53 protein-coding genes (2 of these 53 cut by a window edge) are annotated in these 57380 nt (G+C 61.4%); 34 read left to right on the top strand and 19 right to left on the bottom strand.

What is annotated here, in order from left to right:
- On the bottom strand, positions 1-619 hold the 5' portion of the coding sequence (locus HDE75_RS18910; RefSeq protein WP_183681087.1) for a carbohydrate kinase family protein. It extends 527 nt beyond the left edge of the window; only the first 619 of its 1146 coding nucleotides appear in the window; its start codon is at positions 617-619; its stop codon lies beyond the left edge, outside the window.
- Between the two features lie 322 nt (positions 620-941).
- Here HDE75_RS18910 and xapA point away from each other — a divergent pair, with 322 nt between their 5' ends.
- The 7 genes from xapA (at position 942) to HDE75_RS18875 (ending at position 9658) form a co-directional block, all read left to right on the top strand.
- A complete protein-coding gene (gene xapA, locus HDE75_RS18905) occupies positions 942-1781 on the top strand; it encodes a xanthosine phosphorylase (protein WP_183681085.1) in 840 nt (279 codons plus the stop codon).
- 247 nt (positions 1782-2028) lie between these two features.
- The gene (locus HDE75_RS18900) at positions 2029-3222 is read left to right on the top strand and encodes a phosphopentomutase (protein WP_183681083.1); all 1194 of its coding nucleotides are present in this window, start codon (positions 2029-2031) and stop codon (positions 3220-3222) included.
- On the top strand, positions 3219-4178 hold the full coding sequence (gene deoC / locus HDE75_RS18895) for a deoxyribose-phosphate aldolase (RefSeq protein ID WP_183681081.1): 960 nt from the start codon (positions 3219-3221) through the stop codon (positions 4176-4178). Before HDE75_RS18900 ends, deoC begins: the two co-directional genes overlap by 4 nt.
- Positions 4179-4190: 12 nt before the next feature.
- Positions 4191-6572 (top strand): aldehyde dehydrogenase family protein, encoded by a 2382-nt coding sequence (locus HDE75_RS18890; RefSeq protein ID WP_409254932.1) that lies wholly within the window; start codon positions 4191-4193, stop codon positions 6570-6572.
- Positions 6573-6652: 80 nt separating this feature from the next.
- Positions 6653-7975 (top strand): thymidine phosphorylase, encoded by a 1323-nt coding sequence (gene deoA, locus HDE75_RS18885; RefSeq protein WP_183681079.1) that lies wholly within the window; start codon positions 6653-6655, stop codon positions 7973-7975.
- 53 nt (positions 7976-8028) lie between these two features.
- Positions 8029-8439 (top strand): cytidine deaminase, encoded by a 411-nt coding sequence (locus HDE75_RS18880; protein WP_183681077.1) that lies wholly within the window; start codon positions 8029-8031, stop codon positions 8437-8439.
- A gap of 7 nt (positions 8440-8446) precedes the next feature.
- The gene (locus tag HDE75_RS18875) at positions 8447-9658 is read left to right on the top strand and encodes a nucleoside deaminase (protein WP_260174291.1); all 1212 of its coding nucleotides are present in this window, start codon (positions 8447-8449) and stop codon (positions 9656-9658) included.
- A gap of 12 nt (positions 9659-9670) precedes the next feature.
- On the opposite strand, the gene HDE75_RS18870 is transcribed toward HDE75_RS18875, so the two are convergent.
- The 4 genes from HDE75_RS18870 to HDE75_RS18855 form a co-directional block, all read right to left on the bottom strand.
- The gene (locus tag HDE75_RS18870; protein ID WP_183681073.1) at positions 9671-10849 is read right to left on the bottom strand and encodes a dipeptidase; all 1179 of its coding nucleotides are present in this window, start codon (positions 10847-10849) and stop codon (positions 9671-9673) included.
- On the bottom strand, positions 10843-11265 hold the full coding sequence (locus tag HDE75_RS18865; RefSeq protein WP_183681071.1) for a VOC family protein: 423 nt from the start codon (positions 11263-11265) through the stop codon (positions 10843-10845). Before HDE75_RS18865 ends, HDE75_RS18870 begins: the two co-directional genes overlap by 7 nt.
- 153 nt (positions 11266-11418) lie before the next feature.
- Positions 11419-11694 carry a hypothetical protein gene (locus HDE75_RS18860; RefSeq protein WP_260174290.1) on the bottom strand — a complete coding sequence of 92 codons (276 nt, stop codon included), beginning with the start codon at positions 11692-11694 and terminating at the stop codon, positions 11419-11421.
- Between the two features lie 145 nt (positions 11695-11839).
- On the bottom strand, positions 11840-12322 hold the full coding sequence (locus HDE75_RS18855; RefSeq protein ID WP_183681070.1) for a hypothetical protein: 483 nt from the start codon (positions 12320-12322) through the stop codon (positions 11840-11842).
- Between the two features lie 316 nt (positions 12323-12638).
- On the opposite strand from HDE75_RS18855, the gene HDE75_RS18850 reads away from it, so the two are divergent.
- Positions 12639-13568 carry a choice-of-anchor A family protein gene (locus tag HDE75_RS18850; RefSeq protein WP_221291929.1) on the top strand — a complete coding sequence of 310 codons (930 nt, stop codon included), beginning with the start codon at positions 12639-12641 and terminating at the stop codon, positions 13566-13568.
- A 28-nt stretch (positions 13569-13596) separates the two neighbouring features.
- On the opposite strand, the gene HDE75_RS18845 is transcribed toward HDE75_RS18850, so the two are convergent.
- Complete coding sequence (locus tag HDE75_RS18845; RefSeq protein WP_183681066.1) at positions 13597-14304, bottom strand: TetR/AcrR family transcriptional regulator; 708 nt, start codon at positions 14302-14304, stop codon at positions 13597-13599.
- A 9-nt stretch (positions 14305-14313) separates the two neighbouring features.
- Positions 14314-15753, bottom strand: coding sequence for an aminotransferase-like domain-containing protein (locus tag HDE75_RS18840; RefSeq protein ID WP_183681147.1), 1440 nt, complete (start codon positions 15751-15753; stop codon positions 14314-14316).
- A 218-nt stretch (positions 15754-15971) separates the two neighbouring features.
- Here HDE75_RS18840 and aptA point away from each other — a divergent pair, with 218 nt between their 5' ends.
- The 7 genes from aptA (at position 15972) to HDE75_RS18805 (ending at position 25773) form a co-directional block, all read left to right on the top strand.
- Positions 15972-17288 (top strand): omega-aminotransferase AptA, encoded by a 1317-nt coding sequence (gene aptA, locus HDE75_RS18835; protein ID WP_183681064.1) that lies wholly within the window; start codon positions 15972-15974, stop codon positions 17286-17288.
- Between the two features lie 9 nt (positions 17289-17297).
- Complete coding sequence (locus tag HDE75_RS18830; RefSeq protein WP_183681061.1) at positions 17298-18800, top strand: CoA-acylating methylmalonate-semialdehyde dehydrogenase; 1503 nt, start codon at positions 17298-17300, stop codon at positions 18798-18800.
- 36 nt (positions 18801-18836) lie between these two features.
- Positions 18837-20207: an NAD(P)-dependent oxidoreductase gene (locus HDE75_RS18825; RefSeq protein ID WP_221291943.1), complete on the top strand. Its 1371-nt coding sequence runs from the start codon at positions 18837-18839 to the stop codon at positions 20205-20207.
- Positions 20207-21487, top strand: coding sequence for an NAD-dependent dihydropyrimidine dehydrogenase subunit PreA (preA, locus tag HDE75_RS18820; RefSeq protein WP_221291928.1), 1281 nt, complete (start codon positions 20207-20209; stop codon positions 21485-21487). Before HDE75_RS18825 ends, preA begins: the two co-directional genes overlap by 1 nt.
- 137 nt (positions 21488-21624) lie before the next feature.
- A complete protein-coding gene (locus HDE75_RS18815; RefSeq protein WP_183681058.1) occupies positions 21625-23109 on the top strand; it encodes an NCS1 family nucleobase:cation symporter-1 in 1485 nt (494 codons plus the stop codon).
- Positions 23110-23133: 24 nt separating this feature from the next.
- Positions 23134-24525 (top strand): dihydropyrimidinase, encoded by a 1392-nt coding sequence (gene hydA, locus HDE75_RS18810; RefSeq protein WP_183681056.1) that lies wholly within the window; start codon positions 23134-23136, stop codon positions 24523-24525.
- Between the two features lie 12 nt (positions 24526-24537).
- On the top strand, positions 24538-25773 hold the full coding sequence (locus tag HDE75_RS18805; RefSeq protein WP_183681054.1) for a Zn-dependent hydrolase: 1236 nt from the start codon (positions 24538-24540) through the stop codon (positions 25771-25773).
- On the opposite strand, the gene HDE75_RS18800 is transcribed toward HDE75_RS18805, so the two are convergent.
- The 3 genes from HDE75_RS18800 to HDE75_RS18790 all read right to left on the bottom strand — a co-directional run bounded on the left by HDE75_RS18800 (position 25774) and on the right by HDE75_RS18790 (position 29843).
- A complete protein-coding gene (locus tag HDE75_RS18800) occupies positions 25774-27057 on the bottom strand; it encodes a DUF445 domain-containing protein (RefSeq protein WP_183681052.1) in 1284 nt (427 codons plus the stop codon).
- 1 nt (position 27058) lies between these two features.
- Positions 27059-28816, bottom strand: a complete 1758-nt coding sequence (locus HDE75_RS18795) for an allantoate amidohydrolase (RefSeq protein ID WP_183681050.1) — start codon at positions 28814-28816, stop codon at positions 27059-27061.
- An 88-nt stretch (positions 28817-28904) separates the two neighbouring features.
- The gene (locus tag HDE75_RS18790; RefSeq protein WP_183681048.1) at positions 28905-29843 is read right to left on the bottom strand and encodes a LysR family transcriptional regulator; all 939 of its coding nucleotides are present in this window, start codon (positions 29841-29843) and stop codon (positions 28905-28907) included.
- A gap of 186 nt (positions 29844-30029) precedes the next feature.
- Between HDE75_RS18790 and HDE75_RS18785 the strand changes: the two genes are divergently transcribed.
- The 12 genes from HDE75_RS18785 (at position 30030) to HDE75_RS18730 (ending at position 43254) form a co-directional block, all read left to right on the top strand.
- Positions 30030-31262, top strand: coding sequence for a urate hydroxylase PuuD (locus tag HDE75_RS18785; protein WP_183681046.1), 1233 nt, complete (start codon positions 30030-30032; stop codon positions 31260-31262).
- 10 nt (positions 31263-31272) lie between these two features.
- The gene (locus tag HDE75_RS18780) at positions 31273-32508 is read left to right on the top strand and encodes an ArgE/DapE family deacylase (RefSeq protein WP_183681044.1); all 1236 of its coding nucleotides are present in this window, start codon (positions 31273-31275) and stop codon (positions 32506-32508) included.
- A 67-nt stretch (positions 32509-32575) separates the two neighbouring features.
- Positions 32576-33493 carry a LysR family transcriptional regulator gene (locus HDE75_RS18775; protein ID WP_183681042.1) on the top strand — a complete coding sequence of 306 codons (918 nt, stop codon included), beginning with the start codon at positions 32576-32578 and terminating at the stop codon, positions 33491-33493.
- A gap of 115 nt (positions 33494-33608) precedes the next feature.
- Positions 33609-34283, top strand: a complete 675-nt coding sequence (locus tag HDE75_RS18770; protein ID WP_183681040.1) for a DUF4286 family protein — start codon at positions 33609-33611, stop codon at positions 34281-34283.
- Between the two features lie 102 nt (positions 34284-34385).
- Positions 34386-35714 (top strand): MFS transporter, encoded by a 1329-nt coding sequence (locus tag HDE75_RS18765; RefSeq protein ID WP_183681038.1) that lies wholly within the window; start codon positions 34386-34388, stop codon positions 35712-35714.
- A gap of 5 nt (positions 35715-35719) precedes the next feature.
- The gene (locus HDE75_RS18760; protein WP_183681036.1) at positions 35720-36397 is read left to right on the top strand and encodes a DUF2848 domain-containing protein; all 678 of its coding nucleotides are present in this window, start codon (positions 35720-35722) and stop codon (positions 36395-36397) included.
- Between the two features lie 2 nt (positions 36398-36399).
- A complete protein-coding gene (locus HDE75_RS18755) occupies positions 36400-37758 on the top strand; it encodes an amidase (protein WP_183681034.1) in 1359 nt (452 codons plus the stop codon).
- Positions 37759-37868: 110 nt separating this feature from the next.
- Positions 37869-39164: a paraquat-inducible protein A gene (locus tag HDE75_RS18750; protein WP_183681032.1), complete on the top strand. Its 1296-nt coding sequence runs from the start codon at positions 37869-37871 to the stop codon at positions 39162-39164.
- Positions 39157-40791 (top strand): PqiB family protein, encoded by a 1635-nt coding sequence (locus HDE75_RS18745; protein ID WP_221291926.1) that lies wholly within the window; start codon positions 39157-39159, stop codon positions 40789-40791. The genes HDE75_RS18750 and HDE75_RS18745 overlap by 8 nt, the downstream gene beginning before the upstream one ends.
- Positions 40788-41399: a PqiC family protein gene (locus HDE75_RS18740; protein ID WP_260174288.1), complete on the top strand. Its 612-nt coding sequence runs from the start codon at positions 40788-40790 to the stop codon at positions 41397-41399. The genes HDE75_RS18745 and HDE75_RS18740 overlap by 4 nt, the downstream gene beginning before the upstream one ends.
- Before the next feature lie 25 nt (positions 41400-41424).
- A complete protein-coding gene (locus HDE75_RS18735) occupies positions 41425-41820 on the top strand; it encodes a DUF2946 domain-containing protein (RefSeq protein ID WP_183681030.1) in 396 nt (131 codons plus the stop codon).
- 78 nt (positions 41821-41898) lie between these two features.
- Positions 41899-43254 carry a PepSY-associated TM helix domain-containing protein gene (locus HDE75_RS18730; protein ID WP_260174287.1) on the top strand — a complete coding sequence of 452 codons (1356 nt, stop codon included), beginning with the start codon at positions 41899-41901 and terminating at the stop codon, positions 43252-43254.
- On the opposite strand, the gene HDE75_RS18725 is transcribed toward HDE75_RS18730, so the two are convergent.
- Positions 43226-44629 (bottom strand): hypothetical protein, encoded by a 1404-nt coding sequence (locus tag HDE75_RS18725; RefSeq protein WP_183681029.1) that lies wholly within the window; start codon positions 44627-44629, stop codon positions 43226-43228. The two genes, HDE75_RS18730 and HDE75_RS18725, sit on opposite strands and share 29 nt — an antisense overlap.
- On the bottom strand, positions 44626-45054 hold the full coding sequence (locus HDE75_RS18720) for a cupredoxin domain-containing protein (protein ID WP_183681027.1): 429 nt from the start codon (positions 45052-45054) through the stop codon (positions 44626-44628). The genes HDE75_RS18725 and HDE75_RS18720 overlap by 4 nt, the downstream gene beginning before the upstream one ends.
- 150 nt (positions 45055-45204) lie before the next feature.
- On the opposite strand from HDE75_RS18720, the gene HDE75_RS18715 reads away from it, so the two are divergent.
- Together HDE75_RS18715 and HDE75_RS18710 are read left to right on the top strand one after the other, a co-directional pair.
- Entirely contained in the window at positions 45205-46383 is a 1179-nt protein-coding gene (locus HDE75_RS18715; protein ID WP_221291925.1) for a YncE family protein, read from the top strand.
- A 76-nt stretch (positions 46384-46459) separates the two neighbouring features.
- Positions 46460-46846: a hypothetical protein gene (locus HDE75_RS18710; RefSeq protein WP_183681025.1), complete on the top strand. Its 387-nt coding sequence runs from the start codon at positions 46460-46462 to the stop codon at positions 46844-46846.
- 4 nt (positions 46847-46850) lie between these two features.
- On the opposite strand, the gene HDE75_RS18705 is transcribed toward HDE75_RS18710, so the two are convergent.
- Positions 46851-47765, bottom strand: coding sequence for a LysR family transcriptional regulator (locus HDE75_RS18705; RefSeq protein WP_183681024.1), 915 nt, complete (start codon positions 47763-47765; stop codon positions 46851-46853).
- Between the two features lie 102 nt (positions 47766-47867).
- Here HDE75_RS18705 and HDE75_RS18700 point away from each other — a divergent pair, with 102 nt between their 5' ends.
- From HDE75_RS18700 to HDE75_RS18685, 4 genes are all read left to right on the top strand, one after another.
- Positions 47868-48977, top strand: a complete 1110-nt coding sequence (locus HDE75_RS18700) for a muconate/chloromuconate family cycloisomerase (RefSeq protein ID WP_183681021.1) — start codon at positions 47868-47870, stop codon at positions 48975-48977.
- A gap of 10 nt (positions 48978-48987) precedes the next feature.
- Positions 48988-49278, top strand: a complete 291-nt coding sequence (gene catC / locus HDE75_RS18695; protein ID WP_183681019.1) for a muconolactone Delta-isomerase — start codon at positions 48988-48990, stop codon at positions 49276-49278.
- 19 nt (positions 49279-49297) lie between these two features.
- Positions 49298-50098 (top strand): 3-oxoadipate enol-lactonase, encoded by an 801-nt coding sequence (gene pcaD, locus HDE75_RS18690; protein ID WP_183681017.1) that lies wholly within the window; start codon positions 49298-49300, stop codon positions 50096-50098.
- Positions 50099-50188: 90 nt separating this feature from the next.
- Positions 50189-51586, top strand: coding sequence for a sodium:solute symporter family protein (locus HDE75_RS18685; RefSeq protein WP_183681015.1), 1398 nt, complete (start codon positions 50189-50191; stop codon positions 51584-51586).
- A gap of 11 nt (positions 51587-51597) precedes the next feature.
- On the opposite strand, the gene HDE75_RS18680 is transcribed toward HDE75_RS18685, so the two are convergent.
- Positions 51598-52992, bottom strand: a complete 1395-nt coding sequence (locus tag HDE75_RS18680; protein ID WP_183681013.1) for a GntP family permease — start codon at positions 52990-52992, stop codon at positions 51598-51600.
- 94 nt (positions 52993-53086) lie between these two features.
- On the opposite strand from HDE75_RS18680, the gene HDE75_RS18675 reads away from it, so the two are divergent.
- Positions 53087-53392: a hypothetical protein gene (locus tag HDE75_RS18675; RefSeq protein ID WP_183681011.1), complete on the top strand. Its 306-nt coding sequence runs from the start codon at positions 53087-53089 to the stop codon at positions 53390-53392.
- A 37-nt stretch (positions 53393-53429) separates the two neighbouring features.
- On the opposite strand, the gene HDE75_RS18670 is transcribed toward HDE75_RS18675, so the two are convergent.
- The 5 genes in view from HDE75_RS18670 to HDE75_RS18650 are tightly spaced (at most 17 nt apart) and all read right to left on the bottom strand, a layout consistent with a single transcriptional unit that may run on beyond the window.
- Positions 53430-54350 carry a fatty acid desaturase family protein gene (locus HDE75_RS18670; protein WP_183681009.1) on the bottom strand — a complete coding sequence of 307 codons (921 nt, stop codon included), beginning with the start codon at positions 54348-54350 and terminating at the stop codon, positions 53430-53432.
- 10 nt (positions 54351-54360) lie between these two features.
- Positions 54361-55479 (bottom strand): glycosyltransferase family protein, encoded by a 1119-nt coding sequence (locus HDE75_RS18665; RefSeq protein WP_183681007.1) that lies wholly within the window; start codon positions 55477-55479, stop codon positions 54361-54363.
- Positions 55476-56207: a hypothetical protein gene (locus HDE75_RS18660; protein WP_183681006.1), complete on the bottom strand. Its 732-nt coding sequence runs from the start codon at positions 56205-56207 to the stop codon at positions 55476-55478. The genes HDE75_RS18665 and HDE75_RS18660 overlap by 4 nt, the downstream gene beginning before the upstream one ends.
- A complete protein-coding gene (locus HDE75_RS18655; RefSeq protein ID WP_183681004.1) occupies positions 56191-57183 on the bottom strand; it encodes a hypothetical protein in 993 nt (330 codons plus the stop codon). Before HDE75_RS18655 ends, HDE75_RS18660 begins: the two co-directional genes overlap by 17 nt.
- Positions 57184-57200: 17 nt before the next feature.
- Positions 57201-57380, bottom strand: partial view of a glycosyltransferase family A protein gene (locus tag HDE75_RS18650; protein ID WP_221291924.1) — the end only. Its footprint extends 855 nt past the window's final position; 180 of the gene's 1035 nt are visible here — the last part of the coding sequence; its start codon lies off the right edge, out of view; the stop codon is at positions 57201-57203.

Below are 57380 nucleotides of genomic sequence, written 5' to 3'. Positions count from 1 at the left end.
GGGTAGCCACGCTGTCATGACCCAGGTTCAGGTCGCACACGGTCAGGGCGGCGGCGGCGCGCTGCGGCTGGCGGCTCTGCAAAAAGGCCGGTGTCAGTTCTTCATATAGTTGCATGTTGGCCATGGCCAGCAGCATTTCGCCATGTTCATCAAGCACGGCGGTATAAGTGCCGCTGCCGGTGTTGCTCAAGTGCAAGCTGCCGCGCATGTCGATGCCCGCTTCTTCTGCATGGGTTTGCAGCGCGTGGCCGGCCGCATCGTCGCCCAGCGCCGTCAGCAAGGCGACCGGGATGGACAATCGGGCCAGGTTTTCGGCGATATTGCGGCCCACGCCGCCAAATACTTCTTCCGAGCGCACCGGGTTCGAGGTGCCCATCTGCAACGTGGCCAGGGTGCGCATCTTGCGGTCCAGGTTTGCTGCACCGATGCACAGCACAGGACGGCTGTCGGGCAGCACATACGCGCGCCCCAGTAGCCGGCGTTCGCGGATCAGGCCCGCGATGTGGCCGGCCACGGCGGAGCGCGACAGGCCCAGTTCGCTCGCCAGGTCTTGCTGTGAAATGAAGGGGTTGCCGCGTATCAGGGCATACAGCTGGTCTTTTTTGGAAGTATCGGTCACGGCAGCCATTAGTTGAAAACAATTGTCTGCAACTGTAAACATTTGTTTTGCTGCTGTCAATCGCTGCCTGAAGCCGCTGGCAGGCAGGTTCATGCATGCACTATAATATTGGCCATTTATATGTGTTTGATATAAATGCGCAAGAAAAATGGTATTTGCTATACATAATCGCCTGATGCATAGTGGCGACCATGGCAATTCAAGCATTCCGGCAGCGCACTCAGAACACCTTCAGACACGCCTGTATCGCCGATTCGCGGGCATAACAGCGCCGCAGACCGACGAGCACCTAACTATTACCTTATTCCAGCAGAGGATCACCATGTCGAACAACGCCCCTTTCCACGCCGCCGAAATCATCCGTGCCCGCGCCCCTGAAAATTTCAAGCCGCGCGTGGCGATGATTCTCGGTTCCGGCCTGGGCGTATTGGCCGAGCAAATGACGGATTCCGTCAGCATCAGCTTTGACGAATTGCCAGGTTTCCCGATCAGCACCGTGCACGGCCACGCCGGCGAACTGGTGATCGGCACCCTGTCGGGCGTCGCTGTCGTCTGCATGAAAGGCCGCGGCCATTTCTACGAAGGCTACGGCATGGGCGTCATGACGAGCGCCATCCGCACCCTGAAACTGCTGGGCTGCGAAATGCTGTTCGTGACCAATGCCGCCGGTTCGCTGCGCCCTGAAGTGGACGCCGGCAGCCTGGTCGCCATCAGCGACCATATCAACCTGTTGCCAGGCACGCCGATGGTCGGCCCGAACGACGACCGTTTCGGCCCGCGCTTCTTCAGCATGGCCAACGCCTACGATGCCGACCTGCGCAATCTGGTAAAAGAAACCGCCGCATCGAACGGCATCACCCTGCACGAAGGCGTGTTTGTCGCCTACCCGGGCCCGAACTTTGAAACGGCTGCCGAAATCCGCATGATGTCGCGCCTGGGCGCCGACACGGTTGGCATGTCGGTGGTGCCGGAAGTGGTGTCGGCCCGTCATTGCGACCTGAAAGTGGTGGGCGTGTCCGTCATCACCAACCTGGCCGAAGGCCTGTCGCCATTCGCCCTGTCGCACGAACAAACCCTGAAATACGCGGCCATCGGCGCGAAAGACCTGGTCACCCTGATCCTGGCTTTCCTGGCCAAAGTGGCAGAAAAACCGCAAGCCTAAGCACACCTGTCAAAACCTGCTGCGCGTAGCGATTTGCGGCTTGCGATGCTCACTGTGCTGAAGCACAGCTGCGCTTCTCGGCCACAACTCACTTTCGCTCGCTACGGTTTTGTCAGGCGTGTAACTGCTTTATTTTTTAAGCATCAGCGGCAGCGCCATTCATGGGCGCTGCCGCGCGGCAGGCCGGGAAAATCCGGCCTACACTGACCGCATCATCTTTGCATCATTCCATAAAGCGAGCCTTATCATGTCACGCGCATTTATCCTCCTGCTTGATTCCTTCGGCCTCGGCGCGACTCCAGACGCCGCCAAGTATGGCGACGCAGGCGCCAATACCCTTGGCCATATTGCCAGCACTGTCGCCAAAAGCGGCAAGACCTTGAAACTGCCTGTCATGGAAAGCCTGGGCCTGGGCGCTGCCGCTCATCTCGCCAGCGGCGAATGGCCTGTCGGCTTCGACCAGCGCGACGGTTTTACCGGCGCTTACGGCGCCGCGCGCGAGCGCTCGACCGGCAAAGATACGCAGAGCGGCCACTGGGAAATCGCTGGCGTGCCCGTCGAATTCGACTGGGGCTACTTCCCCCGCACCACGCCCTCATTCCCGGCCGACCTGACCGGCAAGCTGCAAGCGCTGGCGGGCGTGCCCGGCTTCCTGGGCGATTGCCACGCGTCCGGCACCGACATCATCAACAAGCATGGCGACGAACATGTCGCCACCGGCAAGCTGATCATCTACACCTCGGGCGACTCGGTGATGCAGATCGCCGCGCACGAAGAATCGTTCGGCCTCGAGCGCCTGTATGAAGTGTGCGAAATGGCCTTCAAACTGGTCGAACCGTACAACATCGGCCGCGTCATCGCTCGCCCATTCACTGGCAGCAACGGCAATTACACGCGCACCAGCAACCGCCATGATTACGCGGTCGCACCGCCGGCGCCGACCCTGCTCGACCATGTGAAAAACGCGGGCGGCGAAGTCGTAGGCCTGGGTAAGATCAGCGATATTTTCGCTACCCAGGGTATCTCGCGCGTGGTCAAGGGCGTCGACAATATGGCCCTGTTCGAAGCGCTGCTGAAAACCGCCGATGAAGTGCAGGACAAGTCGCTTACTTTTGTGAATTTCGTCGATTTCGACCAGGCTTTCGGCCACCGCCGCAATGTCGAAGGTTATGCCGATGCGCTGCGCGAAATGGACGCGCGCCTGCCTGAATTCATCGCTAAACTGAAGCAAGGCGACCTGGTCGTCATCACCGCCGACCATGGCTGCGACCCGACCTGGCACGGTTCCGACCACACGCGCGAACATATCCCGATGATCTTCTTCGGCCCTGGCGTGCCTGCGCGCTCGCTGGGCATTTCCGAGACCTTCTCCGATATCGGTCAGACTCTCGCCAAGCACCTTGGCGTACCACCACTTGCGAATGGAAGCAGCTTGTTATGACACTTATGCACCCCGACTTCAAGCGTAACGAGGCCATCGGCCTCGACCTGGGCTGGATCAACCAGATCCGCGTGAACCGCGCTGCAACGGACCGCCGCGCGGCCAGCCTGGCGAACCGCCGCACGGTGAAAAAAGAATACCAGGCCGCCTGGCTGGTCAAAGCCATCCAGGTGATCGACCTGACTACCCTGGGCGGCGACGATACGCCGGGCCGCGTCGAGCGCCTGTGCATGAAAGCCATGCGCCCGCTGCGTGCCGACCTGATGGCCGCGCTGGGTTTGACGGAACTGAGCACCGGCGCCGTGTGCGTGTACCACGAGATGATCAAGCCTGCCGTGCAGGTGATCCAGGGCCGCTTGCCGATCGCCGCCGTGTCGACCGGTTTTCCGGCTGGCCTGACCAGCATGGAAACGAAGCTGCGCGAGATCGAATTGTCGGTCGCTGCGGGCGCCACCGAGATCGATATCGTCATCACGCGCCAGCATGTCTTGAACGGCAACTGGCAAGTGCTGTACGACGAAATGCTGGCCTACCGCAAGGCGTGCGGCGAAGCGCACGTGAAGGCGATCCTGGCCACCGGCGACTTGCTGACCCTGGAAAACGTGGCAAAAGCCTCGTGGGTATGCATGATGGCGGGCGCCGATTTCATCAAGACGTCCACCGGCAAGGAAGGCGTGAACGCCACCATTCCCGTGGGCCTGACGATGGTGCGCACGATCCGCGAATATCACGAGCAGACGGGTTTCCAGGTGGGCTTCAAGCCGGCTGGCGGCGTCAGCTCGGCCAAGAGCGCGCTGCAGTACCTGACCCTGATGAAGGAAGAACTGGGCAATGAATGGCTGCAGCCGCACCTGTTCCGCATCGGCGCTTCCAGCCTGCTGACCGACATCGAGCGCCAGCTCGAGCACTACGTCACCGGCAGCTACTCGGCTAATCATCGTCACGCACAACCTTAAAGAATATTCGTCATGCCTACAATTAACGAGATCCTCACGACTATGGACTACGGCCCCGCCCCCGAAAGTCAAAAAGAAGCGTTGGCCTGGCTGGACGGCCATCAGCGCAAATTTGGCCTGTTCATCGACAATGCCTGGAGCGAGCCGGCCGACCTGTTCGCCTCGACCAATCCTGCCGACGGCGTCCAGCTGGCCGAGCTGACGCAAGCGTCGGACGCCGACGTGGAACGCGCAGTGGAAGCGGCGCGCCGCGCACTGCCCGTGTGGCAAGGCATGGGTGGCCATGGCCGCGCGAAAGTCATGTACGCGCTGGCCCGCTTGCTGCAAAAGCACTCGCGCCTGTTCGCCGTGCTCGAAACCCTGGACAATGGCAAGACCATCCGCGAAACGCGCGATATCGACCTGCCGCTGGCAGCCCGCCATTTCTACCATCACGCCGGCTGGGCGCAGCTGCAATCGGAAGAATTCGCCGATTACCGCGCCGTGGGCGTGGTGGGCCAGATCGTGCCCTGGAATTTCCCGCTGCTGATGCTGTCCTGGAAAATCGCCCCGGCCCTGGCGGCCGGTAACACCGTCGTTTTCAAACCAGCTGAATTCACGTCCCTGACGGCCCTGCTGTTTGCCGAATTGTGCCTGCAAGCGGGTGTGCCGGCTGGCGTGGTCAATATCGTCACCGGCGACGGCCGCGTGGGCAGCGCCATCGTCAACCATCCTGGCGTCGACAAGATCGCCTTCACCGGTTCGACTGAAGTGGGCCGCTTGATCCGCGAGGCCACGGCTGGCAGCGGCAAGAAGCTCTCCCTGGAACTGGGCGGCAAGTCGCCGTTCATCGTGTTTGAAGATGCGGACCTGGACGGCGCCGTGGAAGGCCTGGTCGATTCGATCTGGTTCAACCAGGGCCAAGTCTGCTGCGCCGGTTCGCGTTTGCTGGTGCAGGAATCGATACAGGAGCGCTTCCTGAACAAGGTCCGTGCGCGCATGGAAAACCTGCGCCTGGGTTCGCCTTTGGATAAATCGATGGACGTGGGCGCGCTGGTCGATCCGGTACAGCGCCAGCGCATCGCCGCCCTGGTCGATTCGGCCCGCGCCGAAGGCTGCGACGTATGGCAGCCGGTCTGCGAGATTCCAGCCGACGGCTCCTGGTTCCCGCCTACCCTGATCACGGGCGCGTCGACTTCGGCCGCCGTGGCGCAAGCTGAAATCTTTGGCCCGGTGCTGGTCGCCATGAGCTTCCGCACCCCGCCTGAAGCGGTGCAACTGGCGAACAACACGGTGTATGGCCTGGCTGCCAGCGTGTGGACCGAGTCGATCAGCCTGGCGCTGGATATCGCCCCGGCCATCAAGGCTGGCGTGGTGTGGATCAATAGCGCCAACCAGTTCGACGCCGCTTGCGGCTTCGGCGGCTACCGCGAATCGGGCTTCGGCCGTGAAGGCGGCCGCGAAGGCATGCTCGAATACATGACGGCCCTGGCCGAAGATGCGCGCCCTGCCGCGCCGGTGGTGGAAGTCAAGGCAAAGGCCGCGACCAAGCCGGTGGCAGCCGATCCATTTGCGATCGACCGCACGGCCAAGATGTACATCGGCGGCAAACAGGCACGTCCTGACAGCGCTTACAGCACGCCAGTATTCGGCGCCAATGGCGCCTTGCTGGCCGAGGTGGGCGTGGGCAGCCGCAAGGATATCCGCAACGCCGTCGAAGCCGCCCATAAAGCGTCTGGCTGGACCAGCGCCACGGCGCACAACCGCGCGCAAGTGCTGTACTACATCGCTGAAAACCTGGCTGCCCGCTTTGATGAATTCGCCGCCCGCATCGCCGCCATGACCGGCAATAAGAATCCGGAAAAAGAAGTGCAGGCTTCGATCGAACGCCTGTTCTACTACGCCGCCTGGGCCGACAAATATGACGGCCTGGCGCACCAGCCACCGACCAAGGGCATCACCGTGGCGCTGAACGAAGCGGTCGGCGTGATCGGCATCGTCTGCCCGAACGAAGCACCTTTGCTGGGCTTCATCTCGCTGGTAGCGCCTGCCATCGCGCTGGGCAACCGCGTGGTGGTGGTACCGTCGGAAGCGCATCCGCTGTCCGCGCTGGACCTGTACCAGGTCTTCGATACGTCCGACCTGCCCGGTGGCGTGGTCAACATCATCAGCGGCAACGCCGATGAACTGGCGCGCACACTGGCTACCCACGCTGACATCGACGCCGTCTGGCGCCATGATGGCTCAAGCGAAGGCTGCGCCGAAGTCGAGCGCCTGTCGGCCGGCACCCTGAAGCGCACCTGGGTCGGTGGCGCCAAAGGCCGCGACTGGTATAGCGCAGCCCAAAGCGGTGGCCGCGCCGTGCTGGCGCATGCGTCGCAAGTGAAAAACGTCTGGATACCCTACGGCGTCTAAGCGGTGGACAATTAGTTTCGCAAAGCTGGGGTCAGTCCTGTCAGGTCTGGCCCCAAACCTATTTTTATTGGAGTTATTCCATGTTTTTAACCCAAGAAATCATCCGTAAAAAACGCGACAAGGGCGTCTTGAGCGCAGAAGAAATCCAGTTTTTCGTGCGCGGCATCACTGACGGCAGCGTCAGCGAAGGCCAGATTGCGGCACTGGCCATGGCTGTCTTTTTCAACGACATGAACATGGACGAGCGCGTGGCGTTTACCCTGGCCATGCGCGATTCCGGCGAGGTGCTGGACTGGCGCTCGCTGAACCTGCCTGGCCCTGTGGTCGACAAGCATTCGACCGGCGGCGTGGGCGACGTGGTCTCCTTGCTGCTTGGCCCGATGATCGCTGCCTGCGGCGGCTACGTGCCGATGATCTCGGGCCGCGGCCTGGGCCACACGGGCGGCACGCTGGACAAGTTCGATGCGATTCCCGGCTATTGCACGGTGCCGGACAATGCACTGTTCCGCAAGGTGGTCAAGGAAGTCGGCGTGGCCATCATCGGCCAGACGGCGCAGCTGGCGCCTTCCGACAAGCGTTTCTACAGCATCCGCGACGTGACCGCCACGGTGGAATCGGTGGCCATGATCACCGGCTCCATCCTGTCGAAAAAACTGTCGGCTGGCCTGGATGCGCTGGTGATGGATGTAAAAGTGGGTAGCGGCGCCTTCATGCCGACCTACGAAAAATCGGTGGAACTGGCCGAAAGCATCGTCACCGTCGGCAATGGCGCCGGCATGCAGACCTCGGCCATCCTGACGGACATGAACGAATCGCTGGCGCCTTACGCCGGTAACGCGCTGGAAGTGCGCGGCGCCATGGATTACCTGACGGGCCGTTCGCGTCCTGCACGCCTGCACGAAGTGACCCTGGCGCTGTGCGCCGAGATGCTGGTGCTGGGTGGTGTGGCGACCACGGAAGAAGAGGCACGTGCCAAGCTTGAAGCGGTGCTCGCTTCCGGTGAAGCGGCCGAGCGCTTCTCGCGCATGGTCAGCGCCCTGGGCGGCCCGTCCGACCTGATCGACAATCCGGACAAGCACCTGGAAAAAGCCCCATTCGTGGTGCCTGCGCCAGCGCTGTCCTCAGGTTTTGCCAATGTACGCGATTGCCGCGGCATCGGCCTGGCCGTGGTGGCACTGGGCGGCGGCCGCCGCCGTCCAACCGACGCCATCGACTTTGCCGTCGGCCTGACGGAACTGCTTGAATTGGGCCAGCAAGTAAGCGCCGGCCAGCCGCTGGCGATGGTGCACGCGCGTACGCAGCAAGCAGCCGAACTGGCCGTCAAGGAAATCCAGGCTGCGTATGAAATCAGCCCGGTGGCGCTGGCTGCCAATCCGGTGATTTACCGTACGATACGTCCGTAAGATAGCTATGGGGTCAGACCCGTCGGGTCTGACCCCGATTTAGAAGAGACAAAATGAACAAACAAGAACTGATCGCCGAAGCCAACGCCGGCCGCGAACTGGCGTATGCGCCGTACTCGCGCTTCAAGGTTGGTGCGGCTTTGCTGTGCAAGGATGGTCGCGTGTTCCGTGGCTGTAATGTGGAAAACGCTGCGTATGGCCTGTGCAATTGCGCCGAGCGCACGGCATTTTTCAGCGCAGTCGCCCAGGGCTGCAAGCCAGGCGACTTCGCCATGCTGGCCGTTACGGGCGATACCGCCGAACCTATCTCGCCTTGCGGCGCCTGCCGCCAGGTGATTTTCGAATTGGGCGGCAAGGATTTGCCAGTGGTGCTGACCAATCTGAAAAACGACATCATGGAAGTGACGGCGGGCTGGTTGCTGCCCCATGGTTTTGGCAATTCCGACCTGGACATGCAGCGCTAGGACTATCTTGAACAAGACGATCGATATCCAGGCTGCCGTGGCCATCGCGGCAGCCGAAGCCATGGCCGCCAAGACGCAGGGCACGTTCGGCGTGGGCGGCGTCTTGCTCGATGGCGCAGGCAATGTGCTGCAATCGATGCATAACAATGTCGTGCGCCAGGGCCTGGTATTCGATCCGACTGCGCATGGCGAACGCCAGCTGGTCGACTGGTATTTTGCGGAGCGGGCCAAAGGCACGCCCTTGCCCCCACCTTGCGAGCTGACCATTGTCACCTCGCTGGACCCGTGCTGCATGTGCACGGGCGCGATCCTGGAAGCGGGCTTCAATGTAGTGGTGGCAGCGCCCGACGCCAAGGCCGGCATCAATTACGATGGCGCCGCCAGTTTCACGGCTCTGCCCCAGCCGCTGCAGGCATTGGCAGGTCAGCGCTTTGCTTATCCCAGCGTGCGCGGTGCTACCGAATATGCGCGCCTGCCTTCGGGCGCTGCGCCCAAGTCTTTTTTTATCGGCAAGAGCATCTTAGAGGCGACGCAGGCTTTGTGCTCGCTGGTGTTCGAATCCACTTCGGCCGAGGTGATGCGCTTGCTGCATGCGGGCGATGATGCCGCCTTGCTGGACCCGGCCAGCTTGCCGCCCGAGCACGTGGTGGTGCGCGCCTTGCGCCGCCGCTACCCCGATGCGCTCACTTACCGCTGCGCGCCGCACGCGCCCGATGCGGGCCTGGCGCCGTTCCTGCAGGCGGCCATGGAGCAGGACAAACGCGATGGCGGCCAGGGCGATGCTGCCGCCTTGCTCGATGCATTTGGCAACCTGTTGCTATGCATGCCGGGCCAGCTGGCCAAGTCTGTCATCCGCACGCCGTTCATGGAATGCACGCGCCAATATGCGCAGCTGCGCTATGAATTGATGGCGGCCGCTGATGCTACGCGACAGGATGAAATCAAGCGCTATCTGGGGCATCCCAAGCATGGCACTTTCGTGCTGGCGATAGGCCCGGATGCGGGCGCCGCCAGTTTCATGACCCTGGGCGCTTATGGTTCGACGATGGAAGGCGCGCTACCGGAAAACAACCCGGCACAATTCCAGTATGTGCGGCCCGCCATGCCGCCAGCGGAATTGCTGGCGCTGTGCCGCGCCATGCCGCCGCTATACCGCAATATCATCCGGATCCGCCCCACGCAAGTGGCCGACCGCGCGCTGGTGGCCGCCATCGGCTAGGTGTTTTGCCGTTCAGGCATCGTCATCCGGTAAATTTTTCAGTAAAAAGTCGCGCACGTTTTCACCGGCGATGCGGCGTATCTGCGCCTCGGATAATCCCGCGTCCAGCAGCGCCTGCGTCAATGCCGGCAAACCGGCCGCGTCTATCGCCGTGGTGACGGCGCCATCGAAGTCCGAGCCATAGGCCACGTGTTCCACGCCGATCAGCTTTACCGTGTAACGGATGGCGCGCGCGATGGCCGTGACATCCTTGCCGCAGACGGCCGTGCTCCAGAAACCGATGCCCACCAGGCCACCCTGCGCGGCGATCTTTGTCAATTGTGCGTCCGACAGGTTGCGCCCGTTGTCGCAAGTGCCGCGCACGCCCGTGTGCGAGACGATCACAGGCCGCGTGGCCAGGTTCAATACGTCGTCGATGGTCGCCGACGAGGCATGCGCCAGATCGACGATCATCTTGCGCTGCTCCATGGCGACCAGCCATTGCTTGCCCAGCGGCGTCAAGCCGCCTTTGTGCAAGCCGTGCTGCGAGCCGCCGATTTCCGTATCGAAGAAATGCGTGGGCGCGGCCATGCGATAGCCGGCACGGTACAGCACGTCGAGATTATCGAGCTTGCCTTCCAGCGCATGAGCGCCTTCCAGTGTCAGCCAGCCCGCCACCAGCCCGGGAGTGGCCTCGCGCGCCGTGATGAAATTGCGCAGCTGGGCGCGGCTGCCGATGACCGTGACCTTGCCGCCGCTGCGGCTGGCCAGCTGATGCAGTTCCTGCGCCTGGTAAGTGGCGCGTGCCAGCAGGCTGGTCCAGGTAGCGGGCGGCAAGCGCTGGGCAATAACCAGCGCCGTGATGTTGTCCGTGCCGCTGCCATTGTGGTCGATATTCATATGGCGCGGCGTCTTGGTCACGGCCGAAAACGCTTGCAGCGCCACGTTACCCTGGATCAGGCGGGGGAAGTCGACATGGCCGCGACCATTGGCCTGGTTCAGGTCGCGCTGCCACAGCAGGCTGTCCGCATGCAGGTCGGCGATCCAGAGGCGCTGGTGCAAGGCCAGCGCCTGTCTGGAGACGGGCTTGGACAAAGGTGGATACACCTTGTTGAGCGAGCGGTCGACAAGAATGGGCGCAGCCAGGGCGCCGCCGATCAGCAGCAGGCCGATGGCGCTGGCGCCGATCAAGATGGTTTTGCGTTTTACCATGGATCGTAGGTTCCCAGACTCCAGACGTGGCCTTCCAGGTCGCGGCAGGTAAAGCCGCGTCCGCCGTAATCTTCATCTTTGATATCGAGCACGATTTCGGCGCCCGCTTCGATAGCGCGCCGGTAAACACTGTCGGCATCCTCGACGACCAGGTAGCAGCCTTGCGTGTTTGCCTTGTCGATTTCGTTTGGCTGTTTCATCAGCCGGCCATATTCGCTGTCGACGACCGAGCCCAGCATGATCATGCCGTTGCCAAAGCTCAGTTGCGCATGGGCGATGCCGCCATCGTTGTCGGGCACGACCAATTGCTTTTCAAAACCGAATGCCTGGCATAGCCAGTCGATTGCTGCTGGTGCGTCGTGGTAGCGGACACAAGGGATGGTGGTTGCCCGGGTGGCTTTTGCGGTATTGGACATACGGAAACTCCTGTGACGGGGATGGAGTAACTTCGATCATGCATGCCGCGCAGCGTTCAGTATCCGTGCGCTCCATGTGGATGGAGTTGATGCCTGTCATGATGGTGTCTTACTATAGTCCACAGGCATCCCAGCCACAAGCAGTCTTCCCGCTTATTCGTGCTTGCCTGGCTGTTCCGCCGTGGCCGTTTTTTTATCCCAGCTGGAACCGCCCATATTGCTGGCCCATTTCAGCAACAGGAAGATGACGAACAGGGTGAGCACCAGTGGCAGGATGGTAATGATGAAGGCCAGGCCGATGGCGCAGGCAAGCAGCATGGGCCATGGCATGGCGTTCAAGGCATCGAGGCCCTGGCGCGCATAGCCGCACAGGTCTTGCCAGAAGGCCGAGAAGGAATTGCTGCCGGGTGCCGAGTTGATGTCTTTCATGCTGCTCTCCTGTTATCGTCGATGTGCCCGCCGCGTTTGCGGCCTGGCGATGACTGCACTGTAGTCCGGCCAAGGCGCGGGCACAGCGGGTCTGCGACGAATGGAGGATTTGGCGGCATCAACTGCGGTATGCCCCGATAAACAGTTAGTCAAAAATCTTCAGCTTGAGCTGAAAACTGAGTGCGCCATACAGCCTGTCTTTATAGGACGGCACGATGGCGATGTTCACGCCCACGCGCTGGTATTCATAGCTGACGGTGGGGATCAGGGCAGGGAACCAGCCGCCATCGCGCATTTTTGGGTAGCCGTTGAAACCGCCGACCACGGCGCCCAGGCGCAGCGGACCCATCTGGATAGGCTGGTAGTACACACCCAGGTAGTTCGAATACGCGCGGTCGCTATTGTAGAAGCGGCCAGCGGTAGCCGAGGCCACGGTGGAAAAACGGTATTCGGCGCCCAGGCCGGGATTGCTGTCGTTCAGATCCTTGTCGCGCTGGAAGTGGTACGAATAAAAGCCTGCGTTGAGCCAGGTTTCACTGAGCGGCTTGTTTTCAATCACGTTAAATACGTCTGCTTGCGCGCCGCAGGCATAAGCCAGCAGCAATACGCCAAATGACCATCGTTTCATTGCACTTTTTATCCTTAAATTTCCCGCTTGGGAGTTAAAGCTGATGCCATTGCTGGCGCTGGCGCGATCGTATCATCAAGTTCGCCCGAGATCGAAACACTATATCAGTTGCCGATGAGAATGATATTACGCCACCGATGGTTTCGTTTGTTGCCGCCTATAAATAAGTTAAAGATGGGCAAGTGAAAATGATTCTCATAATGCAATATAGTTTCAATTTTTATTATAAAAGTTGTAGTTTTGAGACATATCAAGCTCAGCATTTATGATATTCTCCGTATAAGTTAATTTTCAATTTGGAAACAAAATGTCAACCATGTCCAAAGCACCACTGTTACTCTTGCTGTCCACCGTGTTTGTTGCCGGTGCTGCCCAGGCAGCGGTCGTCGATCTGGGCATCGGCGGCGCCAATCTGTATTCCCTGAATAATTTCACCGCCAACAGCAGCGATGTGGAAGGCGCCGTGCTGGTTGGCGGCAACCTGACCGCATCGAGCTATTCGATCAACCAGAACAACAAGGATGCGTATGGCACGAATGGCTATGCGCTGGTGGTTGGCGGCAACCTGAACTACAGCTCCGGTTCGATCAAGAATGGCAGTTATTACGTCGGTGGCAGCACGACGACCAGCAGCACGGGTTTTGACGGGGCGTCGAAATCGACCACCTCGCCTGTCTCGTTCGCCTCGACCTCGGCCCAGCTGAAAAGCACTTCGACATCTTTGTCGACGGTGGCGGCCACCGGTAGCAGCAACGTGCAGTACGGTGGCATGACTCTGACTGGCGGCAGCGGCACTGGCGGTGTGCAAGTGTTCAACCTGACCTCTTCCGCCCTGGGTTCTGTGAACTACTTCAATTTCAGCAACCTCAATGCGAACGACACGCTGATCCTCAACATCAGCGGTAGCAATGTGAATTTGAGTGGAGGCTACGGCAACTTTGGCCAATACAATGTGCTGTACAACTTCTACGAAGCGCAGAACATCACGCTCAATGGCGTGGGATTGTACGGCAGTATATTGGCGCCACTGGCGACGGTGTCCGGTGGCAATGGCCAGATCAATGGCAACGTGGTGGTGGGTAACTGGAATTCGAATATCCAGGTCAATTCCAACCATTACTTCAACCCGACCAACGTGGCCGGCCTGGTGTCGGCCGTGCCGGAACCGGAAACCTACGCCATGCTGCTGGCGGGCCTGGGAATGATAGGCTTCATGGCGCGCCGCCGTAAAGACAAGGCTGCCTGATTAGCTGGCTTAGCTGAAGAAACCGCCATCACGGCGGTTTTTTTTCGCCTTGCGGTTTCATCGCCACCGCCGCCAGCACCATTTGCACGATCAGCGCTTCGGCCTCATTGAAATCCTGCTGCGTGAGTTCCTCGCGGTCCAGCACCAAGGTCATTTGCGCTGAAAAATCCGCATACGATTGCGTCATGGCCCAGATGGCGAACATCAGATGCGTGGCGTTCACAGGGGCGATCTTGCCGGCCTTGCTCCATGCCTCAAACATGGCGATATCCTTGCGCAGCAAGGGCACGACACGCTCGCGTATTTGCGCGCCATACAGGGGCGCGCCATGGATCACTTCCAGCGCATACACGCGCGAAGCCCATGGCTGTTCGCGTGAAAAACGCAGCTTGGCGGCGATGTAGGCGCGCAGCATATCCTGCGGCGCATGCTTGTCCTCATCACCTTCGCCGTCGGCTGCGCTGGCAAGCTTGTCCATGCGCGCCAGCCAGTCATCGAGTACGTCGTCCAGCACCCGCTGGTACAACTGCTGCTTGGTGGGGAAGTAGTACATCAGGTTCTGCTTCGACATGCCCGCCCGTTCGGCGATGGTGGCGATCGATGCGCCTTCGTAACCGCTTTCCGCAAACACGCGCACGGCTTGCTCCAGGACGTCGGCCTCCAGGCGGTCGCGGTTTTGCAAACGCCGTCCGCTGGCGCTTTTAACGGGAGTGGCAAGGGATTTTTCGCTATCCATGGTGTCTCTCTAGCGGGGACGTATCGATTGCAGGAAGGCCTGCAGCACGGGTGTGTCGGTGTAAGCCACGTTGAAACGGAACCACACCGTTTCGGGTGGACGCAGCATGAAAAATTCATTCGGCGACAGCAATATGCCTGCCTTCAACGCCATGTCGGCCACCAGCTTGCCATTCCATTCCGGCGTCTGGATGTCGGGCCAGCCAGCGCTGACAAACATGCCGCCACGCGGGCGCGCCACCGGCGTCATGCCCGCTTGCGCCAGGCCATCGATGCTGCGTTCGCGGGCGTCGTCGAGCTGGGAAACCAGCTTTTCTATCATGCGCTTGTAAGGCCGCGCAGAGACGGCGTGATAGGCGGCGCGCTCGTTGATTTCCGAGGTCGTCAAGCCCGTCAGCATTTTTACGCGTACCAGTTCGGCCAGCAGGGATGGCGAAGCGCAGATCGATCCCACGCGCAGTACCGGCGACAAGGTTTTCGAGAAACTGCCTACGCGGATCACGCGCCGCAAGCCATCCATGGCCGCCAGCGAAGCGTCGCCGCGCGTCGCCAGTTCGCGGTAGATATCGTCTTCCACCAGCCAGAAATCGAATTGTTCGGCCAGTGCCAGCAAGCGGTGCGCCTGTGCCTGGGACAGCGAGGTGCCCAGCGGATTTTGCAGCACCGTGTTGACGAACATTAGCTTCGGTTGGCTGCGTGCTGCTTCGGCCGCCAGCGCATCGAGATCAAGTCCCGCCTCGCCGCGCTTGACGCCGACGGGGATGCAGCCGTGGTGGCGTATCAGCGACAGCAGGTTGCTGTAGCCGGGGTCTTCCACCAGCACCGTATCGCCCGGCTTGGTCAGGCTGCGCAAGATCAAGTCAAACGCATGCGTGGCGCCGTGCGTCAGCAAAATCTGGTCCGCCTCGACCTGGAACAAGTCTTCCGACAAGGTGGCGGCCAGATGCTGGCGCAGCGACGGAAAACCCAGCGGATGGCCATAACCGCGCAGCCGGCTGGCCGGAATGCGCATGGCCTGGCGCACGGCGTCGAGCACGGTAGCTTCGCCATACATTTCCGGTGGCAGCCAGCCCGCACCCACCGGCAGCGCCTCCGATACGCCTGAATACAGGTCCGGCGTGAGGGCGTCGATGGCGGCCGGGCTGCTTTGCACGGCGGATTGTGGGGAACTGGCGACATCATGGCGGGCCACAAAGTAGCCGGAACCGCGGCGCGATGACAGCAAGCCCAGGTTGACCAGGCGGTCATACGACTCGACCACGGTAAAAGTGGAGACGCCATTGCATTTGGCGAACTGGCGTACGGACGGCATCTTGGTGCCGATACGCAAGGCGCGGCTACCCACCATGACGCTGACGGCAATCACGATCTGCTCGACCAGGCCGCCCTTCTTGTGGCGGCCTATCTCGAGCACGGGCCAGCCGCTGACGTTGCAGGATGGCTCTTCCATGTTGTCACTGTGCTTCACCGGTGGCTCCTTATGCTGCCTTGCACAAAAACTGTAGTGGTTTCTTGACCTGTACGGTTGGCTAACTTTGCCGTTTGTGTATCTGTGCCATTGCGGATGGCCTGACTATGATTAGACCAGCTTTTTGCCAACTGGTAAATTATTTTACGCTTCGTCAAAAACGATTGACGACACGCTAGCCCCACTCCCAGGAGAAGGTCATGAATACTGCAAAGCCGGAATCGATGTCGGCATTCTGGATGCCATTTACGAACAACCGTGATTTCAAGGCCCACCCGCGCCTGCTGGTCTCGGCGGAAGGCATGTATTACAAGGATGTCGATGGCAACACCATTTTGGATGGCACGGCCGGCTTATGGTGCGTGCCCTGCGGCCATGCACAGCCGAAGATCGTCGGCGCCATCCGCGAAATGGTGGGTCAGCTGGACTTCGCGCCCACCTTCCAGATGGGCCATCCGGCCGCCTTCGACCTGGCGGAAAAACTGATGGACTACACTGGCCACAAGTTTGGCCACGTGTTCTATACCAACTCCGGTTCCGAAGCGGTGGATACGGCCTTGAAAATCGCGCTGGCCTACCACAAGGCGCGCGGCGAGGGCGGGCGCACGCGATTGATCGGCCGCGAGCGCGGTTATCACGGCGTGGGCTTCGGCGGGATTTCCGTGGGCGGCATCGCCGGCAACCGCAAAACCTTCGGCCCGCTGCTGACAGGTGTCGATCATCTGCCGCACACGCACAACCTGGAAAAGAACGCCTACACAGTGGGCGAGCCTGAGTACGGCACGCACCTGGCCGATGAACTGGAACGCATCGTCGCCCTGCACGACGCCTCGACGATCGCCGCCGTGATCGTTGAACCGGTAGCCGGTTCCACCGGCGTGCTGATCCCGCCGAAAGGTTATCTGAAACGCTTGCGCGAACTGTGCACCAAGCACGGCATCCTGTTGATCTTCGATGAAGTCATCACGGGATTCGGCCGCATGACGACACCGTTCGCCGCCGACTATTTCGAGGTCGAACCGGACCTGATGACGACCGCCAAGGGCCTGACCAATGGCATGGTGCCGATGGGTGCCGTGTTCAGCAAACAGTATATCCACGACGCCTTCATGGACGCGCCGGCCGGCATCGAACTATTCCACGGCTATACCTATTCCGGCCACCCACTAGCTTGCGCCGCTTCGCTGGCGACCCTGGAAGTGTTCGAGGAACAGGACATTCTGGGCCACGCCAAAAGCATGCAGGCCTATTGGAGCGACGCCGTGCATTCCTTGAAAGGGCTGCCGCATGTGATCGATCTGCGCAGCATCGGCCTGATCGCCGGCATTGAACTCGAAGGCATCGCCGGCAAGCCTGGCACGCGCGCCTTCAACGCCTTCAAGCAGGCATTCGCCGACGGCGTGCTGATACGCACCACAGGCGACATCATCGCCCTGTCGCCGCCGCTGGTGCTGGAGAAAAAACATATCGATGAACTGTTCGGCAAGCTGGCGACGGTGTTGAAGAACCTTGATTAAGGAAAAGCGATGACTGATCTCGATACGATTACTCACTTTATCAACGGCGCCAAAGTCGACACCAGCAGCGGCCGTTATGGCGATGTGTATAACCCGGCCCTGGGTGTGCTGGTGGCCCGCGTGGCGCTGGGCAGCAGCGGTGAAGTCGATGCGGCCGTGCAGGCCGCTGCCGCTGCCTTTCCCTCCTGGTCGGCCACGCCACCGCTGACGCGTGCTCGCGTGCTGTTCCGCTACCTGCAGCTGTGCCAGCAGCACACCGATGAATTTGCCGCCATGCTCACGCGTGAACATGGCAAGACCTTTGCCGATGCGCAGGGCGAGGTGGCGCGCGGCATCGAGATGGTGGAATTCGCCGTCGGTATCCCGCAATTATTAAAGGGCGAATTCACGGACCAGATTTCGCGCGGCATCGACGCCTGGTCGATGCGCCAGGCGCTGGGTGTGGTGGCTGGCATCACGCCATTCAACTTCCCCGTGATGGTACCGATGTGGATGTTCCCCGTCGCTATCGCCTGCGGAAATACCTTTGTGCTCAAACCTTCAGAACGTGATCCATCTGCCTCCTTGCTGCATGCAAAACTGCTGAAAGAGGCAGGCTTGCCCGATGGCGTATTCAACGTGGTGCAGGGCGACAAGGTGACGGTCGACGCCTTGCTCGACCATCCTGTGGTGCAGGCGATCAGCTTTGTCGGCTCCACTCCCATTGCCGAATATATCTATGCACGTGGCAGTGCCAGCGGCAAGCGTGTGCAAGCGCTGGGCGGTGCAAAAAATCATATGGTGGTGATGCCTGACGCCGACATGGACATGACCGTCGACGCCCTGATCGGCGCCGCCTATGGTTCGGCCGGCGAGCGCTGCATGGCCATTTCCGTGGTGGTGGCCGTGGGCGACGCGGGCGACAAATTGATTCATGCGCTGGCACAGCGCACGGCTGCACTCAAAGTACGCGACGGGATGGAAGATGGTGCAGAAATGGGGCCGGTAGTGTCCAGTGCAGCCAAACAGCGTATCGAGAAACTGATAGGCGAAGGCGTGGAACAAGGCGCGACTTTGGTGGTCGACGGCCGCAACCATGTGGTGGCTGGCCGCGAAAACGGCTTCTTCGTGGGCGGTACTTTATTCGATCATGTCACGCCCGATATGAGCATCTACAAGGAAGAAATTTTCGGCCCCGTGCTGTGCGTGCTGCGCGCGCCCGACGTGGTGCATGCGGTGGCCCTGATCAACGCCAATGAGTATGGCAATGGCGTGGCGATTTACACGCGCGATGGCGGCGTGGCGCGCGAATTCGTGCGCCAGATCCAGGTGGGCATGGTTGGCGTCAACGTACCTTTGCCGGTGCCCATGGCCTTCAATAGTTTCGGTGGCTGGAAGCGTAGCCTGTTTGGTGACCACCACGCATATGGCCCCGAAGGCGTGCGTTTTTACACGCGCCACAAGGCCGTGATGCAGCGCTGGCCCAACACCGCCAGCGCTGGTGTGGAATTTGCTTTTCCACAGATGAAGTAGGGCTGGCAGTCCATTGCAGGCATAAGAAAAGGAATGATGATGATCGAATCCCTCAGTTATTTACCGCATCCCACCCTGCCCAGCGAAGAGCTGGCGGGTCACTTTACGGATCTGGCGCCGCCCTTGACGGCGCGCCAGGCGGCGATAGAAAGCGCGCGCTGCCTGTATTGCTATGACGCGCCGTGCAGCCGCATCTGCCCATCTGAAATCGACGTGGCCAGCTTTATCCGCAATATCCACGACAAGAATATCAATGGCGCGGCAGCCGGCATCTTGAAACAGAATATCCTGGGCGGCAGCTGCGCCCGCGTCTGCCCCACCGAAATCCTGTGCGAAGACGTCTGCGTGCGTAACCACGACGCCGAAGGCCAGCCGGTGAAAATCGGTTTGCTGCAGCGCTACGCCGTCGATCACGCGCATTTCGCTGCCCACCCATTCAAGCGGGCGGCGGCCACCGGCAAGACGATCGCCATCGTCGGCGCCGGTCCGGCCGGCCTGTCGTGCGCACACCGCCTGGCCATGCTGGGCCATGACGTCGTGATCTTTGAAAAGGAAGACAAGGCGGGCGGCTTGAATGAGTACGGCATCGCCAAATACAAGCTGACCGACGACTTCGCGCAAAAGGAAGTGGCATTCTTGCTGGACATAGGCGGCATTGAAATCCGATGTCGCCAGGTGCTGGGCGAAAACCTGCAGCTGCGTGATCTGCACGCCCAGTACGACGCCGTCTTCCTGGGCCTGGGCCTGGGCGCCAGCCGCAAGCTGGGGCTGACGGGTGAAGATGCGCCAGGCTTGCTCGCTGCCGTCGACTATATCGCCGCGCTGCGCCAGGCCGACGATCTGAGCTCGCTCCCTGTACCGAAACGGGCCATCGTGATCGGCGCCGGCAACACGGCCATCGACATGGCTGTGCAAATCCAGCGTATGGGCGCCGAGGAAGTGACGCTGGTGTACCGGCGCGGTTTCGACGCCATGACGGCCACCCACCATGAACAGGACATCGCCAAGGCGAATCAGGTGCGCATGCTGACCTGGGCACAGCCACAGCAAGTGTTGCTCGATGCAGAAGGCAAGGTGGCGGGCATGCGCTTCGAAAAAACGCGTTTGGAAGGCGCGCGGCTGGCGGGTACTGGCGAGACCTTTGATGTGGCGGCCGAAACCATCTTCAAGGCCATTGGCCAAAGCCTGGCGAGCGACGCCTTGCATGACCCGATGGCGGCGCTGCTCAAGCGCGATGGCGACAAGATAGCTGTCGATGCGGGTTTTCGCACGGTGCTGCCGGGGATTTATGCGGGCGGCGATTGCGTGGTGCCCGGACAGGACTTGACGGTGCAGGCCGTCCAGCATGGCAAGCTGGCCGCACTGGCCATCCATCATGATCTTATTTTCAAAGTGGAGGCTGCATAATGGCTGATCTCAGCATCGAATTTTGCGGCATCAAGTCGCCCAATCCCTTCTGGCTGGCGTCTGCGCCGCCGACCGACAAGGCCTATAACGTGGTGCGCGCTTTCGAGGCGGGTTGGGGCGGCGTGGTATGGAAAACCCTGGGCGAAGACCCGGCCGCCGTGAATGTCTCGTCGCGCTATTCCGCCCTGTATGGCAAGAACCGCGAGGTGGTGGGCTTCAATAATATCGAGCTCATTACCGACCGTTCTCTGGAAATCAATCTGCGCGAAATCACGCAAGTGAAAAAGGACTGGCCTGACCGCGCCATGATCGTCTCCTTGATGCTGCCTTGCGAAGAACACTATTGGGCCGACATTCTGCCGAAGGTGGAGGCCACGGGCGCCGATGGCATCGAGCTCAATTTCGGCTGCCCGCACGGCATGCCGGAGCGGGGCATGGGCGCCGCCGTGGGCCAGGTGCCCGAGTACGTGCAGATGGTCACCGCCTGGTGCAAGAAATACAGCCGCCTGCCCGTCATCGTCAAGCTTACCCCCAATATCACTGACGTGCGCATGCCGGCCCGTGCTGCCAAGGCGGGTGGGGCAGACGCCGTCTCGCTGATCAACACCATCAACTCGATCACCTCCCTGGACCTGGACCGCATGGTGGCGCTGCCCATCGTCGGCGGCGCCAGCACGCATGGCGGTTATTGCGGTTCTGCCGTCAAGCCGATCGCGCTGAACATGGTGGCCGAAATCGCCCGCGATCCGCAGACGCGCGGCTTGCCCATTTCCGGCATCGGCGGCATCGGTAACTGGCGCGACGCGGCCGAATTCATCGCCCTGGGCGCCGGCTGCGTACAAGTTTGTACGGCCGCCATGCTGCATGGTTTCCGCATCGTCGAAGAGATGAAGGATGGCTTGTCGCGCTGGATGGATGAAAAGGGTTATGAGCGCATCAGCGACTTTTCCGGCAAGGCCGTGGCCAACACGACGGACTGGAAATACCTGGATATGAATTACCAGGTGATTGCGCAGATCAACCAGGACGACTGCATCAAATGCGGCAAGTGCTACGTGGCTTGTGAAGACACCTCGCACCAGGCCATCGCCCAGCTGATCGATGCTGCTGGCACGCGCAGCTATGAAGTCATCAAGGATGAATGCGTGGGCTGCAATCTGTGCGAAATCACCTGTCCGGTGCAAGGCTGCATCACGATGGTGCCGCAGACCACGGGCAAGCCGTACATGAACTGGACGCAGGACCCGAGGAATCCAAGAGCTGTGGCGGAGACGGCATAGGGCACGGTTATTGCGTGCGTTTATTTTTATAAACAGCGGCCCGACTTTGCAGTAAGCTAGACCGACTAGCCGAGCCGTTTCCACTGCCGTATCCCTGGCGCCTTGGCGCGCCAGCGGTCTAACCGATGGAGCAACCTGTGAACCACGACTACTCTGGCAACACGCAGCTGTGGAATGAAGATCTGGCCCCCACCACGGCCGCGCAGCGCACCTGGCGCTGGTATCACTTCGCCGCCCTGTGGGTCGGCATGGTGATGTGCATCCCGGCCTACACCTTGTCGGCCAGTCTGATCGACAGCGGCATGTCCGGTTACCAGGCGGTGCTCACGGTGTTCCTTGCCAACGCCATCGTGCTGCTGCCCATGCTGCTGATCGGTCACGCAGGCACAAAATACGGCATCCCGTATGCAGTGCTGGCACGCTCCTCGTTCGGCACTACCGGCGCCCGTTTGCCAGCTTTGATGCGCGCCATCGTCGCCTGCGGCTGGTATGGCATCCAGACCTGGTTCGGCGGCCAGATGATCTACACCTTGATGGGCGTATTGGCGGGCCATGAACTGGGCGGCGACAAGATCGCGGGCCTGGGCATCAACGGTAGCCAGTTGCTATGTTTCCTGGCTTTCTGGGCCATCCAGTTCTATTACATCCTGCATGGCATGGAAGCGATCCGCAAGCTGGAAACCTATACGGCACCATTGAAGATTCTCATCTGTTTTGTGCTGCTGTACTGGGTGCATACGCGGGCCGGCGGCGTGAACGCGCTGCTGGACCAGCCATCGCAATTCATCCCCGGTGGTAAAAAAGCCGGCCAGTTCTGGAGTGTCTTCTGGCCATCGTTGACCGCCATGGTGGGTTTCTGGGCCACTTTGGCGCTGAATATTCCCGACTTCACCCGCTTCGCCAAGACGCAGCGCGACCAGGTGATCGGCCAGTCGATCGGCTTGCCCGTGCCCATGGGCTTGCTGGCCATGCTGGCCGTGATCGTCACGGCAGGCTCGGTGGTGATGTTCGGCAAAGCCATCTGGGACCCGGTCGACCTGGCCAGCCGCATGACGGGCGCCGCCGTGCTGATCGCGCTGATCATTCTCTTGATCGATACCGTCAGCGTCAACCTGGCGGCGAATCTGGTGGGGCCGGCATATGACTTTTCTTCGCTGGCGCCCAAGCAGATTTCGTACAAGATGGGCGGCTATATCACGGCCTCGATTGCCATCGTGATGATGCCGTGGAAGGTGCTGGAATCTACCCAGGGCTATATCTTTACCTGGTTGATCGGCTATTCGGCACTGTTGGGGCCTATCGCCGGCATCCTGATCGTCGACTACTACTTTATCCGCAAGACGCGCCTCGACGTGGCGCAGCTGTACCGCGACGATGGCCTGTACTCGTATGGCAATGGCTGGAATATGGCGGCCATTGCCGCGTTCGTGATCGCCGTGCTGCCGAATATCCCGGGATTTTTGAACGCCGCTTTCCCCGCTACTTTCACCGACGTGGCGGAAGGTTTCAAGACGCTGTACACCTACGCCTGGTTCGTGGGCGTGGCCATCGCCGCAGTCGTCTACGGCGTCATGATGAAGGGTAAGGCAGCGGCGCACGTGCAGCACGCACCACTGGCTTGACCCATTAATAAAGGAGACAGCAATATGACTACGCTTATCCGTGGCGGCACCGTCGTCAATGCCGACCGTGCCTTTCGCGCCGACGTACTGATCGAGGGGGACAAGATCGCCGCAGTCGGCGAAAACCTGGCCGTACCTGAGGGCGCCACCGTGATTGATGCGGGCGGCCAGTATGTGATGCCGGGCGGGATAGACACGCACACGCATATGAATCTACCCTTCATGGGCACGGTGACCTCCGACGATTTTTTCACGGGCACGGCGGCCGGACTGGCGGGCGGCACCACCACCATCATGGATTTCGTGATTCCCGCGCCGAAGCAGTCGCTGATCGAGGCCTATCAACAGTGGCGCGAGTGGTCGGCCAAGGCGGCGTCCGACTATACCTTCCACGTGGCGATCACCTGGTGGAGCGAACAGGTACATGAAGAGATGGGCACCCTGGTGCGCGAGCATGGCGTGAACAGTTTCAAGCACTTCATGGCCTATAAAAACGCCATCATGGCCGACGATGAAACGCTGGTAAAAAGCTTTACCCGTTCGCTGGAGCTGGGTGCGCTGCCTACCGTGCATGCGGAAAATGGCGAGCTGGTATTCCAGCTGCAGCAAGCCTTGCTGAAAAAAGGTATCACCGGGCCGCAGGCGCATCCGCTATCGCGCCCGCCGGCGGTGGAGGCGGAAGCGGCCAACCGCGCCATCGCGATTGCCAATGTCTTGAATACGCCCGTGTATATCGTGCACGTCTCCTGCGCCGAATCGCTGGATGCCATCACGCGGGCGCGCGCCAATGGCCAGCGCGTCTACGGCGAAGCGTTGGCGGGCCACCTGGTGATCGATGACAGTGTGTACCAGAGCGATGATTTCGATTACGTGGCAGGCCACGTCATGAGTCCGCCATTCCGCAGCAAGCACCACCAGGCGGCCCTGTGGCACGGCCTGCAAAGCGGCAACCTGCACACGACGGCTACTGACCACTGCACCTTTTGCGCCGAGCAGAAAGCCGCCGGCAAGCAGGACTTCACGCGCATCCCGAATGGCTGCGGCGGCGTCGAGGAACGCATGGCTGTGGTGTGGGATGCCGGCGTCAATACGGGGTTGTTGACGCCATCGGAATTCGTCAAGGTGTCATCCACCAATGCAGCGCAGATTTTCAATATGTATCCGCGCAAGGGTGTCATCGCCGCCGGCAGCGATGCCGATATTGTCTTGTGGGACCCGCAGGCGACGCGCACGATTTCGGCGACCACGCAATTTGCCAGGGGCGGTTTCAATGTGTTTGAAGGGCGCACCGTGCGCGGCATACCGGCTACCACCATCGCTGCCGGTAAGGTGGTATTCCATCGCGGTGAATTGATGGCGGTGGCAGGGGCAGGGCGCTATGTGGAACGGCCCGCTTTTTCCGCTGTAAGTGCATAACAGGAGAACACAATGAGTGAACTACGCATCAACGGTGAACGGCTGTGGGCAGCGCTGATGGAACTGGCGCAGATAGGCGCCACGGCCAAGGGCGGCGTCAAGCGCCTGGCCCTGACGGACCTCGACAAGCAGGGGCGCGACCTGGTGGTGGGCTGGGGCCGGGAAGCAGGCATGAGCATTACCATCGACCAGATCGGCAATGTCTTCATGCGCCGCGATGGCGTCGACAATTCCTTGCCGCCCGTGATGACGGGCAGCCATATCGACACCCAGCCCACGGGCGGCAAGTTCGATGGCAATTACGGCGTGCTGGCCGGCCTGGAAGTGGTGCGCACCCTGAACGATTTGAAGATCAAGACGCAGGCGCCGATCGAAGTGGCTTTCTGGACCAATGAAGAAGGCTCGCGCTTCGTGCCCGTGATGATGGGCTCGGGCGTATTTTGCGGCGCTTTTTCCCTGGAAACGGCGTATGCAGCGAAAGACACGGAAGGCAAGACGGTGGGCGAAGAGCTGGCGCGCATCGGCTACAAAGGCGAGCAGGTACCGGGCGACCACCCGATCGGCGCCTACTTTGAAACGCATATCGAACAGGGTCCCGTGCTGGAAGACGCCAATAAAGTCATCGGCGTGGTGCCGGCCGTGATGGGCTTGTCGTGGTACGACTGCGTGGTAACGGGCATGGAAGCGCATGCCGGCCCCACGCCCATGGGCTTGCGCAGGGATGCGCTGCAGGTGGCCACCACCATCATGCAGGAGGTCGTCGCCATCGCCAACCGCTACCCGCCGTACGGGCGCGGCACGGTGGGCATGGTGCAGGTGTTCCCGAACAGCCGCAACGTGATCCCCGGTGAAGTCAAGTTCAGCATCGACCTGCGCAATGTGAACGATGAACTGCTCAACATCATGCATGGCGAAATCACGGCCTTTATCGATGCCACGCGCGACAGGACGGGCCTGGGCATTACGCTGGAACGGGTATCTTATTATCCGCCTTGCCCCTTCCATCCCGATTGCGTGGGCGCCGTGCGCAACGCCACGGCCAAGTTGGGTTACTCGGTGATGGATGTGGTGTCCGGCGCCGGTCACGACGCCATCTATGCGGCCCGGCTGGCGCCGGCGGGCATGATCTTCGTGCCCTGCAAGGATGGCATCAGCCACAATGAAATCGAGGATGCGAAACCGGAGCACCTGGAGGCAGGATGCAATGTGCTGTTACATGCCATGCTGGAGCGCGCCGTCGCGGTGTAATTAAAGGGCGCGCAGGGCGGCAGTCAGCTGTGTACAGGCAAACAGCAGCAGGCCGATGATGCCGCCCACGATGGTGCCGTTGATGCGGATGAATTGCAGGTCTTTGCCGATCTGCAGTTCGATCTGGCGCGACAGGTCTTGCGGGTCCCAGTTTTTCACCGTGTCGCCGATATGGCGCGTCAGGAACAGGGCGAAGTCGGGCGCCATCGCGCGCGCCGCCTCCTGCAAGCGTTCATTGAGCGAGTCGCGCAGTTGCGGATTCTGTGCCAGCTCCTGGCCCAGCCAGCCCCCCATGGCGGCCACCTTCGCATGCAGCATCGAGTCGTTGTCTACGAGGTCTTGTTTCAGCCAGTCGCGCAATTGCTCCCACAGGCCATGCACATAGGAAGTGAGTACGACATCATTCCTGATATGCTCGCGCAGCGCTTCGCCCCTGGCGAGAAATACCGGGTCGGTTTTCAGGCGTTGGATCAGCTTGTGCACCGATGCGTCTATCTTGTGCCGCAACTGGTGCTCGGGATCTTGCGCGATGCGCCGCATGCTGCTATCTAACGCGCTGGCGATCAGTTCCGCACCGTGTTCGCCCAACCACGATGTCGGCAGCACTTTTTCCTTGCGCGGGTGTTCCGTCTTGAGCCAATGGACGATACTGTCGGCGATCAGTTCGCGGCTATCCGGTTCGCGCAGCACGGCCACCAGCTTGGCGATGGCCTCGTCCAGCAAGTCCTGGTGGCGGCCGTTGGCCGTCAGGGTTTCCAGGATCGCCCCCGTCGACTGCGACAGATCCACATTCGACAGCGCCTCATCGAAAGCCTTTTTGATGAAGGGGCGTATGCGCGCGTCGTCCGTCATGTCCAGCGCGGCTGACAGCATCTTCACCAGGTAGTCGCCCAGCAGGCCGGCATTGGCCGGCGCCGCCAGCCATTCCCCTATCATTTTGGCCGGATCATATTTGGCGATCAGCGTCACCAGCGAGTCCGTGTCGAGGAATTTTTCCTTGACGAAGCTGGCCAGGTTGACGGCGATCCTGTCTTTTCCCCGCGGGATGATATTCGTATGGCGTGAAATGAATGGGATCGGTATGGTGCGGAACAGGGCGGTGACGGCGAACCAGTCAGCCAGCGCACCCACCATGGCCGCTTCCGACACGGCTTTCAAGCCGTCGGTCCACAGGCTGCGCGGCAAAAAGGCCGTGACGATAAAGACGGCGCCTGCCGCCAGCAGGAAAAACAGGGCCAGCCGCTTGCTGCGGCGCAGTTCGGCGGCCTTGTCTTCGTTCGCCATGTTATGTGGCCTTGGGCTGGAACTGTCGCAAGAAGGCCAGCAGTGCGTGGGCGGCGATATCGGCGTCGTCGGCTGTCATGGTTTCCAGTGGATTGTGGCTGATGCCGCCATTGCCGCAGCGGGTAAACAGCATGGCCACGTCGGTGATGGAGGCCATGGCCATGGCGTCGTGGCCGGCGCCAGACAACAAGCGATAGGGTTCCAGACCCACCGATTCCACCGCCTCGCCAAGTTGCGCCATCAGCCACGGTGCGCACGGCGCCGCGCTGGCCGATAGCAGCAGCTCGATGTCCACATCGATCTGGCGCCGCGCGCAAATGGCTGCCACGCCATCGAGGATATCGTCCACGGCGGCCTGGCGTACACTATCGCTGGCTGCGCGTATATCGAGCGACAACTGGCAGGCGCCAGCGATCACATTGACGGAACCGTTGGGCACGTGCAGCTGGCCCACGGTGCCCACCAGCGCCTCGCCCTGGCTGCAGCGCTGTTCCACCAGCAGGATGATTTCGGCCGCTGCACTGGCCGCATCGCGGCGCATGCCCATCGGCGTGGTGCCCGCATGGCTGGCCAGGCCACCCAGCTTCAGCAGGTAGCGCGAACTGCCCGCGATGGCCGTGACGATGCCCAGCGGGTGATCGCGTTCCAGCAGCACGGGGCCCTGCTCGATATGCACTTCCACATAGCCGAGCAGGTCGGCCGGATCGCGTGCGATGGCGGCGATAGCGGTCGCGTCGTGGCCGGCGGCGGATAGTGCATCGCGCATGCTCACGCCCTCGGCGTCACGCTGTTCCAGCAGCGACAGGTCGAACTTGCCCGTGACGGCCGTGCTGCCCAGGAAAGTGCTCTTGAAACGCACGCCTTCCTCTTCGGCGAACGCCACGACCTCGAAGTGAAACGGTAGTTTTTCGCCGCGCTGATGCAGATGGCGCGCGACGGCGATTGGCAGCAGGATACCCAGGCGGCCATCGTATTTGCCGCCATTGCGCACGGTGTCGTAATGGGAGCCCGTCATCAGGCTTTTCGCGCCCGGCTCGTCAGACAGATAGCGCCCGACCACATTGCCCACCGCGTCGATATGCACCTGCATGCCGGCTTCCCGCATCCACTCGGCCAGTTGATCGGCCGTCTGGCGATGGGCCGGCGTCATATAGGCGCAGGTGAGGTTATAAGCACTGTCGCTCCAGCTAGCCAGGGTTTCCGCATGCTGCATGATGGCGGGGCCGAAAACCAGGCGCACGTCGAGCAAATCGTTCAGCCGCAGTTCGGCGATGCGCTTGATTTGCCGCAGCGACTCGGCCAGTTCATCTGCGCGGCGGTTTTTCAGGCGCCGCGCAAAGGTGGTGATAATCTCCTGGCGCGTCAGGCCGGCGCCGGTCGGACCTTTGACGGCCAGGATAAAGGGGAAGCCGAATTTTGCGTTGTAGTCGCTATTGAGGCGCTGCAGTGTAGAGAATTCTTCGGGACTGCACAGGTTCAGCCCGGACCTGGCTTGCTCGCGCGTGGATTCCGCCGTCAGCTGGCCGGCGATGGCGGCCTTGCCTGCCAGTTCGGGGTGGGCGCGTATCAGGCCCAACTGTTCGGCAGGCGAGGCTTGCGCCAGTACGTTCTGCAAGGCGCGTTTTAGGGCGGTGATGCTGCCGAAGGGCCGTGCTGCCGCCGCGCGCTGGGCGATCCAGGGCGAGTGTTCATAAATGCCGTGCAGCAGATCGACGAAGCCGATGTCGCTGCTGCTGTTCAAGTCTGAAAGTGTCGTCATGCTTGTCTCCATCGTGCTTATCCCATCATGCAAGCAGTGATGATAGCGTTCCGGCCATGCTTGCATTATATGCATGCGCGCATAATGCCTATCGCTGCACCAGTGCCTTGGCGGCCGCCGTGACCTGGTCGCGCAGCCATTTATGTTCGGGCGCCTGGTGCACGCGCTGGTGCCACAGCTGGTAAAAGCGCATCGGCGGAAATTTCAGCGGCACCGTATAGCTTTTCAGCGCCAGGCTCTTTTCATAGAAGCGCATAAACTGGCGGCCCGTCGTCAGTACCAGGTCAGTCTGCGTCAGCATATAGGGGATCAGGCCGAAATAGGCCGATTCCACCACCACGTTGCGCTGCAGGTTTTGCCGTTCCAGGAAGGAGTCGATCACGCCGTGGTAGCCAGGCATCATGGGCGAGGGCGCCACATGGGGCAGGCTCAGATAGTCGTCCAGGGTCATGGCGTCGCTGGCCGTGCGCCGCGCGTAGGCCGTTTCAGCATGCATGGCGCAGATGATGGGGTCTTCGAACAGCTTGGAGATATGCAGATGGGCCGGCGGTTCATCCCAGTTGGCGATCACCAGGTCCAGGCCACCGTCGGACAATTGGCGGATATGGTCGATGCCCGGCCCCAGGCTATGCAGCACCACACGGCTTCTGGGCGAACCGCGCCGCAACAGCGCCACCACGTTCGGCAGGAACTGGCTATCGAGATAGTCGGGTGCGGCGATATGAAAAGTGCGCGCTTCGTCCTGCGCCACGAACGGCGTCTTCTTGACGAACAGGCTTTCCGTCTGGTCGAGGATGCGCTTGGCCGGATTGAGCAGGCTTTCACCATGCTGGGTGGGCACCATGCCGCGCGCGCCGCGCACCAGCAGCGGATCGCCCGTCAGTTCGCGCAGCTTGCGCAGCGAGGCGGAAATCGAGGGCTGCGGCTGGTTCAGCTTGAGCGCCACGCGCGACACGTTTTTTTCCACCAGCAGCAGATACAGGATGCGGATCAGGTGCAGGTCGAGGTGTTGCGGCAGGCTGGACATGTGGCGGCGGCTTGGTTGTACTGCGGTGGTATATGGATACGGATATGTCAAATATACGGCATTTTTCATGTGATGGGACGTGAATCGGTTTATCTTGTGGACACTGGCGCAACAGTGTTGACAGTGCGCTCACCGGTCAGCGCTCGCCGCTTACTGCTTCACTTACTGCCTCATTCAAGGAAATGTATGGAAGTCTTTGCCTATCTGATTCCCTATGGCCTGGAATGGCTGAACCTGATCGTGCGCTGGTTGCACGTCATCACGGGCATCGCCTGGATAGGCGCCTCGTTTTATTTTGTCTGGCTCGATAATTCGATCCGCCCGCCGGCGCCCGGTTCCGACCTGGCGAAGAAGGGCGTTTCGGGCGAGCTATGGGCTGTGCACGGTGGCGGTTTTTATAATCCGCAAAAATATCTGGTGGCGCCAGCCGAACTACCCAAGGAACTGCACTGGTTCAAATGGGAAGCCTACACCACCTGGCTGTCGGGCATTGCGCTCTTGACCATCGCGTATTACTTCAATGCGCAAGCCATGATGATCGATAAATCCGTGGCCGATATCAGCAGCGGCCAGGCTATCGGCATCGGCATCGCCACGCTTGTCGTCGGCTGGACCGTGTACGACCTGCTGTGCCGCTCGCCGCTGGCCAAACATGAATTGTGGTTTGGGGTGACAGTGTTTGCCCTGATCGTCGGCGCTGCGTATGTGCTGACGCATTTGCTGAGCGGGCGCGCCGCCTACATCCATGTTGGCGCCATGATAGGCACCATCATGGTGGCTAATGTGCTGATGCTGATCATTCCCGGCCAGCGCAAGATGGTTGAAGCCATGGCGGCCGGCAAACTGCCCGATCCGCGCCATGGCCAGAAGGCCAAGCAGCGCAGCGTGCATAACAATTATTTTACCTTGCCGGTACTGTTCATCATGATCAGCAACCACTATGCGATGACCTATCGGAATGACCACGCCTGGCTGGTGCTAGCCATGATCATGGCGGCCGGTGTGTTCATTCGCCACTTTTTCAACCTGCGCCACAAGGGACGTGTTGAGTGGCACTATCCCGTCATCGGCGTGGCATTGCTGGTAGCGGTGGCTATAGCGATTGCGCCGAAAGCACCGGCGCCGGTGGCGGCGACGCCCGCGTCGGACGCGGCCTCGCAGTTTGTGGCGGCCCAGGCTATTATCACGCAGCGTTGCGCCACCTGCCACTCGGCGCATCCGACGCAGCCCGGTTTTGCGACCGCGCCATCCGGTATCATGCTCGATAGCGAACCGCTGATACGCCAGCATGCGGCGCAAATCTACAAGCAGGCGATTGAGCTCAAAGCCATGCCGATCGGGAACCTGACGAACATGACGGAAGCCGAACGCGCGCAGCTGGGCGCCTGGCTGCAACACACACTGCAGGGAGCACAATGAAAGGGACACCATGACTGCGCATGCCGAACAACTGAGCGCCTGGATCGACGCGCATTTCGACGAGGAGATCGCCTTCTTGCAGCGCGTGGTACAGCAGCCTACCGATACCCCGCCAGGCAATAACACGCCGCACGCGGAGCTGGTGGCGCAACTGCTGTCTGCCTATGGCTGGCAGGCGGAAAAACACGTGGTGCCGCAGGACCAGGTGGAAGCCTATGGCATGCAAAGCATCACCAACCTGATCGTGCGCCGCCCGTATGCACCGGGCGGGCCGACGGTAGCCTTGAATGCGCATGGCGACGTGGTGCCGCCCGGCGACAACTGGACGTATCCGCCGTACGGTGGCCAGGTGGCCGATGGCTATATCTATGGCCGCGCGACGGCGGTCTCGAAAGGCGATTTCGCCACTTACGTGTTTGCTGCGCGCGCGCTTGAAGCGCTGGGCGTACCGTTGAAGGGCAAGCTGGAACTGCACTTCACCTATGATGAAGAATTCGGCGGCTTGCTGGGGCCGGGCTGGCTGCTGGAACAGAAGCTGACGCGCCCCGATTTTGTGATTGCGGCCGGTTTCAGCTACAACATCGTCACCGCCCACAACGCCTGTCTGCAGCTGGAAATCACCGTGCACGGCAAGTCCGGCCACGGCGCCATGCCGGAAACAGGGCATGATGCGCTGCAGGCGGCCAGCAAGATCCTCAACGCCATCTATGGCCAGCTGCCGGAACTGAAAAAGATCAAGTCCGGCGTGTCCAGCATCGATTCGCCGACCATGCTGGTGGGCCGCATCGATGGCGGCACGAATACCAATGTGGTGCCGGGCAAGGTAGTCATGAAGATGGACCGCCGCATGATCCCGGAGGAAGATCCGGTGCAGGTGGAAGCGCAGGTGCGCGCGCTGATCGAGGACGCCGTGCGGGGCGAGGACGGCATCCGCGTGGAGATACGCCGCTTGCTGCTGTCGCATGCACTGCGGCCCTTGCCTGGTTCGCAGCAGCTGGTGGACAGCTTGCAGAAAAACGCGCGATCTATCCTCGGTGAGGAAATTCCAGCCCAGGGCACGCCGCTGTATGCCGACGCGCGTCTGTACGGCGAACACGGTATCCCGGCCGTGCTGTATGGCGCCGGCCCGCGCACGGTGCCGGAATCGAATGCGAAGAAGGCCGATGAAAGGCTGGCGCTGGACGATTTGCGCAAGGCCAGCAAGATCGTGGCGCTGACCTTGTACGACTTCCTGGCGCAGAAATAACAGACAGCTGATTTGGCTTACAATGGGGCGACGTCACGTTTTGTGAAGACTAGTGAAGAAGCCCCATTTGAATACCCGTTTTCTCGAAGCCTTTGTCTGGGCTGCGCGGCTGGGCAGTTTTCGTACTGCCGCCGACAAGCTCAATATCACGCAGGCTGCCATTTCCAATCGCATCGCCTCGCTGGAGCAGGACTTCGGCACGCGGTTGTTCGACCGCGATACGCGTGAAATCCGCCTCACTTTCGCCGGGCGCAACCTGCTCGGCTATGCCGAACGCATGCTCGAACTGTGCCGCGACATGTATGCAGCCAATTCCTCGCCCTCGCAAATCACCGGCGAAGTGCGCATCGGCGTGATCGAAACCATCGTGCATACCTGGCTGCTGCCATTTTTACAGCGGGTGCAGGAACGTTATCCAGGCATTGAAATCCAGTTGACATCGGAATCGACGCGCCGCCTGCACGAGCAGCTGCAGCAGGGGGAACTCGATATCGCCCTGCAGACGGACATGCTGACGGGCGACCATATCCGCAGCACCGGTAGCGGCGCCATCGCCATGGGCTGGGCGGGCCGTGCGGCCGACTGGCCGGCTGGCAGCGCGCCTTTTACGGTAGCGCAGCTGGCCGAACACCCGATCATCACCATGAACCGGGGTTCGCAGCCGCATTCCGCGCTCAAGGCGCTGTTCCAGGACGAAGGCGTGCAGCTGGGCCGCGTGCATTGCGTCAGTTCGATATCGGCCATCGTGCGCCTGGTGAAAGCGGGTTTCGGCATTGCCGTGCTGCCGCTGGCACCCCTGCGCGAAGAAATCGAGTTGGGCAATATCGCCCTGATCCCGTGTACCGGCACCCTGGCGCCGCAGCGTATCGTGATCAGCTATAGCGAAGATCTGACGACGGAAGCGATTCAATTGGTGGCCATGCTGGCCTGTGAAGAGGCGGCGCGGTTTACCGTTGGCCTGGGGGCGGAGTATGGAGTCGGGTAGGCCTCACTCCACAAGAAAAACTTATCAGTCGTCTTCAAAATAACCCGTTTGCCATGTAGTGGGGCGCCACCTATTCTAGGGTAGCACTCCACTTACAATGCAGAACGGAACCATCATGACGACGTCCCCCACCACTTTGCCTGGCATCCTGTTTGTCTGGACCAGCGCCGACCCTGAACACGAGATCGATTTCAACCGCTGGTATGACCGCGAACATGTGGAAGAACGCGTGCGCATTCCCGGCTTCGTCAGCGGCACGCGCTATCAGAGCGTGCGCGGCCCGCGCAAATATCTGGGCCTGTACCGCACCGTGTCGCTGGACGCCTTCCAGACGCCAGATTACTTCAAGGCCTTCCAGCAGCAGACGCCATGGTCGGTAACGAATCTGGGCCGCATGCGCGATCCGATGCGCCGCGTGTGCGCCATCGAGGCGGAAACAGGTTTTGGCACGGGCGCCTGGCTGGCCGTGCTGCGCCTGGGCGCGAAGACCATCGGCCAGGATGCGCAGGCGGTAGCTGGCCTGGCGGCACTGGGCCGTGAACTGCTGCAGATCGATGGCGTGATCGCCTCGCGCCTGCTGACGCCGGACACCAAGCTGTCGGGGCCCCTGCCGGCAGAACAGAAGGAAGGACGCGTACTGGACCCCATCTTCCTGATCGACACTTCCTCGGAAGCGGCTGCCCTGGCGGCGGTTGCCAGGGCGAGTACTGCGCTGGGACTGGATGCCGATGAAGCAGCCATCTTGCAGCTGTCCTGGCAATTGCGCGAGACGGACCTGCAAGCCGCCTGATTGCGCAAGCTTCTGGTCGCACTGATAAAACGAGACACGGGCCACGGCGCAGGGCATGCATCCTGCGCCGGGCCTGCAATAAACTGACGAGAGAGACAGGCAATGAGCACTTACACCTCCGCGCGTATTCCCGCGCATGACGGCACAGCGGCGCCAGCCGAAAAGCCGAAAACCGGCCGCCTGGCCACAGCCAGCATGGTCGGCACGACCCTGGAATGGTATGACTTCACCGTCTACAACACCATGGCTGCGCTGATCTTCAACCATTTGTTTTTCCCTTCCTTCGATCCGCTGACGGGCACCATCCTGGCCTTTTCCACCTACGCGGTCGGCTATATCTCGCGCCCGATCGGCGGCGTGATCTTCGGCCACCTGGGCGACAAGCTGGGGCGCCGCTGGGTATTGGTCGTGACCCTGATGCTGATGGGCGTGACGACAGGCCTGATGGGGCTCTTGCCCACGTATGCAACGGCCGGCATCTGGAGCCCGGTTCTGCTGGTGGCGCTGCGCTTCGTGCAAGGTATCGCGCTCGGTGGCGAGTGGGCGGGCGCCGTGCTGATTTCAGTAGAGCACGGAGCGGCCGACAAGCGCGGACGCAATGCCTCGTGGACGCAGGTGGGGCCATCGTTCGGCACCTTGCTGGCGACTGGTTGCATCGGCCTGATCACGTATTTTCTGCCGCATGAATCCTTCATGGCCTGGGGCTGGCGCATTCCATTTATCGCCAGCCTGCTGCTGGTGGTTTTTGGCATGTGGATACGCAGCGGCATCGATGAAACGCCGCTGTTCCAGGAACTCGACAAGAAGGATGCCAAGGCGGAAGCGCCGATCGGTGACGTGCTGCGTATCTACTGGCGCCGTTTGCTGATCGCCGGTGGCGTGCGCATCGGCTCGGACGTGCTGTATGCACTGGTGGTGGTGTTCACCCTGACCTATGTAACGACCGTGCTGCATCTGTCGTCAACCCTGGCGCTGACCGCCATCATGCTCGGCACCGCTTGCAATGCATTGAGCGTGCCTGTCTTTGGCGCCTTGTCGGACAAGATCGGCCGCCGCCCCGTGTATGCGCTGGGCGCCGTGCTGGGCTTGATCTGGGCCTTCGTCTTTTTCACCTTGCTGGATACGGCCAGCCCGGCTGCCATCGTCATCGCCGTCGTCGTCGGCCTGATCATCCACGCCATCATGTATGGCCCGCAGGCAGCCTTCGTGATCGAACAATTCCCCACCAAGGTGCGCTATGCGGGTTCCTCGCTGGCCTATACGCTGGCCGGCGTGATCGGCGGTGGCTTTGCCCCGCTGGTGATCGCCAGCCTGTACCGCTCCTATGCCAGCACCATGGCTGTCTCGCTGTATGTGGCGGCGGCTTTGCTGATCACCGGTATCTCGGTGTTTGCTGCACGTGAAACGGGCCGTGGCCCATTAGAAGAGTAGAAAATATGACGACCTTGAACTTTCAACTGACGGGCCATGGCCCTGTCACCTTCAACATCGACAATCTGATCATCGCCGGCTGGACAGGGCGCGACATGGCCATGGTCGAACACCATATCGCCGAACTGGAAGCGATTGGCGTGGCGCGGCCGAAAAGCGTGCCGACGTTTTACCGCGTGTCGGCAGCGCTGTTGTCCAGCGACGGCGCCATCGAAGTGCCGGGCAGGGACTCGTCGGGCGAGGCGGAATTCGTGCTGTTTTCCACCGAATTCGGCCTGCTGGTGGGCATCGGCTCCGACCATACGGACCGCAAGGTGGAAAGTTATGGCGTGACGGTGTCGAAGCAGATGTGCGGCAAGCCGGTCAGCGATACCCTGTGGCGTTACGACGATGTGGCGGCCCACTGGGACCAGTTGCAGATGCGTTCCTGGCGTGAGCGCGATGGCGCGCCAGCCTTGTATCAGGAAGGCCCTGTGACGCGCATGCTGGCGCCGCAAGACTTGATCCAGCGCTATACGGGCCAGGCGGCACTGCCGGTCGGCAGCGCCATGTTCTGCGGCACCCAGCCGATTATCGGCGAGATGGGCCACGGCGACGCCTTTGCACTGGAGCTGTATGATCCAGTCTTGCAGCGTCGCCTGCAGCATCGTTATGCGGTGCAAACCCTGCCCGTGGAAGGATAACAATGAGCAAGCAGCACAAGACTATCCGCGACCTGGCCGCCGACCTGGCCGCCGGCCGCATCACCAGCGTGGAACTGACGCAGCGCATGCTGGCGCGGGCCGAAGCCCATCGCGCACAGTGCGGCGTGGCCTATGTCAGCCTCGATGGCGAGCAGGCGCTAGCCGAGGCGCGCGCCAGCGATGCGGCGCGTGCGGCTGGCATCGTCGCTTCGCCGTTGGCTGGTATCCCGATCTCCATCAAGGATTTGTTCGACGTGCAGGGCCAGGTCAGTAGCGCCGCTTCGCTGGCGCTGGCCGACGCAGCGCCCGCCAGCACAGACGCCACCGCCGTGGCCCGTTTGCGCGCAGCTGGCGCCATCCTGCTGGGCCGCACAAATATGAGCGAATTCGCGTTTTCCGGCCTGGGCTTGAATCCCCATTACGGCACGCCCGTTAATCCGCTTGACCGTAGCCGCATCGCCGGTGGTTCCAGCTCGGGCGGCGCCGTCACGGTGGCGCTGCAGATGGCGGCCGGCGCGCTGGGTACGGATACGGGCGGCTCAATCCGCATTCCCGCCGCATTTTGCGGCTTGACGGGCTTCAAGCCGACGGCGTCGACCGTGCCGCTCACCGGCGCCGTGCCGCTATCGCGCTTGCTCGATTCGGCTGGCCCTATCGCGCACAGCGTCGATTGCTGCGCCATTTTGCATGCGGCGCTGTCGGGCCAGGACATCAGCCTCGATGCGCCGGCAGTGAAAGGATTGCGTTTCGGTTTTACCCGCGACTATGTGGGCGCCAATGTCGACGCGCAGGTGCAGCAAGCGTTTGATGCGGCGCTGGACCAGTTGCGCGCAGCGGGCGCACTGGTGGAACAGTTCGACTTCCCGGAACTGCTGGAGCTGCCCACCATTAATGGCGGCGGAGGCCTGGTGGCGGCCGAAGCCTGGCACTGGCACCGCGCGCTGCTGGAACAGAAGGGTGTTCAGTACGACCAACGCGTGGCGGCCCGTATCCGCCGTGGCCAGCAGCAGGGCGCGGCCGACTATATCGACTTGCTCGATGCACGCCGCCGCCTGATCGCCATAGCGCGCAGCCGCCTGGCGCCCTATGACGCCTGGCTGATGCCCAGCGTGGCTATCGTGGCGCCTGAACTGGCGCCGCTGGAACACGATGATGCGGCGTTTTTCGCCACCAATGGCCTGGTGCTGCGCAATACCAGCGTGATCAACTTCCTCGATGGCTGTGCGCTGTCTGTGCCTTGCCAGGCAGACGGCGAGCTGCCCGTGGGACTGGGGATTTGTGGGCTGGCTGGCCAGGATGCACAGATCCTGCGGCTGGGCCGCGCAGTAGAGACTTTGTTGCGGGTTCATGTACACAGGTAACTAAATAATGCTGCTGTGCAGTAATCGGGCCGGTTTGTCGTATGATAGGTGCTCTTGAGATAGATTAATAATTATCAACTTGACACTTATTAAGCGGCCCACTCCCTACTGTGCACCGATATGACCTGATCAGCTGTCATGACTGCGGCGTGTTGTACCGCAAACGCCCGCTGCGCCCGCGTGAAAAAGCGCGCTGCATCCGCTGCCGCTCGGTGCTGTACCGGGGCAGTTCCGCCGACTTGAACAAGGTGGTGGCCCTGACCCTGGGCGCCGCCTTTGTTTTCCTGATCGCCCAGTTTTTCCCCATCGTCGAACTCGACATCAATGGCTTGACGTCCAGCGCCACCTTGCTGGGCTCCATCCGCGTGCTGTGGTCCGAGCAGATGCAGGTGGTGGCGACCATGGTCTTCCTGTTTACCATGCTGTTTCCCGCCATCGAGCTCGGTTCCCTGCTGTATGTGGCGCTGGGCTTGCGCATGAAGGTCAGGGTGCCCGGTTTTAACCGCGTGCTGCGCGCCGTACAGACGGCGCGTGAATGGGGCATGACGGAAGTGCTGATGATCGGTATCCTGATCACCGTCGTCAAGATGACCAGCCTGGCCACCGTGGTGCCGCAACCGGGCCTGTTCGCATTTGGCGCGCTGACCGTGATGCTGGCCATCGTCGTCTCGTTCGACCCCAAGACCCTGTGGAATGTGGGCGATGATCTGCTGCGAGCATCCCTGCCCGGACTGCGCTACAAGCCGCTTGCGCCTGGCGCCAAGGTGCTGCCTTGCCACGCCTGTGGCCTGGTGGCGCCGCCCGTGGGCAAGGGCCATCACCTGGAGTGTGCGCGCTGCGGCACGCCGCTGCATACGCGCAAACCGAATAGCATCAGCCGTACCTGGGCCTTGCTGATCGCCGCTGCCATCCTGTACATTCCCGCCAATCTGCTGCCCGTGATGGTGACGCACTCGCTGTTCGGCGCGCAGGACGACACCATCATGAGCGGCGTGGCGCTGTTCTGGAATAGCGGCTCGAAGGGACTGGCCATCATCATCTTCATCGCCAGCGTGGTGGTGCCCATGCTGAAGCTGGGCACCCTGGCGCTGCTGGCCTGGACGGCGCAGCGGCGTTCGCGCTGGCGGCCGCGCCAGCGCACGGTGTTGTACCGCATGGTCGAATTCATCGGCCGCTGGTCCATGCTCGATATCTTCGTTGTCACCTTGACGGTGGCCCTGGTGCGCTTCAAATCGCTGGCCGTGATCACGGCTGGCCCTGGCGCGCTGGCGTTCGGCGCCGTGGTGGTGCTGACCATGCTGGCCTCGATGCAGTTTGACCCGCGCCTGATCTGGGACCCGGTCGACGACAAGACACGCAACGATGCAGAAAAAAATAAACTGGCGATTGGAGAGCAACATGTCTGAAAAAGAAAGTGAAAGCGCAAGCGTGGTGGCCGAACCCGATGTGGACAAGGCCAGCCGCTGGCTGCCGTCGCTGGTATGGCTGATCCCTTTGCTGGCAGCGTTGATCGGCGCAGCCCTGGTGACCAAGTCCATCCTCGACCAGGGGCCGACGGTCACCGTCAGCTTCAAGAGCGCCGAAGGGCTGGAGCCGGGCAAGACCAAGGTCAAGTATAAGGACGTGGATATCGGCCAGGTGCGCGCCATCAGCCTGGGCGACGATTTGAGCAAGGTGCTGGTGACCATCGATATGAGCAAGGATGCGCGCCGCTTCGCCACTGCCGATACACGTTTCTGGGTGGTGCGCCCGCAAATCGGCGCCAGTGGTGTGACGGGCCTGGGTACCTTGCTGTCGGGCGCCTACATCGGCGTCGATACGGGCAAGTCGGAAGCGAAAAAAGACAGTTTCGTGGGGCTGGAAACGGCGCCTGCCATCGCTGGCGACCAGAAGGGAAAACTGTTTACGCTGCATGCGGAAAGCCTCGGTTCCATCGACGTGGGCTCACCCCTGTTCTTCCACCGACTGCGCGTGGGCAAGGTGGTCAGCTTTGCGCTGGACAAGGATGGTAATGGCATCACCATGTCGGTCTTCGTTAACGCGCCTTACGATCAATTTGTCGGCAAGGATGCGCGCTGGTGGCATGCCAGCGGCGTCGATGTGCGCCTCGATTCGAATGGCTTCAAATTGAATACGCAATCGCTGGCGGCGATGCTGGTGGGCGGCATTGCGTTTGAAGCGGAAAATGGCCGCAAGCCGCAGGAGCCGGCGCCGGCAGGCACCATTTACCGCCTGGCCGCCGACGAGGCGAGCGCCATGCGCGAACCCGATGGCGAGGCGATCACCAGCGTGTTTTATTTTGACCAGTCGCTGCGCGGCCTGCAGCCTGGCGCCACCGTCGATTTCCGCGGCATCGTGCTCGGTGAAGTGCGCTCGGTGGGCATCGAGTTCGATCCCGTGAAAAAGAATTTCCGCATGCCGGTGACGGTCAATCTCTATCCGGCGCGTCTTGGCATGCGTTTCAAGGCGGCTGTGGGCCAACCCGATGGATCGGCCGGCCACCAGCTGTTGGAGCGCATGGTCAGCCGTGGTTTGCGCGCCCAGCTGCGTACCGGTAACCTGCTCACCAGCCAGCTGTATATCGCGCTGGACTTCTTCCCGAAAGCACCCAAGGTCGAGCTGGACGTGAACAAGTATCCGATGGAAGTGCCGACCGTGCCCAATACCCTGGACGAATTGCAGACGCAGATCGCCAGCATCGCCAGGAAGCTGGACCAGGTGCCGTTTGACGAGATCGGCAATAACCTCAATTCCACCATCAAGCAGGCCGACGCGCTGTTCAAGCAAGGCAATGCCCTGTTCAAGCAGCTCGATGGCCAGGTAGTGCCGGAAGTGCGCGACACCTTGAAAGCCGCGAAACAGACCTTTGGTACGGCCGAACAGGTATTGCAAAAGGATTCGCCGCTGCAGTCCGATGTGCGCCAGGCATTGCAGCAGCTGACGCAAACCCTGCAATCGCTGAACGCGCTGTCCGATTACCTGGAACGCCACCCGGAATCGCTGATCCGTGGCAAAAAAGGAGATGAAAAATGATGAAACCCATCTTGAAGGTGGCGGCCGCCGCCAGCCTCGCGGTCTTGTTGGGCGCCTGCTCCACGCCGCAGCCCGAGTATTTCTATACCCTCAGCGGCGGCTCCGCCGTTTCCGATAAGCCGGTGCAGTATTACGTGGAAGTGCTGGCCGTCAGCGTGCCGCAGCAGGTCAACCGCAACCAGTTCGTGGTGACTGCACCGTCGGGCCGCATCGAGTTGCTGGAGCAGCAGCGCTGGGCGGGACCGCTGGCTGGTGAAATTGGCCAGTCGCTGTCCACGGCAGTGACCAATGAGCTGGGCGCGATCGACGTGTTCCGCACGCCGTATCCGGAAAAACTTCCTGTCTACCGCATCAGCACGAATGTGCAGCGTTTTGAATCCGTGATGGGCCAGTATGCGCTGATCGACGCCGTGTGGAGCGTGCGCCAGCTGTCAAACAACAAGGTGGTGACGTGCCGCACGGTCGCCAATGAAAAGGTGGGCGGCGGCTACTATGAACTGGTGCTGGGACATCGCCGCGCCGTGCAGAAAATCGCCACCGATATGTCGACCGTGGTACGCGGTTTCAATAGCGGCAATAGCGGCTGCCCGACCATGCAAGCTGGCTAGCGGATGCTAAAATACCGGCATGGGAATGACATCAATCACACGCAGGTTTGCCGCCTGGATCGCCTGTTTTGCGATCCTGCTGTCTGCGCTTGCACCGTCGATTTCCCAGGCTGTGGCCCATGCCAAGCAAGAGTCCAGCTCCGGCTGGGTGGAAATCTGCTCGATGGCCGGCATCCGTTTCGTCAAGGCCGAGGCGGGTAAATCCGGCGTTGGCCAGCCGGACGGCAAGGCCATGCAGATGGAGCATTGCGCCTTCTGTTCCATGCATGCCGGTTCCGTGGGCTTGCCGCCTACCAGCTTCGTGTTGCCACTGCCGGTCGATGTCGGCACGGCCATGCAGCCGTCCCTGTATTACCAGTCTCCCAGCCCCTTATTTGTCTGGTCCACGGCGCAGTCGCGCGCCCCTCCCGGCCTCGTTTAAATCCAGCTTCATCTTTTGCGTTTGCGCTTTCCGCCTTCGGCGTGAGGTGCTGCGCCCGCTAATTTAAACAAGAATACTATGACCGACAATATGCAATCCCGGCGCCTGGCGCGCCGTAAAAGCCTGTACTGGCGCATCCATTTCTGGGCAGCCTTGATCGCCACGCCGTTTGCCTTGCTGGCAGCCTTGACGGGCATGCTGTATGTGTTCACGCCGCAGATCGAGTCCGTCCTGTACGGCCACCTCGATCACGTGGCGCCGCACGGTGCGATGCAGCCGCTCGATGCCGCCGTGGCTGCCTCTGAAAAAGCCGCGCCCAAGGGCTGGGTGGTGCAGAACGTGGTGCCGCCGTTTCAGGCGACCGACTCGGTGCAGGTGGTCTTTGCGCCGCCAGGTGCGCAGGCCGATGAACATGCGGGCCACAATATGCCGGGCATGAAGCCGCCGGCCGCAAAACCAGCCTTCGTGCCGCCCGCGCAAGCGGTGGTGGTATATATGAATCCGTATGACGCCACGGTGCTGGGCAGCCTGGCCAGCAGCCAGCGGTTTAATAACTGGGCCAGGAAGCTGCATTCGCGGCTGCTGCAAACGGATGGCTGGCGCTGGATGATCGAGCTGGCAGCCAGCTGGCTGATGGTGATGCTGGTGACGGGCGTGATCTTGTGGTGGCCGCGTGGTGCGCAATCGGGCGTGCCGAGGAAGGGCGCTACGGGCCGCAATGGCTGGCGCCAGTGGCACGCCTTTCTGGGCGTGGCGCTGGGCCTGGTCAGCTTCGTGATCCTGACGACGGGACTGACCTGGAGCCAGCAGGCGGGCGGACGCATCCGCACCTTGCGCGATATCAGCGGCCAGGCCAATCCACCGGTGCCGCGCGGGCTGCATTCGCGCGAAGATGTCAATGGCGGCCCGCTGGACTGGCAGGGCGCCTGGCAGGTGGCGCGCAGCCACGCACCGGCCATCGCGCTGCAATTGACGGCGCCGGCCAGCCAGGAAGATGTCTGGAGAGTCACCATGGCGGACCGCAGCCAGCCTTTGAAACGCTTCGACCTGCAGTTTGACGCCTACAGCGGCAAGCCCCTGTATTACGCGGGATGGGATGAGCAGACGGCGTTCGGCAAGGCGACAGCCATCGGCATTCCCTTTCACCGCGGCGAATTCGGCTGGTGGAACCAGGCCTTGCTGTTCCTGTTTGGCGCCAGCGTGCTGTTTTCGCTGGTGTCGGGCTGGATCATGTTCTTCAAGCGGCGCGCGCCGGGTACTTTGGGCTTGCCAAAATTGCTGCCGGGCGCCTGGACCTCGCCTTCGCCGCTGGCCTGGCTGGTGGCGGCCGCCATGTGCGCGCTGATGCCCTTGCTATTAATCTCTGGCGCCATGCTGGCGCTGCTGGAGTTGGGCCTGGCGCAGGCTAGCCGCCGACAATCGGTTGCGCGATGATCCACAAGCTGAGCAGGGTATAGGCGATCATCAGTGCCAGCATCGGGTACTGGCTGCGCAGGGCTGCGCTGCGGCTGCCGAACAGGCGTAGCGCGCACACGTGGGCCAGCCAGACGGCCGCCACGTGGCCTGCGACGATGGCGAACAGCGATACATACCACACGGCCTTGGCGTCGACCAGCCCGAGGCGAATGAAGTACAGCGTGGTGCCGAATAAATCCCAGCCCAGGCCCAGTGGATCGGACGCCAGCGGTATCAGGTACTGGCCCGCCATCGCCAGAAAGGAGAGGTAGTGGGCGAAGTGGTAAGCGATCGCGATGGGAACCAGTGTCAGCACGAAGTGGCCGGCCACGCGCGCCAGCGGCAGCGCAGGCTGGCTGGTGCTGGCGCCGCAGCGTGCGATCAACGCGCAAAAGAGCAGGAAAACGAGCAGGAACAGTGCGGGCAACAGCAGCAGGGCGGCCGTGGTGATCCAGCCGAGCGCGCCCGGCGAGATGGCAAGCACTGCGTCGACGATGTCGTACCACGCCTGCGTTTCCATCATGCCGTCGAAGCTGACCGAGGCAAGCATCAGCATCACCAGAAGCAGGCGCGCGGGCCGCACGGGCTGCCGCGTCAGCAAGCCTGCCGCGTAGGGGCGTACATACCAGGCGCCATCGCGGATGGTGTTGGGCGCGAAGCGTGCCAGCAGGCCAAAGACAACGTTGAATACTTCTGCGTGGCGTAGCCAGACGGTGCGGCCAAACAGCGCCATGCCTGTCCACGCCAGGACTGAATAGAGCAGCATGGCCAGTGCCAGGCTAGCTGGCTGCTCGCTGCCTTCCCAGTTCAGTTCCATCCAGATAAAGCAGAAAAACAGCACCGTGGCCGGCCAGCTATCGAGCCATGCCGGCCAGGGAAGGGGCGCGCGCCAGTGCGGAAAAAGGCGCTGTACTGCGCGCGCCACTGTATCGAGAGGATTGACCAGCGCCCACAGGTCACCCACCAGCGCCGATACATAGGCCATGCCGACCCACCAGATGGCCCATACCATGGCCGGCGCAATATTTTTTACCGGGTTTTGCGCACCGGTGAACCCCGCCACGATCACCAGGATGTACAGGGCCAGCACCAGCAGGCGCAGGATGGCGGCGATGGCGTGCGCACCGGGAATGCGGCGCAGGACAAGACGGGCATAGTCGCCCTGGTATGCCGGCGATGCGTCATCGCGCCGCCATAGCGCCAGCAAGCCAAACGATAGCGCTACCGTCAGGCCCGCGCCTGTCAGGTATAGCCACAGCGGCAGCGGTAAATCGTAGCGCTGGCCGAAACCGTGCGCGCGTGCGGCACACGGCATAGCGACCAAGCCGGCCGCCAGCAGGGCGCGGATCCTCATTGCGGCAGCACTTCCAGGTACATCAGCGGCGCCATGTGCTGATGCTTGTGCTGTTTTCCCTTGTCCTCTGCCGCGGCGCCGTAGCCGTGCGCGGAAACAGGAAAACGTCCGGGCACGCTGGCGTCGATACGCATGGAGACGGTTTCGCCCGGCTTTACGATCAGGAGCTGGTCGTAGCCATGCAAGTGGATATTGACTATCTCGTCGCTAGTCCAGACGAGGCTGATTTTTTCATGTTGCCTGACCCTGATGGTGGGTGGTTTGGCGGCGATTTTGCGCTGCACGATCGCCAGCGCCACCTGCCGTTCCGCAGCCTGTGATGTGGCGGGGGAAGCGCTCTGCGACTGGCTTTGCGGGGCGAGGCAGGCAAGAAAGAAAGCCAGGCTGGCGCCGGCTGCGGAGTGGGGTGTGAGGATTTTTTTCATTCTTAAATTCTAGGAAATATTTCCCTCATTGGCCATCTGGAAAAAAACGCCAGCTTGAAAAAGTGCCACCGTAGAATGACTGGCGCGGCCAGGCCGCAAACCTTGTTTGTCCGAGGTTTCCTATCCCATCAGAGAAAGGCGGAGGAGACGATGAATCATCAGAAAAAGATGCTGGCGTTGGCGCTAGCCTGTTATGCCGTTTTGCCCGCGTCGGCCGAAATCCTGGCCATGGTCAATTACGAAAGCAAGTCGCCGGAATCGTTGAAGTCATTGAAAAGCCCCGTCGCGCCACCCTCGCGCAAGGAGGGCATCGCCATCATCGATGTCGACCCCGAATCGAAAAATTTCGGCAAGATCATGCGCGACATTCCACTGCCGCCGGATCTGGTGGCGCACCACATTTTTTATAACCATGACATGAGCAAGGCCTATATCACGGCGCTGGGCAAGACGCAGCTGCGCGTGATGGATATGCACCATAAGGACTTGCCCATCAAGGTGGTCGAGGTGCCGACTTGCCAGGTGGGCGAGGACATCGTTTTTTCGGATGACCACAAGCGCTGGTATCTGAGCTGCATGGGATCGCAAGCCATGCTGGAAGGCGACGCCGTGCACGACAAACCCGTGCGCACCATCAAATTGCCGGCGCCTTATCCACATGGCCTGGCCGTCCACGACGGCATCGACCGCACCCTGCTCACGAGTACCATCCGGCCGACCGACCTGGGTGATGCGGGCGAGGTGATCAGCGTGGTGGAGACCAGCACGGGCAAGGTGCTCGGTACCCACAAGCTGTCGAAAAAACCGTCGCCGTCAGGCGAGGCGCCGGTGGAAGTGCTGTTCGTCCCGGGCAGCAGTCCGCCCGTCGCCTATATCGCGAACATGTATGGCGGCACCTTGTGGACGGCCACCTGGAATCCGAAAACCAAGGATTTCGAGACGGCCCAGGTGCATGACTTTGCCGAACAAAAGGCGGGCGTGCCGCTGGAACTGTATTTCAACAAAGGCGCCACCAGGCTGTATCTGACCACGGCCAAGCCCGGACATCTGCACATCTTTGATCTGACGGCTGGCATCGGCAAGCCCAGTTTGCTGAAGTCGATTCCCGCTGCCGAAGGTGCGCACCACGTGGCCTTCACCAAGGATGGACGCTACGGCTTCGTGCAGAATGCGCTGCTCAATTTGCCGGGCATGAGCGATGGTTCCATCACCGTGATCGACCTGAAAAAAGAGCTGGTGGTGGGCAGCGTGGATACCCTGAAAAACAAGGGGCTGAATCCGAACAGCATCGTGCTGCTACCGAAATGGAATGACTTCATGGGGCACTGAATGGCGGTTTGACGCTAGAATAGGCAGGTACGGCCCGGCTTGCTGCCACGGGCCGCTTCCTTGTACCGGTCTGCCCATGTTATTTATCGATTTTTCCGCTTTATCTGAATTGGCCGCCGTATCGGCCCGCGTGACGCAACCGTGCAGCTGCTGCAGCGTGCCGTTGGATGCCTGGCAGCGCCTGCCAACCTCGCTGGAACTGGACCGTTTCGAAGAAGTGGGTACCTTGCGCGAAGATCCGTACGAAGAGCCGACCTTTGCCGAATACCATCCAAACGGTACGCGTTACGACAGTGCCGATGCCCCCATCGCCCCGCGCTATTTTCCCGCCAACCTGAGCCAGGTGTCGCGCTGCCTGAACTGCGGCCGCCACTACCTGCGCTACAACGAGGCAGGCGGCTATTTCACGGAATTGCGCATCCGCGCGCTGCGGCCGGAACTGCTGGCCGACGCCCCGCTGTAGTTCGCTACAGGCTTTCCTTGATGTGGGCGAAACCTAGTTCATCATAGATCGAATACACGGCCGCGAGGATGTTTTCCAGTTCCGGCGAATGGTCCATATGCCGCACGCTGAACAGGATAGGTGAAAACGCGTGCTTGTCGTCGAGCTTGCGGTAGGCCACGTTACGGTGATGCATGGCCTGCACGCTCTCGGGCACGATGGAAATACCCTGGCCGGCCGCCACCAGCCCCATGGAAATCTGCAGCTCGCGCACTTCGGTGATGGGGCCGGGTGTGACATTGCCTTCGCTGAACATGGCCAGCACCTGGTCGGCAAAACTGGGGCGCGGCGCCTTCGGATAGACCAGCAGGGTTTCATGGATCAGGTCCGTCAGGCGCAGGCCATCCGTGCCTTGCGCCAGCCGGTGTCCGGGCGGCAGGGCCACCACCAGCCGCTCTTCGCGCAGCACGATGCGGCGGATGCTGGGGTCTTCGCTTTTCAGGCGACCGAAGCCCACATCGATGCGTCCTTCCTTGAGCGCCCTGAGTTGTTCGATGGTCGTCATTTCATGCAGGGTCACGTCGACCTCGGGATGGCGCTCGCAATAGCGGTGCACGATGTCGGGCAGTTCGCCGTACAGGGTCGAGGCGACAAAGCCGATCGACAAGGTGCGTTCGAGCTTGCCCACGCGCTGGGTCATGGCCTTGAGGTCTTGCACCTGGGCCAGCAGCGGGCGCGCATGCGCGAGAAAAAACGTGCCCGCTTCCGTCAGTCGCAATGGCCGCGTGCCCTTTTCAATCAGCGCCACGCCCAGCATGTCTTCCAGCTGCTGCATCTGCCGGCTCAGTGGCGGCTGCGCGATATGCAGACGTTCGGCGGCCCGCGTGAAATTCCTTTCCTCTGCCACCGCCACGAAGTAGCGTAAATGCCGCAATTCCATCTTCATACCTTTCAGGTATAGGTTTCATACCAACTTGGTGTTGGACGCCAGCTTGTTCCGGGAATATCGTGGCATCACTGCCTGAAATTATACGGAATAAATATGATTCAACATATCGTGACTTACCTTGTCGATGTGCCTACCATCCGGCCGCACAAGCTGTCCGTCGCCACCATGAATACGCAGACCCTGGTGCTGGTGCAACTGCAGTGCGCCGACGGCATCGTTGGCTGGGGCGAGGCGACCACTATCGGTGGCTTGAGCTATGGCGAGGAAAGTCCGGAGAGTATCAAGACCAATATCGATACCTATATCGCGCCGCTGCTGGTCGGCATGGACGCGAGCCAGGTCGCCAGGGCGATGGCCAAGGTGCGCAAGGTCATCCAGAGCAACCGCTTCGCCAAGTGCGCAATTGAAACGGCGTTGCTCGACGCACAGGCGCGCCGCTTGAATGTACCGCTTTCGGAATTGCTGGGCGGACGCGTGCGCGATACGCTGCCGGTGGCGTGGACCCTGGCCAGCGGCGACACGCAACGCGATATCGCAGAAGCGGAAAAAATGCTGGATCTGCGCCGCCACCGCATCTTCAAGCTGAAGATCGGCCTGCGCGAAGTGATGGACGATGTGGCCCATGTGCTGGCGATCAAGCGCGCGTTGGGCGAGCGCGCCAGCGTGCGCGTCGATGTGAACCAGGCCTGGAGCGAGATGGATGCCGTGCGCGGCATCGCCGCACTGGAAGCGGGCGGCGTGGACTTGATTGAACAACCGGTCAAGGCGAGCAACCGCGCCGCGCTGGCACGTTTGAAGCAGCGCTTCGACGTTGCCATCATGGCTGACGAAGCGCTGCATGGCCCCGATGATGCGCTGGCACTGGCGCATGGCGATTGCGCCGACGTGTACGCGGTGAAGATTACGCAATCGGGCGGCTTGATGCCCGCGCTGGAAGTGGCGACGGTGGCGCGCCTGGCTGGCATCGGCCTGTACGGCGGCACCATGCTCGAAGGCGGCATCGGCACCGCCGCCACCGCCCACGTCTGTTCCACCTTTGCCGAACTGGCCTGGGGCACGGAACTGTTCGGCCCCCTGCTGCTGACGCAGGAAGTCTTGCGCGAGCCACTGGTGTACCGCGACTTCATGCTGCAAGTGCCGACCGGTCCTGGCCTGGGCGTGGAAATCGATACCGACAAGCTGCGTTCCATGCAGCGCCAATAAGGAGAGAACGATGTTATTCCATGTACGTATGAATGTGAACCTGCCCTTGACCATGCCGGCAGAACAATCGGCACAACTAAAGCGCACGGAAAGGGAGCTATCCCAGCGCCTGCAGCAGGAAGGCAAATGGCGCCACTTGTGGCGCGTCGCCGGGCAGTACGCCAACATCAGCATTTTCGATGTCGCCAGCGTGGATGAATTGCATACCTTGCTTACTTCCCTGCCGCTGTTTCCCTATATGCAGATCGAGGTGATGGCGCTGTGCCGCCACCCATCGTCCGTGCGCGATGGTGATTTCTGAGCACGGCATGGGGAACAGCATGCATCAGTATCTGGACGTGAACCAGAGCGGCGCCGGAGAGCCTATACGCCTGCATTACCGCAGCGATGGAGACCGCACGCACCCATGCCTGGTGCTGTCGAATTCACTGGGAACGGACCTGCACATGTGGCATGCGCAGGTGGCCAGACTGGCTTCAGGGTTTTATATCGTGCGCTACGATACGCGTGGACATGGCCGCTCCACCAGTGGCAGTGAACCATGCGCCATCGAGGATCTGGGCCGCGACGTGATCGCTTTGCTTGATCACCTTGAAATCGCGCAGGCCGCCTTTTGCGGCATTTCCATGGGCGGCCTCACGGGGCAGTGGCTGGGGTACCAGCATCCGCAGCGCTTTACCCAACTGGTGCTGGCCAATACGGCGGCACGCATCGGCAGCAGCGAGGCCTGGCTGGCGCGCGCAAAACAGGTGCGCGAGGCGGGCATGGAAGCGGTGGCCGATGGCGCTGCCGGACGCTGGTTCAGCCCTGAATTCATCGCCCGCGAAGGATCGATGGTGGCGCGCATGGTGCATACCTTGCGCAGCCAGGATGCCAACGCCTATGCCACATGCTGCGAGGCGCTGGCGCAGGCGGACTTGCGCAGCACCGCGGCGCAGATTACGGTACCCACGCTGGTCATTGCAGGTGAGTCTGACCCCGTCACGACCGTTGCCGACGGGCGCTGGCTGCAGCAGCAGATCGCCGCTGCCCGCCTGGCTACCGTGCCTGCTTCGCACCTGTCGAACATCGAGGCGGAGCAAGCCTTTACGGCACTGCTGCGGGAGTTTTTGCTGGATTAGTTTTGAGCTTGTGCCGGCATCCCCCGAGATATGGCGGGAGCCACTTTTTTAAAAATAAAAATAATAAAACCGGACTTGGAGTAGAGACAGATGGAAACCAGATTAATCATTATCGCCGCGGTCGTGGTGGGCTATTTCGCCATCATGAGCTACATTACCTACAGCGTGCGCAAGCATGCCAACAGCAGCGAAGGCATGACGGCTGGCGGACGCAATTTCCCCGCCTACCTGATCGGCGCCTTGCTGCTATCCGAATTCATCGGCAGCTCCGTCAGCATCGGCACGGCCCAGAAAGGTTATGAACTCGGTATTTCCGCCGCATGGAACTTGGTGGCGCTGTCGCTGGGCTTTTTGCTGCTGGCCTTCGTGCTTGTCAAAAAATACAAGGAAAGCGGGCAGTCGACCATTTCCGGCATCCTGGCGCAAACCTATGGCGAACCGGTTCGCTATGCCGCCTCGGTCTTGACCATCGTCGCGCTGGGCATCGTTGCAGTGGCGCTGTATGCCAGCGGCGGCGCCGTGCTGGCGGCCGTCCTGCACATCAATAAAACGGTGGCGATCCTGCTGGTGGGCGCCACTACCGTGATTTATGTCAGCCTGGGCGGCATGCGCTCGGTCGTCTACACCAATTTCGCCCATTCCATCGTCAAATACCTGGGCGTGATCCTGGCGCTGGCGTATGCGCTGGAAGCAACAGGCGGCATTGGCGCACTGCAGGCGCAATTGCCGGCCACGATGTTCAACTGGATCGAGATCGGCTGGGGCCAGATCATCGCCTGGATGATAGGCGGCATCGGTTCCATCTTCGCCACGCAGTATGTGATCCAGGCGCTGGTCAGCACTGACAATCCGGCGGTGGCCAAGCGCGCCTGCTATTACGTGTCCTCGCTGATGATCCCGTTCGGCCTGATGGCGGCCCTGATCGGCATGTGCAGCGCCGTGCTGTACCCGGGCATGAAGTCGATCGACGCCTTCCCGACCCTGATCGCCCATATGCCCGCCTTTTCGGCCAGCGTGATGGTGGTGGGCCTGGCCGGCGCGCTGTTTGGCGGCATTTCCGCGACCACCCTGGCGTCGGCCACGCTGGCCATGAAAGACTTTTACGATCCGTGGCTGAACAAGGCGAAGAACGATGCCAAGTCGCTGGCCTTTTTACGCATCGCCATCGTGGTGGCCGGCCTGCTGCCGCTGGTGCTGGCGCTATATGCGGAAAAACTGCTGATGATCGCCTTCCTCGGCAAGGCCCTGCGCGCCACATTGGCCGTGCTGGTATTGATGGCGTTTTATGCGCCGAAGTTCGGCACGCCGCGCGGCGCCTTTGTCGGCGTGATCGTTTCCGTGATCGCCACCATCGGCTGGTTCCTGGCCGGTAATCCGTATGGCGTCGACAGCTCTTACCTGGCCCTCGCTGGCCCGCTGCTGACGATGGGCATCAGCCATCTGTTCAAGGACAAGCAGGCGGCTGCCATTGCTGGCAGCCGCCGTTAAAAAGCCAGACCTCAGACCAGGCCCGTCATGTAGTACACGCCGATGATGATAAACACGATCACCGTCTTGATGATGGTGATGCCGAAAATATCGCGATAGGACTGGCGGTGCGTAAGACCGGTGACAGCCAGCAGGGTAATGACGGCGCCGTTGTGCGGCAGGGTGTCCATGCCGCCGCTGGCCATTGCTACGATGCGGTGCATCACTTCCAGCGGAATATGGGCTTGATTGGCGGCCGCGATAAAACTGTCGGACATGGCGGCCAGCGCAATGCTCATGCCGCCCGAGGCCGAACCGGTAATGCCGGCCAGCGTGGTCACGGACACGGCCGCGTTGACGAGCGGATCGGGCACGCTGCGCAAGGTATTGCTGACGGCGAGAAAACCGGGCAGCGCAGCGATCACACCGCCAAAACCGTATTCCGACGCCGTATTCATGGCCGCCAGCAGCGCGCCGCCCACGGCAACCTTGGTGCCTTCGGCAAAGGCGCTGCGGATGCGGCCAAAGGCCGTCAGACACACCAGCAAAATACCCAGCAGCAAGGCGCCTTCCACGGCCCAGATGCCAGTCACGGAAGCAATCTTGGTCGTCACGGGCGCATGCAGCCCTGGCAGTTCATCGGTGCCCAGCACGTGGCTGGCGCCGTACCACTGCGGTATCAAGCGGGTCAGTGCAAAGTTGGCCACGCCGACCAGTATCAAAGGCGCGACCGACAGCAGCGGATGGGGCAGATTGCTGGCGTCGGCCTGTGCCTTTTCTGCCTCTGCGCCATAGCCTTCGCCGGTCGCCATCACAGAGCGTCTGCGCCACTCCAGGAAGGCCAGGCCAAACACCACCGTCAATATCGCGCCTATCGTGCCCAGCCAGGGCGCAGCCCATCCCGTCGTATTGAAGAAAGTGGTGGGGATGATGTTCTGGATTTGTGGCGTGCCGGGCAGGGTATCCATGGTGAACGAGAACGCGCCCAAAGCGATGGCGCCCGGCATCAAGCGCTTGGGGATATTGCTCTGGCGATAAAGCTCGGCCGCAAACGGATACACCGCAAACACCACCACGAACAGCGACACGCCGCCGTAAGTCAGCGCACCGCAGACGGCGACGATCACGGCATTGGCGCGCGAGCGGCCGATATAGCGGATAGCCGCGAACACGATGGATTGCGAAAAGCCGGACAGTTCAATCAGCTTGCCAAACACGGCGCCCAGCAAAAACACGGGGAAATACAGCTTGATAAACCCCACCATCTTTTCCATGAAGATGCCGCTGAATACGGCAGGCACGGCGGCAGGATCGGTGAGCAAAACGGCGCCCAGCGCAGCGACGGGGGCAAACAGGATGACGCTGTAGCCGCGGTAGGCGGCCAGCATGAGGAAAGCCAGAGCGGCCAGAACTATCAGGAAAGACATCGGTCAGGCCCTTGCGCGAAGTGGGTGAGCAAGATATTAGTGATGTAATTAATATCATACTTTTCAGAAACACACCAACGCGCAGGGTCAAGGATTGGGCGTAGATACAGATGCTAACGGCCAGCTATCCCACTGTGGCGTTGACCTTGCCGATGAGCGAGCATCCGCACGCCGTCTTGATTCCATCGACGGTCGCCGGAATACCGCCGGCTGTCAATCAGCGGGAGATAACTTACTATTTGATACCTGTGAATATCTCAATCAATTCAGTCGAGTGATCGATGATGAGCAGGAAAAAGGCGAGGATCGGGAGAAATCCGATGAGCAGCCCAAGGAGATATGCTTTCTTCTTATTTGCTGGTTGCTCAGGCAAATGATTCATCATGGCATAGACGCTTAGCTCAGTAATTGATCGTGTACTAACGCAAAGCATGCGGTCAGTGTTTAGCAGTTTGCTTGAGTTGGCTGACGTCCCTCAGCACCTGTCCATACGATCGATACAAGTTGGCCGCCGGCAGGCGACCTTGTTGCGCCATGAGCGCATGCACTTGATGCAGGCGATAGAAGGGTACGCGTGGATATTCGTGATGCTCGATATGGTAATGGATACGATGCGGTCCGACGAAAAAAGTTTGCCAGCTGCGCCGTACGACGGTACGCGCACTGAATCGCTGATCTTCCGATGCCCGGTAGCCGGCATGCTCGGTGATCGCGCGTATGCGCCCGAACAGCGGTAATAAGGTCAGCGCTGGCAAGATCCAAAGCCCGAAATACAGCGCTGCATGTCCCGCCGCCGCGAGCAGGCCGATCATCACGCCCTGCACCGCAACGATGCTGGCGATTGCGCAGAGCCCCTTGCTGTGGCCGGCAGCCTTGTGCGGATTGCGGTCACGCTGCCTGGTGCGGACCAGATTTCGCGCGCTGAGGAAGTAACCAATGCCGGTGGCATCTTTGAACAAACGCCACACCAATTCCCTACGCGTTACGGGGTAGTCGTCGATGCCGAATATGGTGGCGACCGGATCGTCGGCCACCATCGGCGCGCGGTGATGCTGCAAGTGTCCGCTGCGATAGAAGTCCATCACCAGCAGCAGTGGCGCTGCCGCGAAGAGCTGGCCTGCGATGTCGTTCAGGCACCGATACGACAGCAGGGTACCGTGAGCGCTTTCATGCATCAGCACGGCTAGCGCGAGCTGGGTGCGGGCGATCAGGATCGCGCTCAGCAGAAACACCAGCGGATGGGAAAAGCGGATAGCCGCGGCGAAGCAGACAGCAATCAGCGCCCAGTCAAGCGCGACGGCGAGTAGTGCGCGCGGATTGCTGATCGTTGTGAGATGTGCCGGTAATAGAGGCCTCATGATGGACGCCTCATCGGTGGATAGACCGCGCGGCCAGCTCGTACAGCACCGCTACCCAGCTCTGCAGGCGTGCGCCGGCTACCGCGCGGCCGTCCGGCGCAGGCAAGGTGGGGACGTTTTGTAGCAGGCCGGCGCACGCGTTGCACAGGTCTTGGGCGAACGTTGCCGCGTCGCCGCGCCAGATGACGATGCGATGTGCCAGCCCTAGCGCCGCCGCGCGCGCTGCGTTGATTTTCTGTTCAGGCTGCTCGGTTAGCACCAGCACGATGGGTCGACCGTAGACCAGCGCCACCGACAACGCCGCCATGCCGGGTGCCGAGACGATCAGGTTGCTGGCGGCAGCTTGCCGCACCCAGTCGGCATCCTGCGCCTCCCATCGCGCGCGCCCGGCATAGCCCTCGCCGACCAGCGTTGCGTGCATGCAGGCTAGGCCCAAGCCGGTTTCGACGCCATCGGCCAGGCAGGGGTCGCGGAAATGGGGATTGAGGTAGACGGCTGCGCACGCCTGGGCGCGCGGCACTGCGTCGTCAAACAGCGCAGCCACAACGACCGGAGTCGGCAGGCGGAATGTGGCGCCGTCGCAAGTCGCCTCGTAGCTAAAGTCGTGCTCAATGCGCGCTAAGCTGGCGTTGATCTGCCATCCAACGATACGATGGAACAGGCGTGACAGGATAGCTGGTAGTCGCCCGGAAAAATTGTTTTGGACCGCCTGCCGCAAGCCGGCACCGTAGACGTGTACCACCTTGCCCCGCCATGCGGGCATGCAGCCCATGAACAGCAGTGCCGGGTGAAAGGAGTCGTTGATGATCAGGTCCGCGCTGCGCAGAGCGGCGCGTAGTTGCATAATGTCGCGGTACATGCGCGACGGTCGGAACAGATAGTTGGCGATATTTGCGTCGGTTTCTGCGGGCAGCATGTTTTGCCGGGCGTCGAACTGGACTGCGTAGTGGCGCGACAGTACGTGCGCAGTGATTCCGAATCCGGCCAGAAAAGCGACCCCTTCGTCCGATGTGGTCAGTACATCGACATCGGCGCCATATTTGCGCAACGCATGCGTGAGTAGTTGTGCGCGCATCAGGTGGCCGCGGGCGTCGGCCGTTGCCAGATAGGTGATCTTGATGGTATTCATGGACGTGCAGGCCATAGTCGCAATGCTGCGCCTGCCAGACACATGATGAGCGCGCTGGAGACGCCCCAGGCACGGTCGATGGCGCGAATCTCATCGAGCAGCGATGCCAGACTCCCGTGTTCGGACGGCAGCACCAGACGTGCCAGCGTATGCTGGCACAAGCGAACGTGGCGGTCTTCATCGCCCAGCACGCCAACCAACAGGGGATATAGCGGATGAACTGCGCCAATTAGTGCGCAATGGCGCCGCAGAACGCGGGTGAACGTCTGTTCGGCACACAAGCCGATAGCGAACGCCGGGATGATGTGGCCCGCAGAAAAGCTGGTGCCGTAGCGATGCGCGAGTGTGCGCCATTGCGCTATCTTGCGCAGGGTGAGCGTATCGGGCCGCGCGGACAAAGGTATCGGCGCTATCCCGCCCCGCGCCGTTAGCGCCGCCGCAAACAGCGAAGCATGACGCCGTTCGTCCGCCAGGTGCTTTTCCATTTGTCGCGCCAGCCAGACCGGCGGCTGGCCCAGCAGGTCAGATTGCAGCGCGATTTCGCTGGCCTCCTCGCCGATCAGGTAGATACGTAACAGCAGCCGCTCACCGGCCACGCTGGCATGCAGTTGGCGCAGGGCGACACGCTTGATCCTGTCGACCCAGCGCGCCTGCATGGCCGGCAAGCCGCGTAGTGGCGGCGTTGCCAAGCTGGCCGGCAGCGGCTTTCCATCAGCGTGCAAGCGCATCGCCCGCCGCCAGCTGATTGCCCAACACGAGCCCGATGAAGCTTTGCTGAAGGAAGTCCGACGCCGCATCGCCAGCCCCGGCAAAGGCCTGTTGCTGATCGCCGTAGCGCAGGTAGCCCTGGCCGTGCACAGCGCCGATGGTCAGCTTTTCGCGCGCGGCGAAGCCATGCTTCATCAGCGGCTTGAGCAGCGGCTGCTCGCTCAGGCCGTACAGGAACAGTTCGCGCTGGACCACGCGGTCGGGAATTTTCCCGGTCAGCGCTTCCAGCTCGAATGACCAGGTGCCGTGCGCCAGCAGGCCGCCGGCGTTGCCGGCGCTTGGCGGATCGGTGCGCAGCCTTGCGCGCATCACAGGCTTGGCTACCTTGCCTGCACCGAGCGCGATGATGATGTCGGCATCACCCTTGTTTGCGCCGCGATTGTCACGTACCTGCACCAGATGGCTGGACAGGCGCGATGCCAGGGCCGGATCGGACACCAGCTTTGTGACTTGCTCGAACGTTACCAGCACACGTCGGCCATTTGCTGTCGGCACGTCCACCAGATAGGGGGCAATGTGTACCGCGCTGAAGGCCCCCTTAACAGGTGTATGCGCATGGCCGCTGACAGACCAGGCGTCTCCGGATTTACTCAGTATCAGATGGACGCTTACCGGTACGCGGCGGCCCGCTTCATCCAGTGCCGAGCCTTGCAACAGCACGTCGCCGACGATGGTCTTTTTGTCATAACTGCGGGCGTTGTTGAAGTGAATCTGATGCGAGCTGGTGTCGACTGCTGCCGTGGTGGCCTGGTCGTCGAGGCCGATGCGGTTGCACATCTCGGTGCGCATGCTCACCTCGGTTAGCGGGCAGCCGCTGGTTGATGCAAAATAGTGAACGCCACGTCCCTCCAGATCGGTGGCGCCGGCGCTAAAGGTCAGCGCCAGCGCGCTCAAGGCTGCCCATTGTAAAGTGGTGTAGGAACGGTGCAAGGTCATGGTAGGGTTTCCCGTGGTTAGCGTTCATGGTAGGACAGCGATTGTGCGTCGGCCCCCTCGGCGGCTGCGCTGCGGATACCCAGGCCCCGGCACAGTGCGCCAAGCATGTCCAGCCCAGAAAAAATCCCGATCAGGACGACGGCCGACATCCAGCGCAGGCCGCGCACCGGCGCTGCATCCTGATGGTTGAGTGCGCG

Source organism: Janthinobacterium silvisoli (genome assembly GCF_014200725.1).
In the GTDB taxonomy this organism is placed as follows: domain Bacteria; phylum Pseudomonadota; class Gammaproteobacteria; order Burkholderiales; family Burkholderiaceae_D; genus Janthinobacterium.
The sequence above is the reverse complement of the archived record's forward strand: the minus strand, read 5'-3'. Positions and strand labels throughout refer to the sequence as shown.

Excerpts from the sequence above, each read along its gene's own strand:
- HDE75_RS18845 (WP_183681066.1), bottom strand. The coding sequence starts at position 14,304 with ATGGATAGCGAAAAATCCCTTGCCACTCCCGTTAAAAGCGCCAGCGGA.
- HDE75_RS18805 (WP_183681054.1), top strand. The coding sequence starts at position 24,538 with ATGAGTGAACTACGCATCAACGGTGAACGGCTGTGGGCAGCGCTGATG.
- HDE75_RS18685 (WP_183681015.1), top strand. The coding sequence starts at position 50,189 with ATGGAAACCAGATTAATCATTATCGCCGCGGTCGTGGTGGGCTATTTC.
- HDE75_RS18825 (WP_221291943.1), top strand. The coding sequence starts at position 18,837 with ATGATGATCGAATCCCTCAGTTATTTACCGCATCCCACCCTGCCCAGC.
- HDE75_RS18900 (WP_183681083.1), top strand. The coding sequence starts at position 2,029 with ATGTCACGCGCATTTATCCTCCTGCTTGATTCCTTCGGCCTCGGCGCG.
- HDE75_RS18715 (WP_221291925.1), top strand. The coding sequence starts at position 45,205 with ATGAATCATCAGAAAAAGATGCTGGCGTTGGCGCTAGCCTGTTATGCC.
- HDE75_RS18740 (WP_260174288.1), top strand. The coding sequence starts at position 40,788 with ATGATGAAACCCATCTTGAAGGTGGCGGCCGCCGCCAGCCTCGCGGTC.
- HDE75_RS18840 (WP_183681147.1), bottom strand. The coding sequence starts at position 15,753 with ATGGAAGAGCCATCCTGCAACGTCAGCGGCTGGCCCGTGCTCGAGATA.
- HDE75_RS18785 (WP_183681046.1), top strand. The coding sequence starts at position 30,030 with ATGGAAGTCTTTGCCTATCTGATTCCCTATGGCCTGGAATGGCTGAAC.
- catC (WP_183681019.1), top strand. The coding sequence starts at position 48,988 with ATGTTATTCCATGTACGTATGAATGTGAACCTGCCCTTGACCATGCCG.
- HDE75_RS18735 (WP_183681030.1), top strand. The coding sequence starts at position 41,425 with ATGACATCAATCACACGCAGGTTTGCCGCCTGGATCGCCTGTTTTGCG.
- HDE75_RS18795 (WP_183681050.1), bottom strand. The coding sequence starts at position 28,816 with ATGACGACACTTTCAGACTTGAACAGCAGCAGCGACATCGGCTTCGTC.
- xapA (WP_183681085.1), top strand. The coding sequence starts at position 942 with ATGTCGAACAACGCCCCTTTCCACGCCGCCGAAATCATCCGTGCCCGC.
- preA (WP_221291928.1), top strand. The coding sequence starts at position 20,207 with ATGGCTGATCTCAGCATCGAATTTTGCGGCATCAAGTCGCCCAATCCC.
- HDE75_RS18665 (WP_183681007.1), bottom strand. The coding sequence starts at position 55,479 with ATGAATACCATCAAGATCACCTATCTGGCAACGGCCGACGCCCGCGGC.
- HDE75_RS18680 (WP_183681013.1), bottom strand. The coding sequence starts at position 52,992 with ATGTCTTTCCTGATAGTTCTGGCCGCTCTGGCTTTCCTCATGCTGGCC.
- HDE75_RS18865 (WP_183681071.1), bottom strand. The coding sequence starts at position 11,265 with ATGTCCAATACCGCAAAAGCCACCCGGGCAACCACCATCCCTTGTGTC.
- HDE75_RS18745 (WP_221291926.1), top strand. The coding sequence starts at position 39,157 with ATGTCTGAAAAAGAAAGTGAAAGCGCAAGCGTGGTGGCCGAACCCGAT.
- HDE75_RS18765 (WP_183681038.1), top strand. The coding sequence starts at position 34,386 with ATGAGCACTTACACCTCCGCGCGTATTCCCGCGCATGACGGCACAGCG.
- hydA (WP_183681056.1), top strand. The coding sequence starts at position 23,134 with ATGACTACGCTTATCCGTGGCGGCACCGTCGTCAATGCCGACCGTGCC.
- HDE75_RS18720 (WP_183681027.1), bottom strand. The coding sequence starts at position 45,054 with ATGAAAAAAATCCTCACACCCCACTCCGCAGCCGGCGCCAGCCTGGCT.
- HDE75_RS18725 (WP_183681029.1), bottom strand. The coding sequence starts at position 44,629 with ATGAGGATCCGCGCCCTGCTGGCGGCCGGCTTGGTCGCTATGCCGTGT.
- HDE75_RS18850 (WP_221291929.1), top strand. The coding sequence starts at position 12,639 with ATGTCCAAAGCACCACTGTTACTCTTGCTGTCCACCGTGTTTGTTGCC.
- HDE75_RS18755 (WP_183681034.1), top strand. The coding sequence starts at position 36,400 with ATGAGCAAGCAGCACAAGACTATCCGCGACCTGGCCGCCGACCTGGCC.
- HDE75_RS18655 (WP_183681004.1), bottom strand. The coding sequence starts at position 57,183 with ATGACCTTGCACCGTTCCTACACCACTTTACAATGGGCAGCCTTGAGC.
- HDE75_RS18890 (WP_409254932.1), top strand. The coding sequence starts at position 4,191 with ATGCCTACAATTAACGAGATCCTCACGACTATGGACTACGGCCCCGCC.
- HDE75_RS18710 (WP_183681025.1), top strand. The coding sequence starts at position 46,460 with ATGTTATTTATCGATTTTTCCGCTTTATCTGAATTGGCCGCCGTATCG.
- HDE75_RS18700 (WP_183681021.1), top strand. The coding sequence starts at position 47,868 with ATGATTCAACATATCGTGACTTACCTTGTCGATGTGCCTACCATCCGG.
- HDE75_RS18670 (WP_183681009.1), bottom strand. The coding sequence starts at position 54,350 with ATGAGGCCTCTATTACCGGCACATCTCACAACGATCAGCAATCCGCGC.
- HDE75_RS18705 (WP_183681024.1), bottom strand. The coding sequence starts at position 47,765 with ATGGAATTGCGGCATTTACGCTACTTCGTGGCGGTGGCAGAGGAAAGG.
- HDE75_RS18860 (WP_260174290.1), bottom strand. The coding sequence starts at position 11,694 with ATGAAAGACATCAACTCGGCACCCGGCAGCAATTCCTTCTCGGCCTTC.
- aptA (WP_183681064.1), top strand. The coding sequence starts at position 15,972 with ATGAATACTGCAAAGCCGGAATCGATGTCGGCATTCTGGATGCCATTT.
- HDE75_RS18770 (WP_183681040.1), top strand. The coding sequence starts at position 33,609 with ATGACGACGTCCCCCACCACTTTGCCTGGCATCCTGTTTGTCTGGACC.
- HDE75_RS18880 (WP_183681077.1), top strand. The coding sequence starts at position 8,029 with ATGAACAAACAAGAACTGATCGCCGAAGCCAACGCCGGCCGCGAACTG.
- deoC (WP_183681081.1), top strand. The coding sequence starts at position 3,219 with ATGACACTTATGCACCCCGACTTCAAGCGTAACGAGGCCATCGGCCTC.
- HDE75_RS18870 (WP_183681073.1), bottom strand. The coding sequence starts at position 10,849 with ATGGTAAAACGCAAAACCATCTTGATCGGCGCCAGCGCCATCGGCCTG.
- HDE75_RS18800 (WP_183681052.1), bottom strand. The coding sequence starts at position 27,057 with ATGGCGAACGAAGACAAGGCCGCCGAACTGCGCCGCAGCAAGCGGCTG.
- HDE75_RS18760 (WP_183681036.1), top strand. The coding sequence starts at position 35,720 with ATGACGACCTTGAACTTTCAACTGACGGGCCATGGCCCTGTCACCTTC.
- HDE75_RS18790 (WP_183681048.1), bottom strand. The coding sequence starts at position 29,843 with ATGTCCAGCCTGCCGCAACACCTCGACCTGCACCTGATCCGCATCCTG.
- HDE75_RS18660 (WP_183681006.1), bottom strand. The coding sequence starts at position 56,207 with ATGCGCTTGCACGCTGATGGAAAGCCGCTGCCGGCCAGCTTGGCAACG.
- deoA (WP_183681079.1), top strand. The coding sequence starts at position 6,653 with ATGTTTTTAACCCAAGAAATCATCCGTAAAAAACGCGACAAGGGCGTC.
- HDE75_RS18830 (WP_183681061.1), top strand. The coding sequence starts at position 17,298 with ATGACTGATCTCGATACGATTACTCACTTTATCAACGGCGCCAAAGTC.
- HDE75_RS18730 (WP_260174287.1), top strand. The coding sequence starts at position 41,899 with ATGACCGACAATATGCAATCCCGGCGCCTGGCGCGCCGTAAAAGCCTG.
- HDE75_RS18780 (WP_183681044.1), top strand. The coding sequence starts at position 31,273 with ATGACTGCGCATGCCGAACAACTGAGCGCCTGGATCGACGCGCATTTC.
- pcaD (WP_183681017.1), top strand. The coding sequence starts at position 49,298 with ATGCATCAGTATCTGGACGTGAACCAGAGCGGCGCCGGAGAGCCTATA.
- HDE75_RS18855 (WP_183681070.1), bottom strand. The coding sequence starts at position 12,322 with ATGAAACGATGGTCATTTGGCGTATTGCTGCTGGCTTATGCCTGCGGC.